53 protein-coding genes (2 of these 53 cut by a window edge) are annotated in these 57671 nt (G+C 35.7%); 34 read left to right on the top strand and 19 right to left on the bottom strand.

Features of this window, described 5'->3' with window-relative positions; translation table 11 throughout:
• The 11 genes from QWY87_RS04260 to QWY87_RS04305 form a co-directional block, all read left to right on the top strand.
• Positions 1-900 carry the 3' portion of an efflux RND transporter permease subunit gene (locus QWY87_RS04260; protein WP_290288764.1) on the top strand. 2808 nt of this gene lie to the left of the window's left edge, so 900 of the gene's 3708 nt are visible here — the last part of the coding sequence; its start codon lies beyond the left edge, outside the window; the stop codon is at positions 898-900.
• Positions 897-2132: a TolC family protein gene (locus QWY87_RS04265; protein WP_290288618.1), complete on the top strand. Its 1236-nt coding sequence runs from the start codon at positions 897-899 to the stop codon at positions 2130-2132. Before QWY87_RS04260 ends, QWY87_RS04265 begins: the two co-directional genes overlap by 4 nt.
• A gap of 168 nt (positions 2133-2300) precedes the next feature.
• Positions 2301-2828, top strand: a complete 528-nt coding sequence (locus QWY87_RS04270) for a hypothetical protein (RefSeq protein ID WP_290288620.1) — start codon at positions 2301-2303, stop codon at positions 2826-2828.
• 11 nt (positions 2829-2839) lie between these two features.
• Entirely contained in the window at positions 2840-4612 is a 1773-nt protein-coding gene (locus QWY87_RS04275; protein WP_290288622.1) for an efflux RND transporter periplasmic adaptor subunit, read from the top strand.
• Between the two features lie 33 nt (positions 4613-4645).
• The gene (locus tag QWY87_RS04280) at positions 4646-5134 is read left to right on the top strand and encodes a heavy-metal-associated domain-containing protein (RefSeq protein WP_290288624.1); all 489 of its coding nucleotides are present in this window, start codon (positions 4646-4648) and stop codon (positions 5132-5134) included.
• Between the two features lie 304 nt (positions 5135-5438).
• Positions 5439-5750, top strand: coding sequence for a DUF6660 family protein (locus QWY87_RS17850; protein ID WP_353959156.1), 312 nt, complete (start codon positions 5439-5441; stop codon positions 5748-5750).
• Between the two features lie 117 nt (positions 5751-5867).
• A complete protein-coding gene (locus QWY87_RS04285; RefSeq protein WP_290288625.1) occupies positions 5868-10199 on the top strand; it encodes a CusA/CzcA family heavy metal efflux RND transporter in 4332 nt (1443 codons plus the stop codon).
• A gap of 4 nt (positions 10200-10203) precedes the next feature.
• Positions 10204-11409 carry an efflux RND transporter periplasmic adaptor subunit gene (locus QWY87_RS04290; protein ID WP_290288627.1) on the top strand — a complete coding sequence of 402 codons (1206 nt, stop codon included), beginning with the start codon at positions 10204-10206 and terminating at the stop codon, positions 11407-11409.
• A 2-nt stretch (positions 11410-11411) separates the two neighbouring features.
• Positions 11412-11825 carry a Fur family transcriptional regulator gene (locus QWY87_RS04295; protein WP_290288630.1) on the top strand — a complete coding sequence of 138 codons (414 nt, stop codon included), beginning with the start codon at positions 11412-11414 and terminating at the stop codon, positions 11823-11825.
• A gap of 66 nt (positions 11826-11891) precedes the next feature.
• On the top strand, positions 11892-12476 hold the full coding sequence (locus QWY87_RS04300) for a methyltransferase family protein (RefSeq protein ID WP_290288633.1): 585 nt from the start codon (positions 11892-11894) through the stop codon (positions 12474-12476).
• A 37-nt stretch (positions 12477-12513) separates the two neighbouring features.
• Positions 12514-13308 carry a cation efflux transmembrane domain-containing protein gene (locus QWY87_RS04305; RefSeq protein WP_290288636.1) on the top strand — a complete coding sequence of 265 codons (795 nt, stop codon included), beginning with the start codon at positions 12514-12516 and terminating at the stop codon, positions 13306-13308.
• Between the two features lie 1071 nt (positions 13309-14379).
• On the opposite strand, the gene QWY87_RS04310 is transcribed toward QWY87_RS04305, so the two are convergent.
• A complete protein-coding gene (locus QWY87_RS04310) occupies positions 14380-15174 on the bottom strand; it encodes a response regulator transcription factor (protein ID WP_290288638.1) in 795 nt (264 codons plus the stop codon).
• A gap of 138 nt (positions 15175-15312) precedes the next feature.
• Here QWY87_RS04310 and QWY87_RS04315 point away from each other — a divergent pair, with 138 nt between their 5' ends.
• From QWY87_RS04315 to QWY87_RS04380, 14 genes are all read left to right on the top strand, one after another.
• A complete protein-coding gene (locus QWY87_RS04315; RefSeq protein ID WP_290288640.1) occupies positions 15313-15849 on the top strand; it encodes a hypothetical protein in 537 nt (178 codons plus the stop codon).
• Between the two features lie 39 nt (positions 15850-15888).
• Entirely contained in the window at positions 15889-16779 is an 891-nt protein-coding gene (locus tag QWY87_RS04320; protein ID WP_290288642.1) for a hypothetical protein, read from the top strand.
• Between the two features lie 33 nt (positions 16780-16812).
• Entirely contained in the window at positions 16813-16968 is a 156-nt protein-coding gene (locus QWY87_RS04325) for a hypothetical protein (RefSeq protein ID WP_290288644.1), read from the top strand.
• 140 nt (positions 16969-17108) lie between these two features.
• Positions 17109-17762 carry a DUF2490 domain-containing protein gene (locus QWY87_RS04330; RefSeq protein WP_290288646.1) on the top strand — a complete coding sequence of 218 codons (654 nt, stop codon included), beginning with the start codon at positions 17109-17111 and terminating at the stop codon, positions 17760-17762.
• 141 nt (positions 17763-17903) lie between these two features.
• The gene (locus QWY87_RS04335; protein ID WP_290288649.1) at positions 17904-19283 is read left to right on the top strand and encodes an ABC transporter substrate-binding protein; all 1380 of its coding nucleotides are present in this window, start codon (positions 17904-17906) and stop codon (positions 19281-19283) included.
• A gap of 138 nt (positions 19284-19421) precedes the next feature.
• Positions 19422-20018, top strand: a complete 597-nt coding sequence (locus QWY87_RS04340) for a rhodanese-like domain-containing protein (RefSeq protein ID WP_290288652.1) — start codon at positions 19422-19424, stop codon at positions 20016-20018.
• Between the two features lie 13 nt (positions 20019-20031).
• Entirely contained in the window at positions 20032-20832 is an 801-nt protein-coding gene (locus tag QWY87_RS04345) for a hypothetical protein (RefSeq protein WP_290288654.1), read from the top strand.
• A gap of 82 nt (positions 20833-20914) precedes the next feature.
• Positions 20915-21349, top strand: coding sequence for a potassium channel family protein (locus QWY87_RS04350; RefSeq protein ID WP_290288656.1), 435 nt, complete (start codon positions 20915-20917; stop codon positions 21347-21349).
• Between the two features lie 200 nt (positions 21350-21549).
• A complete protein-coding gene (locus tag QWY87_RS04355; protein WP_290288658.1) occupies positions 21550-22053 on the top strand; it encodes a rhodanese-like domain-containing protein in 504 nt (167 codons plus the stop codon).
• A gap of 60 nt (positions 22054-22113) precedes the next feature.
• On the top strand, positions 22114-22977 hold the full coding sequence (locus QWY87_RS04360) for a bile acid:sodium symporter family protein (RefSeq protein ID WP_290288661.1): 864 nt from the start codon (positions 22114-22116) through the stop codon (positions 22975-22977).
• Between the two features lie 30 nt (positions 22978-23007).
• Complete coding sequence (locus tag QWY87_RS04365; protein WP_290288664.1) at positions 23008-24069, top strand: AI-2E family transporter; 1062 nt, start codon at positions 23008-23010, stop codon at positions 24067-24069.
• 81 nt (positions 24070-24150) lie between these two features.
• The gene (locus QWY87_RS04370; protein ID WP_290288665.1) at positions 24151-25938 is read left to right on the top strand and encodes a SulP family inorganic anion transporter; all 1788 of its coding nucleotides are present in this window, start codon (positions 24151-24153) and stop codon (positions 25936-25938) included.
• Between the two features lie 368 nt (positions 25939-26306).
• Positions 26307-28697, top strand: coding sequence for an arylsulfatase (locus tag QWY87_RS04375; RefSeq protein ID WP_290288667.1), 2391 nt, complete (start codon positions 26307-26309; stop codon positions 28695-28697).
• 109 nt (positions 28698-28806) lie between these two features.
• Positions 28807-30312: a serine hydrolase gene (locus QWY87_RS04380; RefSeq protein WP_290288670.1), complete on the top strand. Its 1506-nt coding sequence runs from the start codon at positions 28807-28809 to the stop codon at positions 30310-30312.
• Between the two features lie 17 nt (positions 30313-30329).
• On the opposite strand, the gene QWY87_RS04385 is transcribed toward QWY87_RS04380, so the two are convergent.
• The gene (locus tag QWY87_RS04385) at positions 30330-31244 is read right to left on the bottom strand and encodes a DUF4350 domain-containing protein (protein WP_290288672.1); all 915 of its coding nucleotides are present in this window, start codon (positions 31242-31244) and stop codon (positions 30330-30332) included.
• 162 nt (positions 31245-31406) lie between these two features.
• Between QWY87_RS04385 and QWY87_RS04390 the strand changes: the two genes are divergently transcribed.
• The 6 genes from QWY87_RS04390 to QWY87_RS04415 all read left to right on the top strand — a co-directional run bounded on the left by QWY87_RS04390 (position 31407) and on the right by QWY87_RS04415 (position 38193).
• Positions 31407-32513, top strand: coding sequence for a putative porin (locus QWY87_RS04390; RefSeq protein WP_290288674.1), 1107 nt, complete (start codon positions 31407-31409; stop codon positions 32511-32513).
• Between the two features lie 154 nt (positions 32514-32667).
• Positions 32668-34332 (top strand): aryl-sulfate sulfotransferase, encoded by a 1665-nt coding sequence (locus QWY87_RS04395; RefSeq protein WP_290288676.1) that lies wholly within the window; start codon positions 32668-32670, stop codon positions 34330-34332.
• Positions 34333-34362: 30 nt separating this feature from the next.
• A complete protein-coding gene (locus QWY87_RS04400) occupies positions 34363-35043 on the top strand; it encodes a sulfotransferase family protein (RefSeq protein WP_290288679.1) in 681 nt (226 codons plus the stop codon).
• Positions 35044-35093: 50 nt separating this feature from the next.
• Positions 35094-36257: an MFS transporter gene (locus QWY87_RS04405; protein WP_290288682.1), complete on the top strand. Its 1164-nt coding sequence runs from the start codon at positions 35094-35096 to the stop codon at positions 36255-36257.
• Positions 36258-36396: 139 nt separating this feature from the next.
• Complete coding sequence (locus QWY87_RS04410) at positions 36397-37680, top strand: DEAD/DEAH box helicase (RefSeq protein WP_290288685.1); 1284 nt, start codon at positions 36397-36399, stop codon at positions 37678-37680.
• A gap of 96 nt (positions 37681-37776) precedes the next feature.
• Positions 37777-38193, top strand: a complete 417-nt coding sequence (locus tag QWY87_RS04415; RefSeq protein WP_290288687.1) for a CBS domain-containing protein — start codon at positions 37777-37779, stop codon at positions 38191-38193.
• Here QWY87_RS04415 and QWY87_RS04420 read toward each other — a convergent pair.
• Positions 38172-39131 (bottom strand): 2-hydroxyacid dehydrogenase, encoded by a 960-nt coding sequence (locus QWY87_RS04420; RefSeq protein WP_290288690.1) that lies wholly within the window; start codon positions 39129-39131, stop codon positions 38172-38174. The genes QWY87_RS04415 and QWY87_RS04420 overlap by 22 nt on opposite strands.
• Positions 39132-39205: 74 nt before the next feature.
• On the opposite strand from QWY87_RS04420, the gene QWY87_RS04425 reads away from it, so the two are divergent.
• Positions 39206-41776 carry a M14 family zinc carboxypeptidase gene (locus tag QWY87_RS04425; protein ID WP_290288694.1) on the top strand — a complete coding sequence of 857 codons (2571 nt, stop codon included), beginning with the start codon at positions 39206-39208 and terminating at the stop codon, positions 41774-41776.
• 68 nt (positions 41777-41844) lie between these two features.
• On the opposite strand, the gene atpG is transcribed toward QWY87_RS04425, so the two are convergent.
• The 15 genes from atpG to pheS form a co-directional block, all read right to left on the bottom strand.
• Entirely contained in the window at positions 41845-42705 is an 861-nt protein-coding gene (gene atpG / locus QWY87_RS04430; RefSeq protein WP_290288696.1) for an ATP synthase F1 subunit gamma, read from the bottom strand.
• Between the two features lie 54 nt (positions 42706-42759).
• A complete protein-coding gene (atpA, locus tag QWY87_RS04435; RefSeq protein ID WP_290288699.1) occupies positions 42760-44337 on the bottom strand; it encodes a F0F1 ATP synthase subunit alpha in 1578 nt (525 codons plus the stop codon).
• Positions 44338-44358: 21 nt separating this feature from the next.
• Positions 44359-44916: an ATP synthase F1 subunit delta gene (gene atpH, locus QWY87_RS04440; protein ID WP_290288702.1), complete on the bottom strand. Its 558-nt coding sequence runs from the start codon at positions 44914-44916 to the stop codon at positions 44359-44361.
• A gap of 3 nt (positions 44917-44919) precedes the next feature.
• Positions 44920-45420, bottom strand: a complete 501-nt coding sequence (locus tag QWY87_RS04445; protein WP_290288706.1) for a F0F1 ATP synthase subunit B — start codon at positions 45418-45420, stop codon at positions 44920-44922.
• Between the two features lie 80 nt (positions 45421-45500).
• Positions 45501-45692, bottom strand: a complete 192-nt coding sequence (gene atpE, locus QWY87_RS04450) for an ATP synthase F0 subunit C (RefSeq protein WP_142784445.1) — start codon at positions 45690-45692, stop codon at positions 45501-45503.
• Positions 45693-45727: 35 nt separating this feature from the next.
• Positions 45728-46804, bottom strand: coding sequence for a F0F1 ATP synthase subunit A (atpB, locus tag QWY87_RS04455; RefSeq protein ID WP_290288717.1), 1077 nt, complete (start codon positions 46802-46804; stop codon positions 45728-45730).
• 76 nt (positions 46805-46880) lie between these two features.
• Complete coding sequence (locus tag QWY87_RS04460; protein WP_290288721.1) at positions 46881-47258, bottom strand: DUF6168 family protein; 378 nt, start codon at positions 47256-47258, stop codon at positions 46881-46883.
• Positions 47259-47264: 6 nt separating this feature from the next.
• Positions 47265-47483, bottom strand: a complete 219-nt coding sequence (locus tag QWY87_RS04465; protein ID WP_290288724.1) for an AtpZ/AtpI family protein — start codon at positions 47481-47483, stop codon at positions 47265-47267.
• Positions 47452-47850, bottom strand: a complete 399-nt coding sequence (locus QWY87_RS04470; protein WP_290288727.1) for a bactofilin family protein — start codon at positions 47848-47850, stop codon at positions 47452-47454. The genes QWY87_RS04465 and QWY87_RS04470 overlap by 32 nt, the downstream gene beginning before the upstream one ends.
• A gap of 12 nt (positions 47851-47862) precedes the next feature.
• A complete protein-coding gene (gene porW / locus QWY87_RS04475; protein ID WP_494337524.1) occupies positions 47863-50019 on the bottom strand; it encodes a type IX secretion system periplasmic lipoprotein PorW/SprE in 2157 nt (718 codons plus the stop codon).
• A 230-nt stretch (positions 50020-50249) separates the two neighbouring features.
• Positions 50250-50945, bottom strand: a complete 696-nt coding sequence (locus QWY87_RS04480; RefSeq protein WP_290288730.1) for an ABC transporter ATP-binding protein — start codon at positions 50943-50945, stop codon at positions 50250-50252.
• 6 nt (positions 50946-50951) lie between these two features.
• Entirely contained in the window at positions 50952-52430 is a 1479-nt protein-coding gene (locus tag QWY87_RS04485) for a DUF5687 family protein (RefSeq protein WP_290288732.1), read from the bottom strand.
• 56 nt (positions 52431-52486) lie between these two features.
• Positions 52487-53662: an AIR synthase related protein gene (locus tag QWY87_RS04490; protein ID WP_290288733.1), complete on the bottom strand. Its 1176-nt coding sequence runs from the start codon at positions 53660-53662 to the stop codon at positions 52487-52489.
• Positions 53659-54114, bottom strand: coding sequence for a retropepsin-like aspartic protease (locus tag QWY87_RS04495; protein WP_290288735.1), 456 nt, complete (start codon positions 54112-54114; stop codon positions 53659-53661). Before QWY87_RS04495 ends, QWY87_RS04490 begins: the two co-directional genes overlap by 4 nt.
• 3 nt (positions 54115-54117) lie before the next feature.
• On the bottom strand, positions 54118-55137 hold the full coding sequence (gene pheS / locus QWY87_RS04500) for a phenylalanine--tRNA ligase subunit alpha (protein WP_290288736.1): 1020 nt from the start codon (positions 55135-55137) through the stop codon (positions 54118-54120).
• A gap of 216 nt (positions 55138-55353) precedes the next feature.
• Here pheS and gdhA point away from each other — a divergent pair, with 216 nt between their 5' ends.
• Positions 55354-56700 carry an NADP-specific glutamate dehydrogenase gene (gene gdhA, locus QWY87_RS04505; RefSeq protein WP_290288738.1) on the top strand — a complete coding sequence of 449 codons (1347 nt, stop codon included), beginning with the start codon at positions 55354-55356 and terminating at the stop codon, positions 56698-56700.
• 72 nt (positions 56701-56772) lie between these two features.
• On the opposite strand, the gene QWY87_RS04510 is transcribed toward gdhA, so the two are convergent.
• Complete coding sequence (locus QWY87_RS04510; RefSeq protein WP_290288740.1) at positions 56773-57189, bottom strand: c-type cytochrome; 417 nt, start codon at positions 57187-57189, stop codon at positions 56773-56775.
• Positions 57190-57336: 147 nt separating this feature from the next.
• On the opposite strand from QWY87_RS04510, the gene prfA reads away from it, so the two are divergent.
• Positions 57337-57671, top strand: the beginning of a protein-coding gene (prfA, locus tag QWY87_RS04515) for a peptide chain release factor 1 (protein WP_290288745.1). The gene runs 742 nt beyond the window's last position; the window shows 335 of its 1077 coding nt (coding positions 1-335); it begins with the start codon at positions 57337-57339; its stop codon lies off the right edge, out of view.

Below are 57671 nucleotides of genomic sequence, written 5' to 3' on the forward strand. Positions count from 1 at the left end.
CGATACCCAAGAGAATTGCGAGCAAACCCAACAGACTTACAACAGATTTATGTGCCAGTTGAAAAAGGTAGTCCGATTCCTTTAAGTGAATTGGCAACCATTCGTTACGAACAAGGCCCACAAGTCATTAAAAGTGAAGATACTTTTTTAGTAGGTTATGTATTGTTTGATAAATTGGATGGATTTGCGGAAGTAAGTGTTGTTGAAAACGCACAAGCACTTATTCAAGAAAAAATAAATTCTGGTGAATTGATAGTTCCAAAAGGAATCAATTATGCCTTCACAGGAACCTACGAAAATCAATTAAGAGCAGAAAAAACATTATCAGTTGTCGTACCATTGGCATTGGCAATTATCTTTTTAATACTGTATTTCCAATTTCGCTCAGTGGGAACATCATTAATGGTCTTCACAGGAATAGCTGTGGCTTTTGCTGGAGGCTTTATTATGATTTGGCTCTATGGTCAAGATTGGTTTTTAAACTTCAACTTCTTTGGGGAAAATATGCGAGACTTGTTCCAGATGCACCCAATTAATTTAAGTGTAGCTGTTTGGGTTGGATTTATTGCACTCTTCGGAATTGCAACAGATGATGGTGTAGTAATGGCAACCTATTTAACTCAAACTTTTGACAGGAATACACCAGAAAACAGGAAAGAAATAAGAGCATCAATAGTAGAAGCGGGTGAAAAACGAATCAGACCATGTTTAATGACTACAGCGACCACAATTTTGGCATTGTTACCAGTACTAACCTCAACAGGACGAGGAAGCGATATTATGATACCTATGGCAATACCGAGTTTTGGTGGAATGCTCATAGCCTTAATAACCTTATTTGTGGTACCAGTATTATTTAGCTGGAAAGCGGAGATTCAACTTAAAAGAACTACAAAATGAAACAGATAAAATCATACATAAAAACAGTCTTTATACTTGGTTCTATATTCTTTGTTCTCAAAGGAAATGCACAACAATTAGAATCACTTATTGCTGTAGCCCTGACAAACAATCCAGAAATTCAAAAATTTGAGTTGAAATATGAAAGAGCTTCGGAACAGGTAAACGAGGTCAATAATATTCCCAATACCGCATTTGCTGTCGGGTATTTTGTAAGTGAACCAGAAACACGAACAGGTGCGCAAAAGTTTAAAATATCGGCTAATCAAATGTTGCCATGGTTTGGTACAATTACTTCAAGAGAAAAATATGTGAATTCACTAGCTGAAGCTAAATACGAAGACATTGTTATTGCCAAACGAAAACTAATGTCTTCAGTATCGCAATCCTATTATAATTTATATACAAATGAAGCAAAACAAGAAGTGTTGAGCGAGAATATAAAACTATTGGAAACCTATGAAACATTGGCACTAACATCGGTTGAGGTTGGTAAAGCATCTGCTGTAGATGTATTGCGATTGCAAATGCGTCAGAACGAAATGCAACAATTAAAAGATGTTTTAAAGCAACAATTTTTAGCAGAACAAACAAACTTTAATAATCTATTGAATAGAGCAAATGATGTAACGGTTAATGTAGTAGACGGTTTAACTATACCATCAGAAGATTTTGAAATCAATTCTGAAAAATTAGCATTACATCCCGAATTATTGAAATATGACAAGCTCTACCTATCAGTGGAACAATCTGAATTGCTAAACCAAAAAGAAAGCAGCCCTATGATTGGTTTTGGGTTAGATTATATCAATGTAGAGAAACGTCCAGATATGGATTTTAGTGACAATGGTAAAGATATTTTGATGCCAATGGTTTCATTAACAATACCAATTTTCAACAAAAAATATAAATCGCAAACAAAACAAAACAAGTTGCAGGAACAAGAAATATTGGCGCAAAAACAAGAGCGTTTAAATACGTTAGAAACGATTTTGGATAAGGCAATAAACGATAGAATTTCTTCAAGAATAAGTTATTCTACCCAAACTAAAAACTTAAAGCAAGCAATTGACGCAGAAGAAATAATATTCAAAAGCTATGAAACGGGGACCATTGATTTTAATGATGTTCTGGATATTCAGGAACTACAATTAAAGTTCCAAATGAACCAAATAGAATCAGTGAAAACCTACTATGTACAAACAACAATCATCAATTATTTAAGTAACTAAAAACAAGTATAAATTAAAATTAAAAACAATGAAGAAATTACGATTAACAACAATTATGGTTATGGTTTTTTAAAGCCTATCTGCAACGTCTTGTAAAGACGCTAAAAAAGAAAAATAAGTGTAACAGTAGGAGCCGAATAACTCTGCTCCTGCATAAAATTAAAAAAAATGAACAAAATTAAATTAATTACAGTGGTTGCTATTTTAGCTCTCTTTTCCTTCGCTGCTTGTGACAATTCAGATTTACCATCTGATAAACGAATTGAAGGAACTTATGTAGGTACAGTTTCTAATGTTTTAGGTAAAACTTCTTTGAATACCAAAGGTGATGCTATTGCTGAAATTACAAAGATTGGAAATCAAATGATTCAGGTACATCTGTACAATTCCGAATTAGATTCGACTTTTATGTTGAATTATTATGAAGATATGGATAGAATCAATGTATGTTTCACTGGTGAAGACTTTGAAGAAATGTATGGTCATATGCTTGGTCAAGGACATATAAATGGAGGCATGATGAATGATATTGGAAATAATGAAACTGAATGGATGCATCACCTAAATGACGAACATCAGGAAGGGGATAAACATTTCGGAGGTTTCAATATGTTAAATGAAACTTTTGAATATCATTTTAACCAAAGGGAAGAAGGAGAAATACACAATTATATATTTAGTGGAATGAGACAATAAAGATTATAATTATGAAAAAATACGCAATTTACATAGGAATATTGGTCATAGGGCTACTCTTAGGGTGGGTCATTTTTGGCGATTCACCTAATAAAGAAACGGAGCATAATCATAATGAAGTCGTAGAAACTAATCAAATGTGGACGTGCTCTATGCATCCACAAATTATGCAACCAGAACCAGGCGATTGTCCCATTTGTGGTATGGATTTAATTCCTGCTGATGGTGGAAGTGATGTATTGTTGGCGGACCAATTCAAACTGACTGAAAATGCAATGGCCTTAGCCAATATTCAAACAACCATTGTGAGTAAAGGAAATGTAGAAGGCAATACCATAAAATTATCTGGTAAAATTGCTGAAAACGAAGAAGCCAATGCAGTTCAGGTCAGTTACTTTGCTGGTAGAATTGAACGGTTGGATGTGAGTTTTACAGGCGAAGAAGTTCGTAAAGGACAGCTTTTGGCAACCATTTATTCGCCAGAACTGTATGCAGCACAACAAGAATTGATTACAGCAGGGTCTTTAAAAGAATCGCAACCTGATTTATACAAAGCAGTTCGTAACAAATTGAAGCTATGGAAGCTATCTGAAATTCAAATCAATCAGATTGAAGAAACGGGAAAAGTGCAAGAAAATTTTCCTCTCTATGCAACCGTTTCAGGAACAGTTACAGAAAAGTTGGTAGAGCAAGGGGATTACATCAAACAAGGTCAACCCTTATTAAATATTGCGAACCTCAACACGGTTTGGGGAAATTTTGATGTCTATGAAAATCAGATTAATCGTTTTAAAAAAGGACAGGAAGTGTTGATAACAACCAATGCCTATCCTAACAAGGAATTTAAAGGTAAAGTTGATTTCATAGACCCAATTCTAAACACCAAAACAAGAACCGTAACCTTGCGTGTGGTTCTAAACAATATGGATGATAGGTTTAAACCAGGAATGTTTGTAATCGCAAATATTGAAGGTTCTACAAGTAACAATGACGAAGTATTAACAATTCCTGTAACTGCTGTTTTATGGACAGGTGAGCGTTCTGTAGTTTATCTTAAATCAAATCCAGACCAACCCGTTTTTGAAATGCGTGAAATTAAAATAGGCAATCAAATAGGGAATGAATACGAAGTTTTAGAAGGCTTAATTGTTGGAAATGAAATTGTAACTAACGGAACCTTTACCGTAGATGCAGCAGCACAATTACAAGGTAAAAAGTCTATGATGAATAAGGAAGGAGGGAAAGTAGTGACAGGTCATGAAGGACATTTGGGAATGGATAACAATTCAGTCAATAAAGAAAATGACCATACCAATATGAATGAACGTTTGATAGTATCAGAGAAATTTCAAGAGCAACTAAAAGCGGTTTTGCATGAGTATATCAATTTAAAAGATGATTTAGTAAACGAAGATTCAAAAGGTACTTCGGAAAGCGCAACCACTTTACTTAATAATTTGAGCAAGGTAGATATGAAATTGTTATCGGATATTAAGGCTCATAGCCATTGGATGTCATTAGAAAAAGAAATAAAATCATCTGCAACATCCATTTCTAAAACGTCAGGTATAAAAATACAAAGAGAATATTTCAAGCATTTGTCATCACACTTAATCAATGCAGTTCAATTGTTTGGTGTCAATGAAAAAGTCTATGTAGAATTTTGCCCCATGGCAGATAACAACAAGGGTGCATATTGGTTGAGTGAAGAAGAAAAAGTCATCAATCCATATTTTGGCGAGGCAATGCTAACCTGTGGTGAAGTAAAACAAGTAATAGAATAAATAAAAACAAGTATAAATATTAAATTTTAAACAATGAATTTTTCAAAGATAAATCAAGAACACAAAAACAAAAATGTAATGGACGTGAGTAAAAAAGTAATTTTAAGTGTAGCTGTAATTGCAGCAATTAGTTTAACAAGTTGCAAAAACGAAACTAAAAAAGAAACAGAAAGTACAACTACTGAAATGTCTAAAGAAATGGCTATGACAGAATTATCTTTTGGCGTTAGAGGTAACTGCGGAATGTGCAAAAAGACAATTGAAAAAGCTGCTAAAAGTGTTGAAGGAGTGTCGGAAGCCAATTGGGATGTCGATAAAAAGAAAATTGATGTGTCTTTTGATGATACTAAAACCGATGCAATGGCAATTCATACTGCTATTGCCGAATCAGGATATGATACTGAAAAAGTTTCTGGTGATGAAGAAGCCTACAAAAATTTAGCAAGTTGTTGCCAATATGACCATGAGATGAAAATGAATCGATCTGAAGAAAAAGATAACCATTCAAACCATGATCACTGATGTAACTTATTAAACGATCAATAGAAAAATAATTGTCAAATATTGTTTATTTGAAAAAACTAACCCGGGTGAATTTAATTCGGGTTTTTAAATGATTAATTTTTGACAAAAGGGTCATCATAATATCATTTATAACCCTACCCTATCAAACCCTTAATCTAATTCACCTAAAACCTTCTGTATTAGACATAAATAACAATAGGATTTATGATACAATTTAAAAATAACTTCAATATGGATACTAAATAGTTTTAGAATGACTTTTCGCACAACCATTGCATTAATAAATTTTTATATTTGTTGAGTGAAAATTCTAACATTCATATTAGCAATTATTATACTGATTCTATCAGTAAAACCATGTTCTGACGGTCTAAATCTCGAGGACCAAAATCCAACGGAAATTAGTAGCAATCACAACCATCAGGAAGACAGTGACGATTCTTGTCCAGTAACTTGCATTTGTAACTGTTGCGGGATGTCAATTACCTACGAGCCTTTGGGCTCTTTTAATCTCACAACTAACTCAAAAATTTCTACAGAAATATTTTCTTCATATCAATCTCTGTATAGATTTGATTATCATTCCAATATTTGGCAACCGCCACAAGTTTAATTCAGATTTTATAGGATAATTACATCCTTTTATGAACCTAAATTGGTTCTTATTACTTCGTTTACACCTATTAGATTGGTGTTTATCGAATAGTTTAACTGAATTAACACATTATTTATGATTAATAATATCATTGATTTTTCAATCAATAACAAATTCATTATTGGTTTGCTTACGCTCACCATTTTAGGAACAGGTATTTGGAGTATGACCAAAGTGCCAATTGATGCTGTACCTGATATTACAAACAATCAAGTACAAGTCATTACACAAGCACCTAATTTAGGAACAGAAGATATTGAACAAATAATAACTTATCCCATAGAGGTTGCGATGAGTAACCTACCAAATGTTCAAGAAATACGCTCAATTTCTCGTTTTGGGTTATCAGTAGTTACTATTGTTTTTGACGATGATATGGGAACCTACCTTCCTCGTCAATTAGTAGGAGAAAAACTCAACGACATCAAAGAGCAAATTCCCAATGGGTTCGGAGAACCTTCAATGGGTCCTATTTCATCTGGTTTAGGAGAGATATACCAATACACACTTAAAGTTAAGCCTGAATTTAAAGACAAGTATTCGGTCACAGATTTGCGTACAATGCAAGATTGGATAGTTCAACGTCAAATGGCTATGGTGGAAGGTGTTGTTGAAGTTAATGCTATTGGTGGAAAAATTAAACAATACGAAGTAGCAGTTGACCCAAACGAATTAAAGGCGATAGGATTAACAATTACAGACATATTTAATGCACTTGAAGTCAATAATCAAAATACAGGTGGTGCATATATAGAAAAGAATCATCAAGCCAATTTTATTCGTGGTGAAGGATTGGTGCGTAGTTTAGCGGATATAAAAAAAATACTAGTAAAAAATACTAACAATATTCCAATTACTATAGGAGACATAGCTACGGTACAATTTGGTTCTGCTATTCGTTATGGTGCTTTAACTCAAGATGGAGAAGGAGAAGTTGTAGGTGGTTTAGTAATGATGCTTAAAGGGGCAAATTCTAATGAGGTTATAGACAATGTTAAGGAAAGAATGGCTCAAATTGAAAAGTCGTTGCCTGAAGGTGTTATTGTTGAACCTTTATTAGACCGAAGCAAGTTAATTGGAGAAACAACATCAACGGTAGCTACTAATCTCATTGAAGGAGCATTAATTGTCATTTTTGTTCTTATTTTCTTATTGGGTAATTGGAGAGGTGGTCTTATAGTAGCATCCACTATTCCCTTATCCTTATTGTTTGCATTTATTCTTATGAATGCCTTTGACGTTTGGGCTAATCTAATGAGTTTGGGAGCAATAGATTTTGGAATTATTGTCGATGGAGCAGTAATTATTGTTGAAAGTACTGTTTTCCTTATATCATCTCAGGTATTAAAAAAGAAGATTCTAACTGCAAAAGAACGGGATGGAGTTGTAGCAGAAGCTTCAAAAAAAATGATGAATGCTGCATTTTTCGGTCAGCTTATTATCCTCATTGTTTTTCTTCCTATTTTGGCATTACAAGGCATTGAAGGGAAGATGTTCAAACCCATGGCATTAACCTTTATTTTCGCTATGATTGGTGCAATGGTACTCTGCCTTACCTATGTGCCCATGATGTCAGCATTAATTTTAAGAGCGCCAAAGTCATCAAAAAAATCTTATGGAGATAGATTCGTACATTGGGTAGAAAATAAATACCAACCGCTGTTGGTTAAAGCCTTGCAAAAAGGAAAACTAATAGTTGGTATAGCAGTTATTATATTCGGAATTACAGCCTTTATGTTTACAAGAATGGGTGGCGAGTTTATTCCTCAGCTCGATGAAGGCGATATTGCATTTCACGCAATTTTAAAACCAGGTAGTTCACTTTCTGAAACCATTGAAACAACCACTAAAATTGAAAGAATAGTAAAAGCAAAATTTCCAGAGGTAGAAAAAATTGTTAGTCGTATAGGTGTAGCCGAAATACCAACAGACCCAATGCCCATGGACCTTGCAGATATTTTTGTAATTCTTAAACCTAAAAGCGAATGGACTTCAGTAGCATCTAAAGATGAATTAATTGATAAAATGAAAGAAGCGGTAGAAATCATTCCTGGTGTTAATTATGAATTTACCCAACCTATCGAAATGCGCTTTAATGAATTACTCGAAGGTGTTAGAGAAGATATAGCAATAAAGCTCTATGGTGAAGATATAAATGTGCTATCTCAAAAAGCAGAGGAAATAACAAAAATTATTGCAGGTACAGAAGGAATTGGCGATATGAAAGCTGAAGCTACTACAGGATTACCGCAAATGACCATTACTTATGACAGAAGTAAATTAGCACAATATGGAGTTAATATAAACACATTAAACCAAATAGTTCAATCAGCTTTTGCAGGTGGAAAAGCAGGTACAATTTTTGAAGGCGAAAAAAGATTTGATTTAGTGGTAAGGTTGAATTCTAACAATCGAAGCGATATATCAGATGTTCAAAATTTGTTCATCAATTTACCTTCAGGAGCTCAAATTCCACTTCGTGAATTAGCTGAGATAACCTACAAAGCCGGTCCAATGCAAATAAGTAGAGACAATACCAATAGAAGAACCTATGTCGGGGTCAATGTAAGAGGAAGAGATGTGAAATCACTAGTAACCGAAATAAAATCAAAATTAGATGCTAAACTTGAATTACCATCTGGTTATTTTATTCGTTATGGTGGTGCATTTGAAAATTTAGAACGTGCCAGTGGTCGATTAAAAACTGTTGTACCTATTGCTTTGCTTCTCATCTTCGTACTAATATACTTCGCTCTAAAATCATTACCACAAACCCTAATGATTTACATAGCTATTCCCATGGCGACCATTGGTGGTGTCGTGGCATTGTGGTTACGTGATATGCCATTTAGCATATCAGCTGGCGTAGGTTTTATTGTTCTGTTTGGGGTTGCTGTTTTAAATGGACTAGTAATGATCAGTGGTTTAAACGAATTAAAAGATGAAGGTGTAACCAATCTAAAAGACAGAATCACAGAAGGTACAAAAAGAAGAATTAGACCAATTATGTTAACAGCATTTACAGACATATTTGGTTTCTTGCCAATGGCAGTTTCAGCATCAGCTGGTGCGGAGGTTCAACGTCCATTGGCAACTGTAGTTATTGGTGGACTGTTAACTTCTACACTGCTTACCTTGTTTGTTTTACCAATTTTATACCATTGGGTAGAAAGCAAATCATTTAAGTTTAAACCAAATAAGAGAATCATTACTGCCACTGCCGTTTTCGTTTTGCTACTTGGTTTTTCCTCACAGAGCAATGCACAAGAGATAAATGATTCACTTCCCAAAATAACATTGGAAGAAGCTGTAAAGCTATCAAAAACCAATTACCCTCTTTTAAAACAAAAACAATTAGAAATTAAAAAACAGGAACAAATAAAATCCACTTCATTCGATGCTGGAACAACCCAATTATTTTATGCTGGAGAAGAAATCAATGATGAAATAGGGATTTATACCATAGGTATTGGACAATCAAACATAGATATATTTGGTATTGGTGCAAAAAAACGATTACAAGAGCAACGTATACAATTAGCACAAAAAGCATATCAATTATCAGAACTTGAACTGGAATTGGAAGTCAAAAAAGCCTGGGCTTACTGCTACCAGATGAAAAGAAAATACCAACTGTATAAAGAGCTGGATTCCATTTATTCAAACTTTGAACAAGCTGTGGCTTTAAATTTTGAGGTCGAAGCTATTTCCAAATTAGAATATTCGGCAGCCAAAAATCAGGCCTTACAAGTTCAAAGTAAAAAGGCTCAAGCGTATAGCGATTATGTGATTGCTTTGCAACAATTTAATTTGTGGTTGGTCTCAGATGAGCTTTTTTCAGTTTCTGATGATTATAAAGATGAATTGGAAATTAATAATGATACACTTAAAATTGAAGAACACCCGTTGTATAGCATATCACAGAATTTGATAGATGAAGCAGAAGCGAATTACAAAGCTGCACGAGTAAAAAATACACCCAAATTCAACCTTCAAGGTGGATTGCAAGAAGTAAACGGAAATTCTGGATTTTACACATATCAAGCAGGTATTTCAATTCCATTTCTATCTGGCACGAATAAAGCTCAAATAAGAACGGCTAGAATTGATAGGGAGATTGTAGAAACAAGTCTACTTTTCAAAAATCAAGAAGTTCAATCGAGATTTATTCAGGCTAAAGAAAAGTATAAGAAATGGAAGGTAACATGGGAGTTCTATAAAAATGAAGTGCTCTTAGTAGCCAAAGAACAAAAAATGGGAGCTTTATTAGCTTATAAAGAAGGTGAAATAGATTATACCACTTTTACACAACTTATAAAAGAAGCCATTCAATCTGAATTGGAATCCCAAACCGCATTAATCAACTATTTAGAAAGCACATTTCAATTACAATATTTTAATCAATAAGACAATGAAAAATATAACATATAAGTTTCTAGCATTATTAATAGCGTCAACTTTAGTAACTGCTTGTGGTGATAAAGAAAAGCCCAACGAGAATAATGGTTATTCCCGTAATGAAGAAGCTAAAACTGAATTAAAAGAAGAAAACCATGAGGGTGCAGAAGTTATGCTTTCTCAGCAACAGTTTGAGACACTTAAAATGAAAATTGATACACTGGCTTTTCGTAATATAAGTAGTTATGTAGAAGCTAACGGTACATTAGAAGTACCACCGCAAAACGAAGCGGCAATTACTTCTGTAGTTGGAGCTAATGTAGTATCTATTAAGGTAATTGAAGGCGATAAAATCAATAAAGGTCAAGTAGTAGCTTATCTTTCACACCCCAATATTATAAAACTTCAAACCGATTATTTAAATGCTTACAGCAACAGTAATTTTTTGAAAATGAATTATGAGCGCCAACAAAAGCTGTATGATGCAGGCGTTGGTTCAGGTGCTAATTTTCAGAGAGCAAAGGCAGAGTACGAGGCATCAAAAGCATTAGTAAATGGTCTGGATGCTCAATTAAAAATATTGAATGTCAATACAACATCTATTCTGAATGGTTCTATTGCTCAAAACATTGCCTTGCGAAGTCCGATAGAAGGTTTTGTGCAAAAAGTTGAAGTAAAAATAGGCCAATATGTAGAGCCACAGACAGAGTTATTCGAAATTGTAAATACGCATCACGTTCATGCAGATTTAATGGTATTTGAAAAAGATGTATATTACGTTAAGAAGGGTCAAAAGGTAAGCTTTACAGTACAATCTATACCTGACACAGAACTTACAGCAGAAATTTATTCCGTAGGTAAAACATTTGAGGATAACCCAAAAGCTGTTCATATTCACGCTGAGATAGAAAATAAAAAAGGTAACTTAATTCCTGGGATGTATATTCAAGGTAAAATACAAATTGAAAGTACTAAAGTAAGAGCATTGCCAGAAAGTGCTATCATAAAAGAAGGGGGTAAGTATTATATTTTTACAGTAGATAAAGAGGATGACAAGTGGAGCTTTAAACCTATTGAAGTGATTACTGGGGAAAAAGATGATAATTGGATTTCAATTCAAATTACTGAAGAAATAGAGGCAAACAAAAAATTCGCTTATAACAATGCCTATTATCTTATGGCAGAAATGAAAAAAGGTGAAGCAGAACATGAACATTAATTATGGAAACAATCGAACAGGTATTAGAGTCAAAGAATATACGGGTTACTGCAATGCGCTTATTGATTTATAAGTTTCTTGTGGAAAATCAGGTGGCTGCAACATTAACCGATATTGAGAACACTTTTGAAAAGGCAGATAGAACAACTTTGTATAGGACTATTAAAACATTTGTGGAGAAGGATATTGTACACCAAATAGACGATGGGACTGGTATAGTAAAATATGCTTTGTGTGAACAGGATTGTAGCTGCGAAATTGAAACTGATTTGCACTTACATTTTCATTGCAATAATTGTAATGAAACCATTTGTCTAACAGAACACAAAATTCCGAAAATAAAAGTGCCAGACGGCTTTGTTTCAGAAAACGTAAACTTAGTAGTTAAAGGAATTTGCGATAAATGTAGTGGATAACAATGCACTTCCAATGCATCTATTTTTTACGTTTTTTTGCTTGTAAGAAAATGTAACTAAAAAGCGATGAAATTATTTATATACCTGTTAATATATTTTTTATTAGTATTTATAATAAGGTCAATTTGGTTAAAGCTAAAGACTGGAGTAAACCCTATAGCTTTTAATAAAACAGATGATGCTCACGGCTATAACGGTAAGGTATTTACGGTAATATCTTTTTTGGAGCTATTCATTGTTGGTATTTATGCTTTTAAAATTGAATGGTACAAGTATTTACTTCCTTTTTGGTATCTAGAAAATGACACTTTATCTAAAGTAGGTTGGGGATTTTTAATTCTATCTCTAATTGTAGTTTGGATCGCTCAATCACAAATGGCTAATTCGTGGAGAATTGGAATTGATGAAAAGAATAAGACAAAACTTGTAACTAAAGGATTATTTTCTATTTCCAGAAACCCAGTATTTCTTGGAATTATGATTGCTAATATTGGATTGTTTTTGGTCATTCCAAATGCTTTTACACTTTTGATAACCTCATTGTCGATAATAAGCATAAATACACAAATCAGATTAGAAGAAAAATATTTAGGGCGAGAGTTTGGTAATGATTATTTAGAGTATGTGAAAAAAGTAAGGCGTTGGATATAGGCGCTTTTTTATTTGAAAAAAAATTCTGTTAATCATTATGCAAAAAACAATCTTTAATATAACTAAAATGGACTGTCCATCAGAGGAAAATCTTATCCGAATGAAACTAGACGGAATTCCAAATATTGCGAATTTGGATTTTGATATTCCCAATCGAATATTGACCGTTTTTCATAGGGGAGAAATTGAACAAATTGAAAAGTCTATAATCGAACTGAATCTAGGAGGTAAAAAAATATCAACTGAACAGACGGAACTAACAAGTTTTGATGAAAACTTAAATCAAAAAAAATTACTTTGGACAGTTCTAGCTATTAATTTCGCATTCTTCCTTATTGAAATGACAACAGGGTTAATCTCAAAATCAATGGGGCTCGTTGCTGACAGTTTGGATATGTTAGCAGACAGTTTTGTTTATGGAATTAGCTTATTTGCAGTTGGAGGAACTTTGACAAGAAAAAAAAGGATAGCAAAGCTTGCTGGATATTTTCAAATAACACTTGCAATTATTGGATTTATAGAAGTGCTAAGGAGGTTTTTTGGAACAGAAAGATTGCCTGACTTTTCAACTATGATAATCGTATCCATTTTTGCACTAATCGCAAATGGTATTTGTTTGTATTTGCTCCAAAAATCAAATAGCAAAGAAGAAGCTCATATGAAAGCGAGTATGATATTTACTTCTAATGATGTTATTATTAACTTGGGAGTCATCGCAGCAGGTCTTTTGGTAAATTGGCTGAACTCAAATAAGCCCGATCTTATAATCGGAACAATAGTCTTTGCATTGGTCATTCAAGGAGCTATAAGAATATTAAAATTGTCTAAATAATTTAGTTAGAAACTTTACTTAAACCCATAAACTCATTAATTTTCCACACATCTGTACCTTAATAAGATATTTAATTGAATATCAGACGTTATTACTTTCTGTTATAAGTGACAAACTACCTACAACATCTGGTATAACCAATAGGTCTAATCATCCTCTGAAAAGAAAATGAAATTAAACAACAAACCAATTAATTAAAACAAACCAACGTGGGTGAGCTAATGCTTATGCCAGATGTTGTAGCATATTATGCCCCGTCCTGAATAAAGGCTACATTTTTAAGGAAGGCTAGTAAACGAGAGATTCATGGATCTAAAAAATTAAAATTCATATATTTGTATAGACGAATTAAAAAACTATAATTTGAGTATTTTTAGAGTTCACAATTCGTCAACATGAAACATAGAATTTAGCACATACCTTACAAATAGGCAAACAACCGAATTAGGTTTGAATCCTGTCGGGGTCACAAATGAAAGAAAACCTCTCGCATAGCGAGGGGTTTTTTATTTGGAGAGACCGTTGAAAATTCATTTTCAAAAGGACTCGACAAATAAAAAACACAATCAGGCCTAAGCCTGATCAGGGTTTTCTTTCTCAGAACGGAGTTTTTTCAGGATCAACGCAGTTAATCCTGGTTTTTCGTGTAAGAATTTTTCAAATAAAAAACACAATCAGGCCTCAGCCTTATGTGAGTTTTCTTTCTGAACATGAAGCTTAGTCTGGATGCTGAAAGCAATTCTTTCGCGGCCCAACTTCTAAGTAATTTCGATCAATATTCGCATTCTAAAGGTGTCCAAATCGGACGCATTATTTAAAACTTTTTATGGACACCAGAAATTATGCATCATATTGTGCTTAAATGATTTACGCATCTTTTTATTGTCATTTATTTCGGGTATTATTAGTATAGAATCTTGAAGATTAGTCAATCAAAAGATGTGACAGATTATATGTGACAAGTTTATCCTGTTGTAATCAGTTAAGATTTTATCATAATACTGACTATCATCAGGGAGTTTATCACAAATTTTGCGGGAGAATGCGATTGTAAACACTTTCTATAAGATCTCAAAGTAGCCCCTGGGACATTAATTCAAAAATAACATCTGAAATATGGTTTTTTTTGTATTTCTCCAAAATGTTTCTTCGATGCGTGTTTACTGTATGCAGACTCAGAAACAGATTTTCTGCTACCTCAGAACTTGTCAGTCCGGTTGCTACTAGTTTTAATATCTCAAATTCACGCGCTGTTAATTGATGCCCATAACTTAGCAATTCTTCATCAGGAAACCTGAACAGTGAAATGTCATTTCCTACATAGTAATGAAAACTGTCTTTTTTTATCGGGTAAGTATCAATATTGGTATTCACCTGCATATAGTATACAGTTTTATGTGGTGTGGGGCTATAAAACATATAACATTGAAAAAGGTGATCAGCATAACTTTGATCGGGTTTTTGCATTCGAATATTTGTCGATAATAAGGCAGAACCTTTATGTGCAAGAAGTAGGTCTTTATCAAGATCCAATAATTTGGAACGTCCCATTCCAAATCGTTCAAGATCATCAGGATGCACCCTGTTCAACATTTCCAAAGGTGTATTGGTGGCCGGATCTACTCCCAGCATTTCCATACTTTGTTTACTTGTATAGATAATCTCAATTTTAGTAAGATCCATCATGATGAGCATCTGATCATTCTCAGTCATCTTTTCCCCTAATTTTTGTATCAGCGGATCTTCTTCATTTATGTTTAGAAAGCCGGAAGGCAGATAGGATTCAATAAAGTCGTGATAAATACTATAATTATAAGATGTTGCCAAATTACCGAAGACAAGGGGCTTATGGTTTTTTTTCGACATATGTTATATGAATCTATATAATTGAAAAGACATGTAAATATAGAAAAAATACCAACAAATGAGTATTGTGTTTTTTTGTTTATGCAGGTAACTTTGAATCGATAGATCAGATAACCCTTTTAAATTGATCTTAAGATTATGGCAGAATTAACAGCAAATTTATTTCGAAATTATTTTGGTGGAAGCTGGTTGGCTAAAATTTCAAGAAACGGTGAATATTTGCGTGACATAGAGTTTAATTGGCCCGAAGCATTTGGAAAGTATTCATCATTTGGGACTGAAGAAGGCTTAAAAGTTCCACCTGGAGGAGGTTTTCACGATGATACGATGAAGGTGACTGTGTCGGGATGGCGTCAGGATGTCAAGAGATGGTACATTTCCTGGTTCAATGAGTTTGGTGGTTACGGAGAAGTGCAATGGACTTCTCAACAGATAGTGAATGGCATAAATATTCTTTATGGGTTTGGCCATGAGTGCAAGCAAGAAAGCGATGACCTAACCAATCATATTATTTTATGTGAAATGACAGATCAGAATAATTTCAAATATACAATTCGCAGTTTCAAGAAAGGATTAATCCAAATTATGGCGAAGCGCACACGGACTGCAGAAGAACTTAAGATCCTTATGAAGGATGAAGTTAAGGAGGTCATTCCATTTACTGATTTATTATAAAGCCCACTCTAAATTATATAAATGCTATTTAAAATTAGTATGAAAGATTCCATATATAAACAAGTATTAACCTTTGTATTCATATTTTGCCTCAATTTACAAGCTTTTGGGCTGAGTCATTCTATGGGGGTAATACCAATTGATACGCTAAAGAGTAAAGCCGACAAAAAATTGGATAGACAAAATGAGAGGGATATTTTTAAAAGCAACAATAAAAGGTTTAAGATTAGTTTTGACTATGTACATGCAACACTGGATACTGAAATATCATTTGAATTACCCGAAGGAAATTTACACTCCGTCATAAGTCTTGAAAATGATCTGGGTCTGCCCTCTAACAGTTACTTTTTTACGGGCTCATTTTTATATAGAATTACACCTAGTAGTGGTCTATATGCACAGTATTATGGAATCAACAGGAAGGAGAATACCCAAACAAAAAGGGATTTAATTTTTAAAGGTGAAATCATCCCTGCCGGAACCGATATAGAAGCGCATTTCAACACTCAGGTCATAAGTACAGGTTATTTGTATTCTGTGTTAAAAAATCCAGATGCACATTTAGGGTTTTATTTCAATATTTACTTAATGTTTCTGGAAACAGCTGTACAATCAGCATATGGGTATCAGGATTTAAACGTTGAGCTTGTAGCTCCGCTACCAAATTTTGGAATACTAGCTTCTTTCAAACTGAATAAATGGCTTTATTTCAACGGAAATATAGGCTTCTTCGCATTAAAGTTAGAAGACTTTGGTGGCTCTCTACACAATCTTGATATTGCCTTTATGGCCAAGCCCGTTGATTGGTTAGGTATTGATCTTAGTTATCAGGTTTTTGATGTTATGGTCGAATTTCCATCAGATGATATCAACACCAAAATTGATTATAATTTTAGAGGACCTTCCATCGGGTTATCGTTCTTTTTTTAAAAATTACTGATTAGAATTAAAATATATAGGCAAATGGATATTTCTTTTAAAAAGGTTGAGAATGGTAAAATCATTCTTATTAATGAAGATTTAAAGCCCGGGAATTGGCAAGAAAAATCAGATTGGATACCTGCTTGTCTGGTTTATATTTATTGGATTAGCAGCTGGGCTACTTGTCTTTTTTTATAGAAAGGGATGGTTTGATTATTGGCATTGAGTAAAATTTATCGAAATAATGAAGTTTATCGTCAAAATTAATTATGGTTTTTAACTCCAGACTACTAAAGCTCATTTTTATTTTCTTTCTGATTTTTTCCGTACGGAAATCAATGGCCCAGGAATCAGGTCAAATTTGGTTTGAGTACAAACCCGCTTATTCTTTTTCCAAGGGATATAAGCTTGGCATGAGGGCTTCTTTGAGAACAAATTTAGAGGATCCACGTTGGCGCACTTTTGAAGTACGATTTATGCCTGAGAAAAAATTGAATTTGCATTTCGACATTCTAGCTTCCTTGCAATTTTTGGAAACATTGCAATACAAGGGTTTGACAACTTCTGAAATTAGATTTAGTGCTGGAGGTCGGTACCATTTTCTTCCGGGTAAAAGAATAAAATCAGGAGTAATGGCACGGATAGAGTTTAGGAATATTTATAAAAAGGAGGCTATGGAATGGACCTATGCCACAAGACCAAGGTTACAATTTTTTGCGTCCATGCCCTTAAACGAAAAAAGTATGTCGCCAGATCATGTTTGGTATATAACTTCTTTTGTAGAATTCTTTTATCAAAATGAAGATGATGTGCAAGAAAGATATGCCAACAGATACTGGATTCGTCTGGGATTAGGCTATAAAATAAATAAAAAAATACAATTAGAATTGCTTTATAACCGTCAGGATTCTAAGAATACTATCACTGATGGTTATGAGGATTTGTCAAAAGAAAATATTCTAGTCTTTTCGTTTAAGCATAAACTCCATTAATCCCCAAATATGGAAATTAAATATACTTATTTATGAGTATTTCATAGGCAAACTAGACTTCGTAATTTTGGGTAAGTCAATTAGTTCAAATCGAAAAAATGATTAATTGGAATAATGAATATTTTAAAAAAAAATACAACCATGGCAAAAAAAACAACTCTAAAACCAGATAATAGTAAGAACCTGGAATCAGGACTTGGGGATCTAGCAAAATTAGTTCTTGGGAAACTGGATGAACATGGCTTGACCATGGAACAGGCCGTATCCGCTATGCAAGCTGCAGGTACCGAAGTAGCAGCAGAGAAAGCTGCAAAACCTCCCAAAAAAGCACCTGCCAAAAAAGCCAAACCAAAGAGTACAGCGGTGATAAACGTCGTTGATGGCCAAAAATTGAGCACTGTGGCACTGGACTGGAAACAAGTGTGGTACACCAATTGTCCTATGGTATCGGCCAACAATGTTGACCAGGAGTTGGGATGGTGTCGCCAGGAATTTAAAAATATGGGAATAGAGTATGATTATATGCGTCATACACGCGATAACGACTTCTACCCACATTACAGACACAACCTTAAAAACCTCATTCGGTTTGGTGGCCTCTATCCGCCAATAGCTGTACATGCTGATCTTAGCAAAACGGTGTTGTTAGGAGCAACATGGGTTTATGAGGGTGGTTGTATGGCTGTGCGTATTGATGATAAAATATCTCAAATGAAGGATTTGAAAGGCAAAAAAATTGGCCTTTCAAAAAGTATGAATACCCTTAAAAACGACTGGTGGCGAATACAAGAGCACATGGGTATCTTGAGTATGCTGGAATTAAACAACATGACAAAGGACGATGTGGAGATTGTAGAATTCCCTTATCCGGATGACTGGTACAACGACCCAAAAATGTTGGCGCCAATGAATAATCCAACTGATTTATGGGCAGCAAGGGATCACAAGCACGACCTAGCATTTCGCCCATTAGAAACGGCATTATTGGAAGGGAAAGTTGATGCTATTTATACGCAGAGTAAGGTTTTCCAACATCTCCAGGAAGATACCGGTAAGATCAAAATGATTGAAGACTTGTCAAGGTATCCGGACTGGACCAAACAAGTTGCAAACACACCAGCTATTATTACCTGTACCAAAGAAATGGCTGATAAACACCCTGAACTCGTTGTCGCTTATATGAAAGCTATGGTCAAAGTAGGACATTGGGCCAATCAGCACAAGCCTGCTGCATCCGCGATACTAGACCATCAGACTTTCTACCGCGACGCGCAAGATACTTACAGAGGCATTAAAGATGTTGACATGGTACCTAGTTTGAACGCAACGAATATGAAGGCCATTAAAATTGGCAAGGACTTCATGCTGGAACACGGCTATATCAAGAATGACTTTGATGTGGATAAATGGGCAAGACCTGAATTCCTCCAGCAAGGCGTTCATGCGTGGATGGAAGAAGAGTATGCTAAAAAAAGCTGGGGCAGACTTAAAGAAGGTGCAGTTTTAAACAAGAAGGCATAAGGTTAGGCTAAATAAATAACGTTTTATTTAAAACCATAAATAACAGTTTTGACGCCAAACTGTGCAGTTTGCAGTTTGGCGTTCTTTTACCAAAACTCATTTCGTCTGAACTATTTATAAAGATAAAAAACGAAACACATGAAAAAGATTGAAAACACCATTAAAAAAGTGTTCATGCCTTTGGCCTTACTTTTGGTTTTTGGACAGTTGGTTTTTGGCCAAGAAACAAAATCTGAACTTCCTGAACGTAAACAAACTACACTTGGACTTTATGTCACCTCAGCCGAGGCTTATGAAATGTGGAAAGCAAATCCAGAAAAGGTGACGATACTTGATATACGTACACCAGAAGAATATTTATTCATCGGTCATGCAGCTATGGCATGGAATATTCCGGCATTTGACCAATCCTATGAATGGGATTCTGAAAAGCAAGGATTTCCCATGACACCTAATCCTGGTTTTGTTGGAATAATTAAGGATAAATTTCAAGCTGATGACATACTTTTAATTACTTGCCGCTCTGGTGACCGGAGCGCAATGGCTGTCAATGAGTTGGCAAAGATTGGATACAAGCAAGCTTATACGATTACCGATGGTTTTGAGGGGGGTATTGTAGCTGATGAAACTAGCGTCTTTGTAGGTCAGAGAATGGTAAATGGATGGAAAAATTCAGGCTTACCATATACCTATCAAATAGACCCCAATTTAATGCCTTTGATAAAAGAAAAGTAAATTAATAAGAATTATGAAAATCAAGAATTTAAGTAAATCATTTTTTTTGGGAATTTTATTATCGGTTTTGATTTCTGGAAACTTGATCGCCCAGGAAAGCTCATCTGACGCTTCTAAAAATACCAAATGGGCTTTTTTGGTTGAACCCTATTTAATGTTTCCACAGATGAATGGAAGTGTAGGACTGGGAATTGTACCTGATGTATCTGTTGATGCGAGTGCAAACGATATTTTCAGCAATTTGAAAATGGGTTTTATGCTAAACCTCGAAGCTACCAATGGCAAATGGACCATTGGATCTGATGTGTTGTATATGAGTCTTGCCCAAAATGTAGCGTCCAAACATGATATAATAAATGGCGAGGTAACTGCTAAACAACTGGGTTGGGAAGTGTCAGGAATGTATAAAGTAACCCCATGGCTTGATCTGGGATTAGGAGGATTGGTTAATTCAGTCAAGGCAGGATTCGATATTAATAGGGAGGAAATAATTGGTGAAGATCCTCAAATTATAAATCAACAAAGGTCAGGAACAGAAACCTGGCTTGATCCAATGATTATCGCCAGGATAAAAAGCCAGGCAGGGAAAAAATTTATTTATCAGTTTCGAGGAGAAATTGGAGGATTTGGAATTGGATCCGACCTAGCATGGCAAATACAGGCTTATGCAGGTTACCGATTTTCTAAGCTATTTGAAATGACCGGTGGATATAGAATTATTAGTCTGGATTATGAAAATGGTGAAGGATTAGACAGATTTATGTATGATGTGGATACTTCTGGACCGGTAATTAGATTTGGTTTTAATTTTTAAAACATAAAATTTAAAAAACAATGAGATAATTTTAAAAACTTGATTTAAAGACTTTTACAGCAAATTTCCTTTTTAGAATATTATGTGGTCAAATCTTTTTATTGGTTGTATTCTCATTGTTTTTAGCGTTATCGTTCATGCCTGTGCAACCCGTTTTGTGATGTTTTTGGTAAGAAAAAAAAGAGCTAATCCTGAGGTTTATAATTCTAAGGAGTTCTGGACTTCGATAGTTGTACTAATAATGTTTATGGCATCTTTTATTGAGGCTCTTGCATGGGCATTTATTTACTTTTACCTAGAGACTATAAACAGTTTAGAAGAATCTTTATATTTCTCAATAGTTACTTTCACAACTTTAGGATACGGTGATGTAGTTTTATCAAATTCATTTAGGCTTTTGGCCTCTTTGGAAGCTGCAAACGGAATTATAATTTTTGGATGGTCAACAGCTATCATTATAACAGTGGTACAAAATTATTTTTTGAACCCCGATATTGATAAGGATATAAAACAATAGAAATGAATTGGGTGGATGAAAAAAGATACTTTACTGCTATTTAGGAATTTGTTCCAATATGAATAGTTTTTCTGTTTCGCGACATACATCTAATATTATCATAAAATATACCTAATAGTCAATATTTACAATGGATTAACTCTTCGTAAACTTAGTATTTCAAATTAAAATAAAACGATTGCTACAACTAGATAAACGTTATGAAACTACCAAAAGAAAAACAGACTAGCCTGGGCTTATATGTTACTTCAACAGAAGCCTATGAAATTTGGAAAGACTCACCTAAGAAAGTAAAGGTTCTGGATGTGAGAACCCTCGATGAATATATCAATATAGGCCATGCGAAAATGGCTTGGAATATACCTGGGTTTTTACAGACCTATAATTGGGATGCTGAGAAAAATTGTTTTTCATTCAAAATGAATGATGATTTTATAAAACATGTGCAAGAAGTATGTAAACCAGAGGACATTATTTTGGTTACCTGCAGGTCAGGGGGGCGCAGTGCCTTTGTGGTTAATTTACTGGATAAACTGGGTTATAAATTCGCATACAATATTACGGATGGTTTTGAAGGAGACACGGTAACCGATCCGGAAAGTTTGTATCAGGGTCAAAGGTTAAAAAATGGCTGGAAGAATTCTGGGCTACCATGGACCTTTAAGGTGGACCCAAAACTGATGAGAGTTCCAACCCATAGATAAGAGAAGATTCAAATAAACTAAATAAGTGGGAATATATTTAATCAGGAAGGGTAATATATCATGGGAATAGAAGAAATTTATAAAATAGTGGTGATGATTTTCACCGTTTCGAATCTTGCTGCCATGGGGCTCGAGATTAACAAAAATGAAGCTATCAAGGCGATTAAAAACCCAAGATTTGTTATACTAATTATCGTATGGGGTTGGATCGTTGGCCCTGCTATTGCATGGGGAATAACTAGGATTATTCCTTTATCAGATGCTCATGCGGCTGGATTGTTATTGATTAGTTTGGCGCCTACAGCACCGTTTTTCCCATTAATGGTAACAAAAGCGCGTGGAGATATGTCATCTGCAGGAGCTTTTATACTGGTTGCTACTATTGGAACCGTTGTGTTTTTACCTTTAATGGTTCCTTTCTTGATAAAAGGTTTAGTGGTAAGTGTTTGGGGACTAGCTAAACCACTTCTTTTGATGGTGCTTTTACCCTTAGTTGTTGGTTTTTCGATTAAAGTATATAAAGAACCAATTGCGTTAAAAATTGGCCCTGTAATCAAGAAAACAGGCACCTTATTTTTGCTGATTACTGCAGTGATGACATTTTGGTTGTATTGGGAAGAAATGCTTAGTGCCATAGGTAGTTTTGCTGTTGGTGCACAGGTCCTGTTCTTCGCCTTGATCACGTTTCTGTCTTATAAAATTCCATTTGGCCTTAAAAAGACACAAAGAAGTGGAATGGCTTTGGGTATGTGTACGCGTAATATAGCTGCCGTATTTGTGGCCTATTTCAGTATTACAAACCCTGATCCCGGGGTTTTTGTAATGATCATTTTAGTGGTGCCGTTGGCACTTATTGTGGCGCTTATTGCCGCGAAAATATTTGCCAGGGATGTTGAAACGGATAAGACATTAAAACATGTCTAAAACATAAAAAAGACGCTAAACAGCATACAGATGAAAAATCAAATTTTCAATAATTCAATATATGACACCACAATAAGGTTACTTATTATGCTATTGATCATTGTTTGGTGCCTTTTGATCTTATATCCATTTACAAGTGTTTTATTGTGGAGCCTTATATTTGCCATGGCTTTGTATCCGCTTCATACCAAAATAGCTAAAAAGCTTGGCGGAAAACCGAAACTTGCTTCAGCACTAATCGTTATTTTGGCACTGGCCATTATCTTTATTCCGTCCTGGTTTTTGATCGACAAGTTGGTTTCGGAAGTCCAATCAGCTAAAATCGAATTAACGACAAATGGTTTTACCCTTCCTGCTCCCAAGGAGAATGTAAGGGAATGGCCTGTGGTGGGTGAACAAGTGTATGAGTTCTGGAAAGGTGCTTCTGAAAATCTTGGACAAACCGCGGATAAGTATCATGACCAATTAGCAGATAAAGGGAAAAAATTAGCAAAAGGGGTTTTGGGTGCGCTAAGTGCCCTAATTCAAATATTAATATCCTTTATTATTGCAGCTGTCCTATTGGTTTTTGGGGAAGCCGGTGAGGGCATTCGAAAATTTTTTAGAAAATTGGCTGGGTCAAGAGGAGATGAATTTGCTGATATAACCATGATGACAGTAAGCAGCGTATTAAAAGGGGTACTTGGGGTTGCTTTAGTAGTATCGTTTTTGCATGGCATATTTTTTATGCTGGCAGGTGTGCCCTATGCGGGGATATTGACATTGGGAATATTTGTATTAGGTGTTCTTCAAATTCCGGCAATTATCCTGACACTTCCTATCATCCTCTATTTATTTGCAGTAAAATCTACTTCCATGGCGATCATGTGGACAGTTTTTTTAATTGTTGCAGGTCTTTCAGATAATATTCTCAAGCCACTATTATTGGGAAAAGGAGCTGCTGTTCCTATGTTAGTTATTTTTCTTGGTGTAATTGGAGGGTTTATATTTTCTGGATTTATCGGCCTGTTCACAGGAGCCATTGTAATGTCATTGGGTTACAAATTGTTTATGGGGTGGCTGAATACTAATGAAGAAGCAACAGAATTGTGAGTTATTTATTGAGGAAAATTAGGCTAAGAGAGCATCAATTCTATTGGAATATCGGCGGATCAATAAATTAAGGATCAAAGTATGAAAAATTCGAATTTTAAGGAAAGCGCATCAAAAATATTCAAATCATATATTCCCATATTGGAATGGGGACCAAAATATAATAAGAAGACCCTGGGGAATGATCTTATTGTTGCTGTGATTGTGACGATGATGTTGATACCACAATCGTTAGCCTATGCCTTGCTGGCGGGTCTACCTCCTGAAGTTGGTTTATATGCCTCCATGGCACCATTGGTGCTGTATGCCATTTTTGGTACTTCAAAAGCACTTGCAGTAGGGCCAGTGGCCGTGGCTAGTTTGATGACTGCCGCAGCAGCCGGACAGTTGGCTTCACAAGGAACTTCAGAATACTACGGAGCTGCCATTGCTTTGGCTATAGTGTCTGGTTTATTACTCATGATCATGGGTTTTTTAAAGCTGGGATTTCTGGCGAATTTCTTAAGTCATCCGGTTATCGCAGGTTTTATTACAGCTTCTGGAATTCAGATAGCAGCAGGTCAATTAGGGCCTGTTTTAGGGATAGATGCTCATGGAGAAAGTTTTTTAGACATAGCTATTTCACTATGGCTTAGCATCAGTTCGATTCATTGGATTACTGCTGCAATTGGTATTGGTTCCTTATTGTTTTTGTTTTGGGTGAGAAGCGGGTTAAAGCCTTGGTTGTTGGGTTTAAAGATGAGTGTTAAGGTAGCTGATATTATGGTTAAGGTTGGCCCGGTGGTTACTGTTATTGGTACGATTTTTATCGTTTGGGCCATGGGCCTCGATGAGAAAGGGGTCAGGATTGTTGGGGAAGTACCTGAAGGTTTACCTAAAATTCAAATGCCGCCACTTGATTTTGCACTCTGGCTTAAAATTCTTGTTCCGGCTCTTTTAATTTCTATCGTGGGATATGTTGAATCAATTTCAGTTGCTTTGACGCTCGCCGCAAAAAAGCGTCAGCGCGTTGACCCTGATCAGGAATTGATCGCAATCGGAGCAGCAAATATCGGATCAGCCGTTTCGGGTGGATTTCCGGTAACAGGTGGTTTTTCACGCTCTGTTGTAAATTTTAATGCAGGAGCTGAAACACCTGCAGCTGGTGTGTTTACAGCTGTCGGTATTGCGCTTACAACCTTGTTTCTAACACCATTATTATTCTTTTTACCAAATGCCACATTAGCTGCTACCATTATAGTTGCGGTTCTTTCGCTGGTTGATTTCCATGCGTTGAAATTGACATGGGCATATTCAAAAACTGATTTTGCGGCTATGTTGGTAACGATAATTATAACATTAGTGGAAGGAATTGAGCCGGGTCTGATAGCTGGAGTTGGACTTTCTATCTTTCTTCATTTGTATAAAACCTCACGGCCTCATGTGGCTGTGGTCGGACAACTTCCGGGAACGGAAACTTTTAGAAATATAGAACGCCATGGAGTAGTAACCGATCCCAAGATACTTTCTTTACGTGTTGACGAGAGTCTATATTTTCCTAATGCTAGGTTTATGGAGGATTTGATTAACAGTAAGGTAGCAGCCAATCCGGAGATACGTCACGTCATCCTCGAATGTCCGGCAGTGAATGTCATCGATTTTTCTGCCTTGGAAAGCTTAGAAGCGATCAATCACAGGCTTAAAGATGGGGGGATTTCCTTGCATTTATCAGAAGTCAAAGGGCCTATCATGGACAGCCTTAGCAAATCACATTTTCTCGAGGAACTTACAGGTAAGGTACATCTTCGTCAATTTGATGCAGTAGCCAGTATCAATCCTAAACTCGCAGATCATACCCGTAATGCAGAAAAGGTATCCAAAAGATACTAGTTTACATCGACTGAAGGTCTATCGAGGTAAGGGCAATTTATATATGTGAGGCAATAATAATTGATTATGCTCTTGATCAGTTATTGTCAAATAAAAAACGCGGTGCATATAAAAGTTTGGCAGGATAATGAGGATAAAAGACATTTACTGTTTGACAGCAAACAGTCTTTAGAAGACAGGATTATGTTTGAACAATTCAAATCATAAGTGTATATGAAAACAGTTCAAAGACTACCTTCAATACCATAACTCGGGGAAAAACCAGATATCTGTGGGGTGAATAGAAATTTGTTACGTAAATTTATAGTAGAAAATAAAAATCATATTGGATTTTTAATAAGCTATACTAAACTTAACCCTCTTATACCATGAAAAATCAACTCTTAAAGATTGGATTTTTGTTTTTATTGACCATCACATTAGGTTGTCAAAAATCTGAAAATCAGAAATCAGCGACAGCTCAAGCGACTAGCGAAATAGATCGTACAATTTTACCCATTCATCACCCGGCAACAGAACCAATAACTGAGATGGATGCAAGAAATGTAGAAAAACCTGATATCTTCCATGTAGAAGCGCCTGAAGGTGCGCCAAATATTGTCATCGTTATGATTGATGATATAGGTTTTGGTGCGACGAGTACATTTGGAGGCTCAATACAAACACCTACATTTGATCGTTTGGCTTCTAATGGACTAAAGTTCAATCAATTTCATACTACGGCCTTATGTTCACCGACCCGAGCTTCACTACTTTCAGGAAGAAATCACCATAATATGAATGTAGGTTCTGTTATGGAAGTTGCGACTGGATTTCAGGGGAATCAAGGGATTCGACCTGACAATGCAAAATATGTAGCTGAAACGCTGCGTCAAAATGGGTACAGTACGGCAGCTTTTGGTAAATGGCATGAAACTGCAACATGGGAAGTTTCTGTTTCTGGCCCCTTCTTCCGCTGGCCTACCAACTCTGGATTCGATAAGTTTTACGGCTTTATTGGTGGTGAAACCAACCAATGGGACCCTGTAATTTTTGACGGCGTGACCAAGGTTCATAAAAAAGATGATCCAGACTATCACTTTACTACAGATATGACTAATGAGGCCATTGAATGGATCAAGTTCCAGAAAGCAATGACCCCAGACAAACCGTTTATGGTTTATTATGCTCCAGGTGCTGTACACGCTCCGCATCACGCTCCAAAGGAATGGATAGAAAAATACAATGGAAAATTTGATGCAGGCTGGCAAAAATTAAGAGAAGAAACCTTTGCCCGTCAAAAAGAAATGGGAATCATTCCACAAAACACAAAACTAGCACCAATGCCCAGTGATATTAAGGATTGGGAAAGCTTAAGTGCGAATGAAAAGAAATTATTTGCTTTGCAGATAGAAACGTTTGCAGGATTTATGGAGCATACTGATAATGAAGTGGGAAGAATGGTTGATGCTATAGAAGAAGTCGGCGTATTAGATAACACTTTGTTTATTTATATTATGGGTGATAATGGTTCTAGCGCAGAGGGAGGATTAGAAGGAACATTTAACGAACTGGTTCACTTAAATGGAATTTTCGATGAAGAAACGATAGAAAGTATGCTTGAACATGCAGATGATTGGGGTGGTCCAAATTCTTTTCCTCACATGTCTGCAGCTTGGGCTGTAGCTACTGATGCCCCGTTTAAATGGACAAAACAAATGGCCGCTGATTTTGGTGGTACTCGAAATGCTATGGTAATGCATTGGCCCGCCGGAATTAGTGCTAAAGGAGAAATTCGTAGCCAATTTCATCATGTAAATGATGTAGCTCCAACGATTTTAGAAGCAACTCAATTACCCGCACCTAAAATGATTAATGGTGTTGAGCAAATTCCAATGGATGGAGTAAGTATGTTATATGCCGCAAAAGATGCCGCAGCAGAAGACCGTCATAAAGTTCAATATTTTGAAATGTTTGGTAACCGAGCCATATATCATGATGGTTGGCTGGCGCGTGTTGTACATATGGTACCTTGGGTAGGAAAGCCTAGAAATGCATTCCAGGATGAAGTATGGGAACTCTATAATGTTGAAGAAGATTTTAGTCTAACCAATAACCTTGCAGCCGATAATCCTGCAAAAGTAAAAGAAATGCAAGATTTATTTGAAAAAGAAGCGATTGCAAATAATGTATATCCATTAGACGATAGATTGTATGAACGTTTTAATGCTGCTATTGCCGGTAGGCCAGACTTAATGGGTGATAGAAAATCCTTAACACTTGCAAATGGCATGGATGGGATATTAGAAAACACTTTTTTAAATGTAAAAAACACTTCTAAAACAATTGTAGCTAACGTGAATTTGGCAGGAAATGATAGAGGAATCATTCTTTGCCAAGGTGGTAAATTTGGAGGCTGGGCTCTTTATATGAATAATGGGAAGCCAGGTTATACTTATAACTATTTTGGCTTACAGCGGTATACTATTGAAGCATCAAAAGTAATTCGCAATCCTAATGCTGAAATAAAGCTAGAATTCACATACGATGGCGGAGGTACAGGTAAAGGAGGTATGGCTAAACTGTTTGTAGATGGAGAACTAGTCGGAGAAGGAAGGGTTGAAAAAACACAACCCGCAGTTTTTTCTGCGGATGAAACAGCAGATGTTGGAAAAGATGATGCGACCCAAGTTGCTGACTTAGTTTTTCAAGATGTTGACGATTCCGAATTTACAGGTTTTGTAAAAAATGTTACGATAACTATTCCTGAGTCTGATTAATTCAGATTCATCCGGAATCATCAAATGATTGATAAAAAGACAAGCTATGTTCTAGCTTGTCTTTTTTTGTTTAATTTTAATCAAGATCTAACTAAAAAGAAATCGAGAAATGAATCTATTTAAAATACCCCTGCGCATTAGCCTTATTTTGACGCTGATATTAACCCTATTTATCTCATGCAATCAGAAAAAAGATGTACCAACTGAAGGAGTAAATTCTTATGACGAATTATTTTCAAGTATGTATCAAAGAGGCCAGTTTAACGGAAATGTGATGGTCATAAAAAAGGGTGAAATTGTTTATCAAGGTTCTTTTGGTCTCAAAAACATTGACCCGATAGATAGTCTTGAACTAGGGGATAGGTTTAGATTAGCTTCTGTTAGTAAACAATTTACAGCTGCCGCAATAGTACAGTTAAAGGAGAAAGGTAAGTTGTCTTATGATCAGAATATTAAAGATTTTATACCAGGCTTGCCTTATGAAGGAATAACGATCAGGCATTTGCTGAATCATGTTTCAGGTTTACCTGATTACGAGGCCTTATTGGATGAGAATTGGAAGCCTGAACTCAAATATAATGACCTTGAAAGATTTGTCTCAGGGAATGAGGACATTATAAATATGATGATAGAAATGAAGCCTGGAATAGACTTCGAACCAGAAGAGAAATGGGAATATAGCAATACGGGGTATTTGTTTTTAGCAACGATTGTAAGCAAGGCTTCAGGAATGCCATTTGAAACTTATGTCAAAGAAAATATTTTTGCTCCGGCTGGCATGGGCAGTGTGGTGTATGATTTTGTACCCGGACCAGATCCAAACATGCCTGAGCGGGTATTTGGATATCGAACTGAATTGGATGGGGAGAGAGTTTTTGAGGATATGCATTATGTGAATCCTGTTCAAGGGGACGGCGGGATTTATGCTTCTTTAGAAGATTTAAGAAAATGGGATCGTGCTTTATATACAGATAAAATTATAAGTGAGGCTTCAAGAAAAGAAGTTTTTAGTCCTTTTGTTTTGAAAAATGGAGATACTACAGATTATGGGTTTGGCTGGTTTCTTGATAAATCTCCGAGCGGGAAAAAAGTAGTTTTACATTCAGGAGGATGGGTAGGGTTTAGAACTTTTATTTATAGAGAAATTGAAGAGGATAATTGTTTTATTCTTCTATCTAATAATTCAGATAGTTACTTAGGTGAAGCAGTGCAAGGACTAAAAAATATCCTGCATGACAAACCTTTTGATATTCCTAAAATAACAATTGTTGACACCCTTAGAAATGTAATTGTAAATAATAGTTTAAATGAAGGTCTGGTGCTGTATAGAGATCTAAAAGAAACATCTTCAGAAGATTATAATTTTAATGAAGGCCAATTGAACAATTTAGGCTATCAATTAATGTCTTTAGAGAAGCATGAAGAGGCTATTGGCATTTTAGAGCATAATAATAGTTTATTTCCTGAATCAGCTAATACATTTGATAGTATGGGAGATGCTTATCTCGCTTCTGGAGATACTTTAAAGGCGCTTATAAATTTTAAGAATGCCGTAAAGCTTGATTCGAGCCTAACTTATTCTAGAGATAAAATAAAAAAACTGGAATCCAAATGATCAATTAAATGATAATTTTATTTGATCGGAATCGTTGTATCCAGCCAATGGATGATATTTAAAAGTAATTGGTAATTCTGTTTTGCCAGTTCATGACTCATCCCAAATCGAACTCTATTCTTACCTGCCAGTTGGGAAGTAAACATGGCGGCTTCTCCAAATACAACGATTCGGCCATTGCCGAATGTTCTATAGGCACCTTGGTGGTATCCTTTTGCATTATATTTTTCAATATTCCCATCAAAAACCCAGGCCGTATCAGGCAGCATGTTGACATGACTTTCATCTAAAATAAGTATAGGCTTTGCTTCTTCAGGAGACGTGAATGCCTGACCCGTAAATGAGGCTATTTCGGTGACCGCCTCAGAAGCGTATTTACCTGAAGTAATTTCATTTTTTACAAGCGTTTTATTTTTTAATGAAAAAACACTAGGGCCGCGCTCTAATGTATCCATGGCAAATCCATTTGTCATTTCAAATCCAAAGGCTCTGGCGAGATCTTCAGCAGCTCCTGCCATGGGCATATGATCGGCAATCAAGAAAAGGCTTCCTCCATTTTCGACCCACTGTTTTATAATTGAAATTTCTTTTTTTGTAAAAGCAGAGGGGTTTGGCAAGTACCAGTTTTCTAAATTGATCGCATTTAGCGCATTAGAAATCACCATAATATTGCCAGATTCGAGTCTGCTGGTTGTAAACGGACCTGTGAACGATTTGACACGATATCCATCTCTTTCCAATAGATTTGAAAAAGCCTTATAACGACCCTCTTTTGTATGAAAGTTATGATGGCCTTCGTCAATATAGATTATTGGCCCTTGGCCAGAATCATATGCTTTGTTTTTTAGTTCAGGTTTGTAATAATCGTCGCCAATTTGCTGGGCATAAACCGACGAGATCATCAAATAAATAATAATATGGAATGCTTTCATTTTACTAAAATACCTAAATATCAGCAAACTGCTTATTATTCTTTATAGCTACTGATATATATCATTCGGCTCGCACTTTAAATGATTTAAGTTTGTTTTGAATAATTATTTTAGTTTTTAATGAATCGTTCTGTAAATAGATTTTTAATTTTCTTATTATTTGTGTCATTCACAAGTGCTTCTTTGTTAGCGCAGGAAGCAAAGAAGAAAAAATTGCTTTTTGCAGCTGATTTAAGGCTTAGAGCTGAACCAGATTGGAATTCTCGTAAATCTGATGGAACTTATCGAGATGATAGATTTAGATTTCGTTTTCGGGTAAGAGCAGGAATAACCTATAAACCAAACGATTGGGCTTCGTTTGGATTTCGAGCCAGGACTGGATATCCGGAAAAGCAGCAAGATCCACATTTGACAATTGGCGATGGCTATCATGAGTTTGACTCTGTGCCAATAGGTTTTGATAAATTATATTTCAAGGTTCATAAGAACTGGTTAGATGCTTGGCTGGGCAGGAATACCTTTCCTTTTTTAAAGAAAAATGAATTGTTTTGGAGCGATAATGTGTCATTAGACGGCGTTTATATAAGCGCATCATTCGAAACATCAGCAAATTGGATTGATGCTGTTACTTATGCGGGGGGATTGTTTACCATGTTGAATAGTTTCGATACTTTTTCGGATGAGAGTTTTATTGGAATTCTACAAATAAGCACATCTCATATTGATAACAGGTTAAAAGTATTTCCAACTTTTTATCATTTTAATCAAATGCCGAATATCCCTGACGGCAATGAAAACTATAGATTTGAATATTCCATTTTTCAAATAGGTGCTGAGGCACTGATATCTGAACATCCTAAAATTACTTTAGGAGCTGATCTGTATCAGAACATTCAAAATTATGATGATAATGACAACATCCCGGAAGCTCTCAAAAATCAAAAAAAAGGATTCGTAGGGTCTGTGGTCTGGGGAGACCTTGATAAAAAGGGAAGCTTTTGCTTAGGTGCTTATTATACTTATATGGAGCGTTATGCTGCCGTTGATTTTATTGCACAAAATGACTGGGCCAGATGGGATTATAGCGGACAAGGATCAAGAGACGGTAGATTAACTAATTTGAAGGGTCTTGAATTAATGACTGGCTATAGAATCAGTAAGATGTTACAATTGAAAATGAGGTATTTTGTAGTTGAACAACTTGTGCCTTATGGTGACTACTTAGAAAACGGAAATAGAATAAGGCTCGATATTGATTTTAGATTTTAAATGATGATATTTTCATTCGATAAGTAAAACAATACCTTCGGACAATTTAAAGGGTATTTCATCATAAATCAGTTGTTTCCTGAAAGTTTAATAGGTTATTTTATTTTCTATTAACTATCGAGTTCTCTCAAGAACCGGCCTTATCAAATTTCATATGAAAATTCGTATATTTTTTTTCTTAGTAGTGTTATGTTTTTTTTATTCCTGCAAAAAGGAGCAAGCGATTGAAAAAAATGATCCGCCCACTGAAATTGTTCATCAAGGGGATGACATCAAAAGAAGTATCACAGGCTTATCAGCAAAAAGAGGCTTGATCTCTAAAACTGATAAAGCAACAGAAGGATTTGTTTTATTTCAACCCTCCTCAAGCACTAAAACTTATTTGATTAATTCTGATGGTGAGGTTGTTCATCAATGGGTTGGTGAGTTGAATTCAATGCAATCTTATTTACTCGAAAATGGTAACCTCATGAGACTTGAGCGAGATGTAGACTTTCCGACTTTTGCTGCCGGAGGTCAGTCTGGTCGAATAAGAGAATACGACTGGGAAGGAAACGTGGTATGGGATTTTGAACATGCAACAATCGATCAATTGATTCATCATGATATTGAAATTATGCCAAATGGTAATGTTCTTGCCATATCTTATGAAGTGATATCAAGAGATGAAGCTATTGAAGCAGGAATGCATCCTGACCGTACACCTAAAGCTGGGCTGTGGCCAGATAAGATTATTGAAATAGAACCAAATGGCTCTAAAGGAGGAAAAATTGTCTGGGAATGGCGCATGTGGGATCACATAATTCAAGACATTGACTCTACAAAAAATAATTACGGTGTTGTGGCAGACAATCCAAGAAAGTTTAATTTGAACATACATGATAAGCCCCTTAAACCAGTGCCTCAAGAACAGCTCGATCATATGAAAAAAATGGGTTTTACGACTTCAAATGCCACGGTTGATAACCGTGGTTCAGATATCAGTCATTGCAATGCCGTGGCGTATAACGCCGATTTAGATCAAATAGTAGTCAGTTCTCCGGAATATAATGAGATTTTCATCATAGATCATAGTACCACTACAGAAGAAGCTAAAGGCAATACAGGTGGTAAATGGGGCCATGGGGGCGAACTATTGTATCGTTGGGGTAATGCTAAAAATTATGATAGAGGATCTGAAGAAGACCAACAATTATTCGGACAGCACGATGTAAAATGGATTCCAAAAGGTTATCCAGGTGAAAATCATTTAATGGTCTTTAATAATGATATTAAGAATCCTAATAATAAAATACCTTCTGTATGGGGCGTCTTATCTGATCCGGCAAATCCTGACCCTTTGATTTCAATAAGTGATTTTGGAAACCACAGTGCAGTCTTCGAATTTAACCCTGAAACTGATTCAAATGGCGCTTATGTGATATTTGATAGCAAGGCATTTGGTCCGGTTAATACAACTTGGTCTTATACGGCACCCGATAAACATTCTTTTTATTCGGCTTTTATATCAGGAGCACAACGATTAAAAAATGGCAATACACTGATTACTTCAGGCGCAAAAGGACGATTTTTTGAAGTTACTTCAGATGGTGAAATTGTATGGGAATATTGGAATCCATACATGGATAATTACAGATTGCCTGATGGTTCACATGCACAACCAGCTGGCCCTTTTCTTTATGGACAATTTAGAAGCACACATTTTACACCAGATTTTCTTGCCTTTTCAGGAAAGGAACTGAGTGCTATAGCTCCTCAACCTGAACCGTTTATTTTTATTCCCCCGCCACCCCCGCCACCGGAAAAACCGGCTGAATAATAATATTAACTAAAAACAAAAACACCGCTTATGCCTATTAAAATTATTGGTGCCGGATTCCCTAGAACCGGGACCACAACATTAAAACGCTCTCTTGAAATATTAGGTTATTCAAAAACCTATCACATGAAAGAATTATTGGTAAATCCTGATAAGTTGCCCCTTTGGCTCAAACTTGAAGAAACGGGTGAGACTGATTGGGACAAACTATATGAAGGTTATATGGCTACAGTTGATTTTCCAAGTTATCCATGGTATTTTGAACACATGAATCATTATCCTGACGCTAAAGTTATTTTAACGGTCAGAGATTTTGAAGCCTGGCATAAAAGTGCGCATAGTACGATCTATCAGGCAGGGCCTCAAAACTTTAGTGAAAAAATACAAATGCTTTTTAGAATTCTAACCAATCCCAGATTGGCAAAGGTTGTAAATTGTATCAAGTTCGTTAAGCGTCAGTTTTGGGCCAAACAATTTGAAGGTAGGTTTCTCGATAAGGAGTTTGCTGAAAAAATTTGGTTTGAACACATCGAAGAAGTGAAAGCGAAAGTGCCGGCAGATCGTTTACTGGTATACGATGTAAGAGACGGTTGGGAACCTCTTTGTACATTTTTGGGAAAACCTGTTCCCTCGGAGCCTTTACCACATTTGAATAAAAAAGAAAACTTTAAAACAATGCTAGCCGAATTAATGAAAGGAAATATGGTGTAAATTCTTTGGATTAACAACCCTATTTTTATTTAACTCTTAATGAATTAAGAATGCAACAAATTAATCCGGAAAGCAAAAAGGTGAAGGCCGTTTTACTTCTTATTAGTAGTTTGACCATTATGTCAATGATTACTATTTCACCTTCTTTACCAGATATGACCGAGGCTTTTTCTGACACCCCGAATGGAGCTAAATTGGTGAAGCTGATATTGTCTTTTCCGGGCTTATTTATTGCCATAAGTGCACTCATAGCAGGTGGTTTTATTGATAAATTTGGCAGGCTTAAATTATTAGGATTTTCTCTGGTATTATATGCGGTAGGAGGGGTGTCAGGATATTGGTTAGATGATTTATATTTAATTTTAGCTGGACGGGCATTACTAGGTATTGCTGTTGGAATCTCTATGACCATAGTCACCACTTTGGTGGCAGATTATTATCAAGGGAAGGCAAGACAAAAGTTTGCCGGACTCCAGATTGCAGTGATGTCATTGGGAGGAATAATCTTTATAAGCTTAGGAGGCGTATTGGCAGATATTCATTGGAGGGTTCCTTTTTTGATTTATTTTTTCTCTTTATTTATTTTACCCTTTGCTTATGCGATTCTAAAGGAGCCAAAACAACAAGTCAAAATTGAAAAGCAGGAAACTGCGGCTAAATCTCCCAGACTCATATGGCTGGTATTTTTTAATGTCATGTTTATGTGGATTCTGTTTTTTATCATTCCGATTCAGATTCCATTTTATTTGAAAGACATTGGAGTTGAATCAAATTCGATGATAGGGCTTGCTATTGCCTCAAGTACATTTTTTTCCGCAATAGCGGCAATTTCTTATTCTAAGATTAAAGACAAGTTTTCTTTTGCTCAATTGTTTGCTCTGGGTTATTTTTTAATGGCCATCGCTTATATTTTAATAGCTATGGGGAATACATATACTATGGTCATGCTGGGTATGTTGTTTGCAGGTCTTGGAATGGGAATCATGATTCCAAATGCGAATATCTGGGTCATGCAATTAGCACCTGCAGAAATTAGAGGGAAAGAGATAGGTAGGTTGACCACATTTTGGTTTATGGGTCAGTTCTTGTCTCCTTTGTTGTTATTGCCTCTTTTAGACTTCTTAACGCAATCTCAATTATACTATCTCATCGCCGGAATTCTATTGGCATTAAGTTCATTTTATTTGGTTTTTCATTTCTTTAGGAACAAATAATGCCATTTTTTTCTCAATTAGTAAAGAATTTTTATCCCCAAATCAGCATGCGTTTATGAATGGGTGCCAAATCACAAATTATTGTAAAGAAGTTTATATCCAAATATTAGGACTATCTTTGCATTTCTTAATACAATAGATGACTTTTAAAGAATTAGGGCTGATCCCAGCTATTCTCCGAACTTTGGAGGAACAAGGATATAAAAAGCCAACCCCCATACAACAACAATCAATCCCCATTTTATTAAAAGGAAGAGACCTTTTGGGATGCGCGCAAACCGGAACCGGTAAAACTGCGGCATTCGCTATTCCTATCATTCAGCATTTGAGTGCGCCTCATAATGAGCCCGCGGGAAGAAGAAAAATAAAAGCATTGATTATCACACCAACAAGAGAGTTGGCTACACAAATAGCGGACAGCTTTACTGTGTACGGGAAATACACAAATTTAAAGAATACGGTAATTTTTGGTGGTGTCAAACAAAGAGCACAGGTTGATGCCTTGAGAAAAGGAGTAGATATATTGGTGGCAACACCTGGTCGGCTTTTAGATCTTATAAATCAGAGAAAGATTAGCTTAAGAGATATTGAATATTTTGTCTTGGACGAAGCTGATCAGATGCTTGATATGGGATTTATTCACGATATTAAAAAGGTAATTGCAATGTTACCTAAGCAGAGACAGTCTTTATTTTTCTCAGCTACGATGCATCCGAAGATTGTGACTTTGTCAAAACAGATACTAGGAAACCCTGAAAGAGTAACGGTTCAGCCTGAACAGACTACCGCTGAGAAAGTAGAACAATCCTTATATTTTGTTACAAAAGGGAACAAAATCAAATTATTGATCTATTTACTTCAGATGAATCATATGGATTCAGTTCTTGTTTTTTCAAGAACCAAGCACGGGGCTAATAAAATTGTAAAATTATTAGATCGTGAAGGATTTCGAAGTGCTGCGATACATGGAAACAAATCGCAGACCGCCAGAGAACTTGCATTGAATAATTTCAAAAAAGGCGATCTAAAAATTTTAGTGGCAACCGATATTGCAGCTCGTGGTATTGACATAGATGAATTATCATATGTAGTAAACTATGACCTTCCTAATGTACCTGAATCATATGTGCATAGAATTGGGAGAACCGGAAGAGCAGGATCAAGCGGTATGGCTATTTCTTTCTGTGATGCCGCAGAAAGAGCTTATTTGAGAGATATTGAAAAATTGATCGCTAAGAAGATTACTGTGGTTCATGAGCATCCTTATATAAATGATGGTCTTGAAAGCGAATCTTTGCAACCTGAGCGGAAGCACGGTCATAAAAGAAGGCCAAAACCTGCAGCGAAGCCAAAAGGTAGTGGAGGTAGAAAAAATTACTGGAATAAGAAAAAGACTGGTGGTAGTTCTCGATCTTCAAATTAATGAATACTTCTGACAATTCCTTTTATTCATGATTTAAATCATTTTATTTCTGGTTATTTTTCATGTACTTTAACATAGATTTAAAGGCAATGAAGGATGAGAAAAAATGAACCCATCTCAAGTATCATGACCCGTGAGGTTGTTACTTTGAGTTTAAAGGATTCTCTTTATTCTGCGGAAAAGAGAATGAAAAAGAATCATATCAGGCATATGCCTGTTGTGAAAGATGACAAACTTATTGGCCTTATCAGTTTATCCGATTTACAACGCGTTAGTTTTATTGACGCTTATGGGAAAGAAGGAACTGAAGACACTCCTATTTATAACATGCTCGACATCAATGATCTGATGATCAAAAAACCTTTAACAGCAAGTCCTCAAACTACCATTCTGGAAGTTTCTAAATTGCTGGCCAGTAAAGAATTTCATTCTTTACCGGTTGTAGAAGAAGATAAACTGGTGGGTATCATAACCACTACGGATCTCCTGCACTATTTTATTGAATTGTGCTGATCCAACATGGCGGCAACTTTGTGGACTATGGTTTCTGCCAGTTTATATTTTGATTCTACGGTCCATCCGGCCACGTGAGGACTTAAAAGTACCTTATCTGAAGTAATCAAATATTGAAAATCTTCAGGTAAGGTATTTTCTTTGGAAAAGAAATTCTCAAAAGAGTTTTTTTCATATTCCAATACATCCAAACAAGCCCCAAGAACCTTTCCGGTTTCCAGAGCCTGGACAAGATCTTTGGTTATAATGGCCGATCCTCTTGCCGTATTGATCACATAAATTGATTTTTGAAACTGATTTAAGAATGATTCATCAATCATATGTTTTGTTAGCTCGGTTTGCGGGGTATGAAGGCTTAGTACTTCGGTTCTTTCTAATAGCTCAGTTAAACTAACCTGCCTCGCATTTTGATCACCCACATCAGGCTTGATATCGTAACAGATCACATCACAATCAAATCCTTTTAATTTTTTAGCAAAAGCTTTACCCATATTTCCATAGCCAATGAGCCCGATAGTCTTTCCTTCTAGCTCAATTCCTCTGTTGTCTTCTCTGAGCCAAATACCATTTCTAATCTCAGTATCAGCTTTCTTAAACTTGTTAAAAAGTGAAAGGATCATGCCTAAAGCATGTTCACCTACTGCATTTCTATTCCCTTCAGGGGCTGCTATCAGCTTTATACCTTTGCTGAGGGCATACTCATTATCAATGTTTTCAAGCCCAGCTCCAACGCGTCCTATAAATTTTAGTTTAGTAGCTTTTTCTAAAAAAGACTGATCAAGGCTGAAACGACTTCGTATAATGAGACCATCATAGTCTTGAATTTTTGCTTCTATTGCTGATTTTGAAGAACTATAGTCTTCGTCGCATTCAAGATTTAACTTTCTTAATCCTTCCAAAAGGACAGGATGATTGGTGTCTAAAAACAGTACTTTCATCTATAGCTAAGTTTTTTACAAAAATATGGGAACTGAATTATTAAAAGATCCTTAATTTTAAAAAAAAATACTTTATGAAGTTTTTCTACAACAGATTCATTATTGGGCTTTTGATCTTGTCTAATTCATTTTTGTTTGCACAAGATTACTATTTAGAATCTTTTAAGCCTTTCGATGAATCAATTCCAAGCCCTGAAGAGTTTTTGGGCTATCCTATTGGCGAATACCATACCAGACATGATTTGGTAGTGGCCTATATGTATACATTAGCTGAGCTTTCTAATAAAGCTTCCATCAGTGTTTATGGTCAAACACATGAGAATAGAAAATTATTGATGTTGCAAATAGCCAGCCCTGCAAATCTTGAGAATTTAGAAACTATTAAACAGCAACACCTTAAAGTGGTTGATCCCAATACCGATGTATCCGATTTTAGTGGGCTTCCAATATTCATAAACCTTGCTTATGGTGTTCATGGAAATGAACCTTCAAGTACTGAGGCGGCCATGCTTACTGCCTATACCTTGGTAGCTTCTCAAAGTGAAACGGTTAAATCTTATCTTGATGAGGTTATTGTGTTTTTAGATCCAACGATTAATCCTGATGGCAGAGACCGGCATACAAACTGGGCCAATAGTTATAGAGGACAACCACTCATAGCTGATAAATATGATATAGAACATAACGAAGCCTGGCCAAGAGGACGAACTAATCACTATTGGTTTGATCTAAACAGAGACCTGTTGCTTGGCGTAAATCCCGAATCTCAGGGCCGTTTAAAATGGTATCACCAATGGTATCCGAATGTTGTGACTGATTTTCATGAAATGGGAACCAATAGCACTTATTTTTTTGAACCTAAGAATAAATCAGCCTCTATTAAGCCAATAACACCATCTGAGAACAGAGATGTTCTTAATAAGGTATTTGCTGATCAGTTTTCAGCAGACCTTGATAAGATTGGCTCTTTTTACTTTACGGATGAAATTTATGATTCAACTTATCCCGGATATGGTTCCACCTATATGGATTTACAAGGTTCACTTGCTTTGTTATTTGAGCAAGCGAGTTCTAGAGGTCATTTGCAGGAAACAACTACAGGAGAGATTTCATTTCCATTTACGATAAGGAATCAATTCGTTTCAAGTATTGCTACGATAAAAGCTTCTATTACGAATAAAGAGCTTTTATACAAATACCAGAATAAATTTTTTAAAGAAGCACAACAAAAAGGAGCTTCTTCAAAAGTGAAAGCCTATGTGTTTGGCGATCCCTATGATCAGAATCGAAATAAGGCGTTTTTAGACGTCTTACTGCAACACCATATCGAAGTTTATCCGGTCACTGAAAAGATGACAATAAAGGGCACGGCATTCGAAGAAGGGAATGCATTTGTGGTTCCAACGAATCAAAAACAGTATTACATGGTTCAATCTTTGTTTGAAACCTATAGCGTCTATCGAGACAGTGTGTTTTATGATACGTCAGCCTGGTCAATGGTTAATTTTTACAATATGAAATACCAATCCCTGGCAAAAGTTCCGGGGCTGGGCGAGCAGGTTACAAAACAGACTAATGTGGTTTCTGTTTCAGGTCTTGATAAAAGTGACTATGCCTATATTATTCCCTATGATGACTATTATGCCCCAGCCTTGTTATACCAATTAAAGCGTCATGGGTTAGTGGTTAAAGTAGCAACAAAACCTTTTACTTCTGAAATAGGAGGTGAGCGAGTTAATTTCCACAGAGGCGCTTTGCTAGTTCCGGTTCAGGATCAATATGATTTAGATGCTAATACTGTTTATGAATGGGTCAAAGAGGCAAGTGTAAAATTTGCCGTGAAAGCTTACCCGGTCAAATCTGGAATGACGATTAATGGGAATGGCCTGGGCAGCAGAAGTTTTCAGACTTTGATCAAGCCAAGCGCGATGATGCTTGTTGGAGGAACAGTGAATTCATATGAAGCTGGAGAAGTATGGCATTTATTTGAAGACAGAATGGAGATGCCATTAGTCAAGGTTCCTGAAAGCAGGTTCTATCTTACAGATATTTATAGATACAATGTGATTATCATGGTATCGGGTAATTATCGATTGTTGAATAAAAAGCAAAAGGAAAGATTAAAGCAATGGGTTAGTGATGGAAATACTTTGATAACAACGGGTAAAGCCAGTGATTGGGCCATAAAACAGAAAATTGCTGAAGAGTCTTTAATTGTGCGTAAACCGGATTCAGTTTCGAACGGAAAAAGGAGTAGTTATGAATCTGCTCGAGGCTCAATTCAAAAACATAATATAGGAGGTGGTATTTTTGAGATTGATCTTGACCTGAGTCATCCTATAGGCTATGGATATCAAGACAGCAACATACCTGTTTATAAAAACAACCGGGTATGGATCGCACCCAGTAAGAATAGGTTTTCGACTGTCGGAAAATATGTTAATGACCCACATGTAGACGGTTATATAAGCAAAGAGAATTTAGAGATTATGAAAGGAGCGGCTTCAATAGTTGTCAGTAAGCGAGGCAAAGGCAGGGTAGTGCTATTTGCAGACAACCCAAATTTCAGGGGAGCCTGGTACGGGACGAATAAGCTATTTATGAATGCTGTGTTATTTGGTCATTTGATCAAGGTGCCTCAATAAAAACCTTGTATAAAAGAAAAGCTCCATAGTCAAACTATGGAGCTTTTTTTATATTAAATAGAACATCTTTAGTTATTCAAAGCCTCAGCTCCACCAACGATCTCAAGGATTTCATTAGTAATAGAAGCCTGACGTGCTTTGTTGTAAACAAGTAGTAAGTCATCTCTAAGTTCTGTAGCATTATCAGTTGCTTTGTGCATTGCCGTCATTCTGGCTCCGTGTTCAGCAGCATAAGAATCTCTGATGCCTTTATACAATTGCATCTTTAAAGCCTTAGGAATTAATCCTTTTACAATTTCTTCCTTATTAGGTTCGAAAATATAATCTGCGCTAGCTTCATCAGTTTCCTCGGCAGCGGCAATAGGTAAAAATTGTTCCTGCGTTACAATTTGAGTTGCAGCATTTTTAAACCCGTTATACACCAATTCAATATGATCAAATGATCCCTTAGTGAATTCCTCCATTAAAGCTTCAGCAAATACAACAGTATTTTCAAAAGTTAAATCATCATAAAGATCAGATTCGAATTTGAAAATTTTATGCTCCTTAGAAAGGATATCATTTCCTTTTTTACCTATTGTAAAAATAGAAACATCTTTTCCTGCATAATTGTTCTTAGCAATACGTGCAACTTCTTTAATCACGTTAGAATTAAATCCACCACACAGACCTCTGTTTGAAGTTATGGCAACAATCAATACTTTATTGATATCTCTTTGTTGTGTGAATTCACCTCCGTCATCGCTGTCTAAGGTTGCACTCAGGTTTTGCAATAACTCGGTTAATTTATTAGAATAAGGACGCATTTGCACAATCGCATCCTGGGCTTTTTTCAACTTAGCAGCAGACACCATTTTCATGGCACTGGTGATCTTCATGGTTGACCCAATGGATGAGATTCTGTTACGTATTTCTTTTAAATTTGCCATTCTTTATATGATTATAAATTCAGAGTAAACTCTGAAATCAAAACTTTAAACTATTTATTCAAATTTTGCTGATATCTCTTTAGCAACTAATTCTAAAGTATCAGTAACTTCATCAGTTAATTTACCTGCTTTTAATGTTTCAAGAATATCACTGTGTTTAGCACGTAATAAATGAAGATAATCTTTTTCAAATTCTTTCACTTTCTCAACAGGAACAGCTCTCAAAAGATCTTTTGAACCAGCATAGATAATAGCGATTTGATCTTCAACAGCGAATGGATCGTTCTGAGCCTGCTTTAAAATCTCTACGTTTCTCTTACCTTTTTCAATTACATTCATGGTAGCTGCATCAAGATCAGATCCAAACTTAGCAAATGCTTCAAGTTCACGGTATTGAGCTTGATCAAGCTTCAAAGTACCAGCTACTTTTTTCATTGATTTAATCTGAGCATTTCCCCCAACACGCGATACAGAAATACCTACGTCAATTGCAGGTCTTACACCTGAATTAAATAAATCAGAAGTTAAGAATATTTGTCCGTCTGTAATTGAAATTACGTTTGTAGGAATATAAGCAGATACGTCACCAGCCTGAGTTTCAATAATTGGAAGCGCAGTTAAAGATCCACCACCTTTTATTTTACCTTGTAACGAAGGAGGAATATCATTCATTTGAGAAGCAATCGCATCATCGTTGATTACTTTTGCAGCTCTCTCAAGTAATCTTGAGTGAAGATAAAATACATCACCAGGATAAGCCTCACGTCCCGGAGGTCTTCTCAATAATAAAGAAACCTCACGGTAAGCTACCGCTTGTTTAGAAAGATCATCATAAACAATCAATGCTGGTCTTCCAGTATCTCTAAAGTATTCGCCGATGGCAGCACCCGCAAACGCACCATAAACCTGCATTGGAGCAACATCTGATGCATTGGCTGCTACGATCGTAGTATATGCCATAGCACCTTTTTCTTCTAACATTTTAGCAATTCCTGCAATAGTAGAACCTTTTTGACCTATGGCTACATAGATACAATATACTGGCTTGCCTGCATCGTAAAATTCTTTTTGATTGATAATCGTATCAAGCGCCACAGTTGACTTACCTGTTTGACGGTCACCAATAATCAATTCACGTTGTCCACGACCAACCGGGATCATCGCATCAACTGATTTTAAACCAGTTTGTAGTGGTTCAGTTACAGGTTCTCTGAATATTACTCCAGGAGCTTTTCTTTCTAATGGCATTTCAAAAGTTTCGCCTTCTATTGGTCCTTTACCATCAATTGGCTCACCCAAAGTGTTTACTACCCTACCAAGAATACCTTCACCTACATTGATAGATGCAATTCTATTAGTACGTTTTACGGTAGCTCCTTCTCTAATCGCAGTAGATTCTCCTAATAATACTACCCCAACATTATCTTCTTCCAGGTTAAGAACGATACCTTCAAGACCTCCTTCAAAAACCACTAATTCACCATACTGTACATTGGATAATCCATAGACTCTGGCGATACCATCTCCTATTTGTAATACAGTTCCTATTTCAGTCAAAGAAGCTTTCCCTTCAAATCCCGTTAGTTGTTCTTTTAAAATTGCTGATACTTCAGCTGGTTTTATTGTTGCCATTTTTACTAGTTATTATCTTAATTAGATTTTTGGTATATATTGATTGTCTTCAAATTGAGAAAGTAGGTCATCTAACCTATATGAAACACTTGAATCATAAAGTTTATCACCAACTCTTAATACAAACCCTCCAATAATGGAAGGATCTACCACATTATTCAGGGTAATTTGCTTACCCATTGCTTCCTCAACTCTTGCAAGAATTGCTTTTTCTAAATCCTTGGTCAAAGGAACAGCCGATGTAACCTGAGCTACTTCGATCCCTTTAAGAAAATCATAAATTACGATGTATTCTTTTGCCACTAAAATTAAAAGGGCAGGACGTTTATTTTCGATCAATAAGTTCAAAAGACCCAATGTGATGCCGTTGACTTTTTTACCGAATATTTCAGTTAAAACTGATTTTTTTGCTTTTGATTTGATGATAGGGCTTTTCAACATTACCTCCAAGTCATGATTCTCTTCGATAGTTGATTGGATCAATATCATATCATCATTTACCTCTTTTGCAAAACCTTTTTCTTTTGCGAGGTTTAATGTTGCCTTAGCGTATCTTAATGCTGCTCTTGTTCCTACCATGTTTTATTTTAACCTAGCTTCTTGTAACATTTTTTCAATCAACTTCACTTGCTTGTCTTTATCAGACAATTCATCTTTCATGATCTTTTCAGCAATTCCAATTGACAACTGCGCCACCTGATTCTTCAATTCAGTAATCGCAGCAAGTTTTTCATTCTGTATCGTCTGTTTGGCTTGCTCAATGATCTTATTAGATTGTGCTTTGGCTTCATCCTTTGCTTCAGTGATCATTTGCTCTTTGATCATTCTCGCATCTTTTAACAATGAATCTCTTTCAGCTCTTGCTTCTTTTAAGACCTTTTCATTACTAGATTGAAGATCAAGCATTTCTTGACGTGCTTTATCAGCCTCGTCTAATGCATTCTGAATTCCTTCTTCTCTGCTATTTAAAGCATCCAAAATCGGCTTCCAAGCAAATTTCTTCAATAAGAAAAGCAAAAGCAAAAATAGTATCGTTTGCCAGAAAAAAAGTCCAAATGAAAAATCGTTGATTAATTTCTCCATGTGTATATTTTGTAAATATTAATATTGTTTTTGAAAACAATAGCTATAACCAACCGTCATAGCTATTGTTACTGTAAGAATTAAACTGCAAATAAAGCAGCAAATCCAATACCTTCAATAAGCGCAGCTGCAATTAGCATCGCTGTTTGAATTTTACCAGTAGCTTCAGGTTGACGAGCAATAGCGTCCATTGCTGAACCACCAATTCTACCAATACCGATACCGGCACCTATAACAACCAAACCTGCACCTACAATAGCTGGAATTTCCATAATATATATATAATTAAAAATTAAACATTCGTTATTTAATGTGCTTCATCATGCTCTTCAACAGCAAATCCAAAATATAAGGCAGATAGCATGGTGAAAATATAAGCTTGTAATAAAGCAACTAATAATTCAATCATTGAAATGGCAAAAGAAAGTACAAACGACAAACTACTACCTATCCAATTTCTGAACACAAAAATCAATCCTACCAGGCTCATCAATACAATGTGGCCCGCCATGATATTCGCATATAAACGAATCATCAATGCAAAAGGTTTGATAAAAACTCCTAATAATTCAATAGGAGCTAATATTATTTTCATTGGAACGGGTACACCCGGCATCCAAAAGATATGTTTCCAGTAATTTTTGTTTCCTGAGAATTGAGTGATCAAGAAAGTCAATAATGCAAGAGCAAAAGTAACTGCTATATTTCCTGTAACATTTATCCCAAGAGGAGTTAATCCGAAAAGATTTAAAAACCAAACAAAGAAAAATACTGTAAGTAAAAAACTCATGTATTTTTTATAATGCTTTTCACCAATATTTGGAATAGCAATCTCATCTCTGATGTAAACAACTATTGGTTCAAAGAACCTTCCAGCTCCTGTAGCAATTGGTCCTTTTCCAAATGATCTTGCCAAACCTGTAAAAAGTAACAGCATAAGAACACCTGTAACCATAATCATAAAAACACTTTTCGTGATTGAAAAGTCTAATGGTTTAACGTTGGTTGGATGGTGATGGTCATCAAAAGCTAATGTGCCCTCAGCATCTGTTTTGTAAATCTTGTTGTGGTATAATTTGTAATAGCTTCCGTTACTTTCAGCTACTGTTTCCCCGTGGTGGAATTTTGAAGATGAAAATACGTGAAGCCCGCCATCAATGAGAATCACTGGCAATGAAAAGCCATAGTGCTTATTTTTTTCAGTATCACTGAAAAAGATAAAATCATAAGAGTCTTGAATGTGATGGTTAATACTTTCCTTTATTTCAGTTTTTAAATCTCTTTCATCCGCACTTCCTTCATGCTCTGCATGCTGGGCATTCAGGTTCAAACTAAAAACTAAAACTGTGATTGTAAGGAATTTTACTAAAAACTTACTTTGCATCTTAAACAAATTATATTGGCTTATAAAAATCGGTGCAAATGTAATATATTTATTTGGATAGATTATAAATAAAATCTTATTTTTTCAGAAATTCAATCACGCCTAATGTTTCAAAAATAAGACTGATCAGGTAGGGAACAAAAAAGGCTGCAAATTCAAGCGAGTCAAGCCCTCCGTCAAGTTTGTAATAAGGATAAAAGAAGATGAAAAAAAAGAGAAATTTGACAAAACTTCCGCCCATATAAAGGAAGCCTAATTGTTCAGACATTTTTGTTTTTAAAAGAAATAATGTCAGATATATTGTGATAGCTAGAATATAGTTCAGAAAATATGCTGCAACGATTCTATTATCTAATAGGGGTAATTCAAGTTGATGTAAAACAAAGAGGTGAATGGAAAAAGCTAAAGCCAGAACCACTAGAAGTCTCACAGAAAATTTTGAAAATGAATTCATGCTCAATTAGTCCTCTAAATTTTTTAATTGCGCTAAAAGGCTATAGAAAGACAGGACTATTCCTAATAGGGTTAGTACGATTGTAAAACTCTTATTGTCAGTGTAAGTCGCATCGAGCCACTTGCCTAAACGTGCAGCAAGATAAATGGTTATTCCCATTTGCAAGCCAATACCCGTAAGAACTATATATTTATTAAGCCGTTTTTTTGGTTTTTTCTGCACCATTTTGAATTACTTTGACCGCACTTTTCATGGCACAAGTAGCATTAAATACTGCTCCTGGTTCTACTGATAATTTACCCATGACAACATCTCCACTGATGTCAGCCGTACTTTTAAGTGAAAGGATCTGGTCTACAATTAATTTTCCTGAGAAAGTCCCTTCAATATCAGCATTTGTACAATCAATAGTGCCTGAGACATAACCTTCTTTGCCGATTACTACACGACCACTTGTCTGAATTGTTCCTTCAATTTTACCGTCTACTCTAAAATCTCCATCAGATTTAATATCTCCTACAAGTGAAGAATTCTTTGCGATAATGTTACGTTCTCCAACTGGGTTTGGATTTTCTTTTTTTTCGTTGAACATAATGTTATAGTTTTAATTTTGTTGTGATGCTTCTTTTAATGCTGAAAATTTTGTGATTGCCTCTTCTGCATAATCACTTTCTTCAGTGTTAGGATAGTTTAAAATAATTTCATTTAGTTTATCCATAAATTCGGCTTCTCCTTTGGTTTTATAAAGAAGATGTGCTTTTAATAATTCAAATTTAGCCTCTATTTCAAGGCCTTTGAACTTATCAAGTCCGTCATTAACAGTTCTAAGGGAGTATTCAAAATCTTCTTCTTCATAGCACACGAAGGCAATTTTGTAAAAATATTCAGGACTATTGTCGTCATTGCTGCTTTCTAAAACGTTTTTAGGGTTTTTGATGATTTCTGCATAACGTGATCCTGGATAATTAGTAACGATATCATCTCTGTATTTATTGCTCATCTCGGTGTTAAAAAACTCATATGTTTTATAAAGATGGTATTTTACGGGTAAAATCAGATTTTCCTGAGGGTCAATTTCTAGAAATTTTTCAAAATCAACGGCGGCAATCTCATATTCTTTAAATTGTTCCTTATAGATGAGTCCAAGATTATAATAAGCATCATTTCTTGTTTGTGTAATGCTATCGAGAACTTTTTCACTTTTTGGGATTTGCTCTTTGTAATAGGCAACATTGAAAAGTAAACTCGTGTCAAGTTCAACTTTAGTTTCAGTTACTTCAATGTCAGAACTCAAGCCGACATTTTGAGAAATAAGCCAGAAATCTCCTAATGATCGATTGCCGTATTTGTTTTTAAATTCCTGTTTACCGAGCCCTACCAATTGTGCGTTGTAAAAATAGAACTTACCACCGTCATCGTAGTTGTTATTTGAGGTAGCGAATTCGCCCATACCCATATTGGCTCCAAACTGTTCTTTAGCGATTTGCTCAGCTTCATATTTGGCCTTGAGTTGTTCAATATAGCCTTTGAAATATATAGTACTTTCTTCCTCAGACATATTGGCTAATGTAAGGATACTGTCACTTTTTCTGGCTATATGTTCATAATAAATCACGTCATTAAGGCTTTCTCTTTTGCGAATTATTTTACGAATTCGCTTTGTATTCTGGTCAATGGGAATTTGCATAACACTATCGTAATATGCGCCTGCCATTTCAAAACTGGTTTTGTCGAAATAAAAATCTCCCAATCTTTCGTAGGAAAGGCTTTTTTGATAGGGTTTTTTAGTATTGTGAATCACAGAAAGTTCAAATAGTCCACGTGCCTGTTCGTAACTTTCATTGGCCAATGAAATGATACCAGCCTGATAGTAAAGTTCATCTAGATACGGCCTGTTATCTCTGTTCTTAATAAGATCTTGTAAAGTATAAACAATGATACTTGTGCTATCTGCATCTGAATAATTCTTGGCCCTTTCAATGGCGGCATGAACTTTATATTTTTGAGGAATATTTTTCATGTAGGTTAAAGATTCAAACACCATATTTGATGAATCAATTTTTTCCTGTTCTCTATAAATTTGACCAAGAATAAAGAGGTTTCTAGCTCCCTGATTTAGATCTGTTAAGTAGTATGTCGCTTTTTTCAAATGATCAACAACCAAATGAGTGCTGTCAATCTGAGTATAGGCCATGGCCATTGCAGTGTGTGCCTTTTCATATTCTTCATCCGTCAAACTGACATTTCTAAGAACTGATTTTAAAGTTTCAATTGCTAGTTTTTCATTTTGCAATCTGACATGAGCCTTGGCTTTCCAGATTTTAGTGTCTCGATATAAATTCGCATTGGGATAATTTTCAATGCCAAAAGTGAAAGCTTCAAGAGCTGGGATGAATCGTTGCAGATAATATCTCGATTTTCCTAGTAGCAAGTAGGCTTCATCAATTTGACTGTTTTTTTCATAACCATCAATTACCATCGAGTGCTTTTGAATAGATTTGACAGCTTTTTCTTCAGCTTTATCAAACCCTTGTGCTTCAGTGTCTTTGTTGACACTTTGGCCAGGTAATGGAATTATTTCTTCTTCAATTTTTAATGGCTCGATTGGAAGTCTTTCCCAAAAGTTGTCTTCATAAGAATCATCCAGCTGCATCTTGGCTTCATCAAATGCTATGTTTCCATTATACAGTACGTTGTATTTCGCAGACATAGAATGGCTCGTTCTACTCAAAAAAGTGTCTTTCTGAGTAGAACAGCTCATGACGAGTAAAATCGATCCGATGCAAAATATGATACGTTTGATCCCTTTTTTCAAAATTTTAGCCTTGGCTTGTCTTAATACTTTGGTAAACGACGGGGGTGGGGTAAAAGTACAAATTAATCATAAATTTTTGTGTTAAGAGTCCTGATTAATAAAAGACTTTGATTGAAATGTCGAAAAAATCTTAAAAGACCACCAGTTAATGAACATGTCTTTGTTAAATGAATCTATTATGTTGAGAAGAATTGCTCTAATTCCTTTAGGGTTTCATCCGAAGTCTTCAAATCTTTAATAATTTCACCTTTATTTAATACAACAATTCGCTCACAGACCTCCGTGATATGGCCAAGATCATGACTAGAAATCAAAAGCGTGGAGTGTGATTCAGCATTGATCTTTTTTAAAGTTTTTTTCAGCCGAATTTGTGTTGTAGGGTCCAGATTGGCAAAAGGTTCATCAAGAATTACAACTTCAGGCTGCCCGATTAAAGCAGCTACAATACCTGTTTTTTTTTGATTCCCTTTGGAAAGATCTCTCAGGTATTTTTTTTGACCGAGAATTTCATCGTTAAAAAGTTCTTCGAACTGATTTAAAAATGTAGTAAGGTCAACATTATTTACGCCTCGAAGTTTTGCAATAAAGTCAAAATATTCTTCAGGTGTTAAATATCCAATTAAGAAACTCTCGTCAATAAAGGCAGCAGTAAAAGGCTTCCAATCTTCACTAATATTTACTTTAATATCATTGTTTATTACCTGACCAGTGCTAGGCTTAATAAGGTCAAGAACCAAATTGAAAAAAGTAGTTTTTCCGGCTCCATTATTGCCTACCAGGCCAAAAGATTGCCCTTTGGGGATGTCAAGTGATTCGATATTAAGAACCGTACTATCACCATATTTTTTAGAAAGATCTGTTGCGTTTATCATAATTCATTAATTATCCTGATCAAAGGCATTGACCATGCTGTGTTTGACTTCGATATATTTTTTTGTGATGAACTTCATTAATACTTCATGAAATAGAAACCCTAGGATACCGAGACCTATAAGCGTTGCAATGCCAGTTTGAAAATTGACTAGTTTGTAACCGAGATAAAAGAATCCTAAAGGTAAAAGTAGCAGCGGAATACCTAAAAGCCATTGAACCGCACCTGTACCTTGATAGTTAAAAGCAGCTCTTTCGCTTAAATTGATTTTTTTTCTATTAAAAGACCCCGCATAAAGTAAGACATGTGTATTGATGCCAATGTTGTAAATCATGGCCGCAAAATGAATTAATAAAACTTTCCATCCAAAGTATACATAAGGAATACTCAGTACAAACATTAAAAATGCGCTACTGGCCATTAATAGATACTTTGACTGAAGGTAGTCTTTATAAGGTATATTTTGACTCATGAGTAATTTGTAGTAACCACTATCCCAGGCCGGAATAAATTGGCCAAAATTGATCAGAAAAATTCCTGTTACAAAAATTCCGACAAATACATACATGGCTGGCATGTCTTGATACTGTGGGTTAGGATAAAAGATCAGGCCATAAAACAAACCAAGGAGCACAATAAAGACTGAAGATCTGGGGCGTTTATTTCTCCAAAGCATTCTAAGATCTAATTGTAAGAAAGGAGCGCTATTGCCAAATCGATTGGTCCATGAAAGATCAGAGGATGAAACCACAGTCACTTTTGATTTCAGTGACTGATCAAGGTATAATTGTTTTTTAAGCATCCTAAAATTAATACTGTATAAAAGAGCTAAGATGCCCATAGGAATAAGTAAAAACAAGCTATTGGAAATGAGCCAATGCACAGCTAATGACAAGTAGTTGTCAAGTGCAATCAATTCAAAATGCGTAAGAAGATAAAGCAATCCGACCAAAGTTAAAATTGGCAGCATGGCCAGATCTGTAGATGCTGATTTACTTTCAATTATAAAATTGAGGAAGTTAATTATTAGTGTGCATATAAATAATAAGACCATCCAGTTCACGATAATAGCAGCGTCATATCCTTCTAGAAGAAGCGTGGTGCCAAGAGGAATTACTGTAAATAAAGGCAAAAAATTAAAAAATGACAAGACAGATTTACCCAGTACATAATGAACGATTTTATTTTTTTTAACCGGCAGCGTCAGTAGGGGTTTTATACTCATCACTGGTAACTTCTGAAAAAAGAAGCGCATGAGCAAATCCGCCAGAAACCAAAAAAACAGAAATTGGTTGACGGTATTAAAAGGATCCTTGTCTGGCATTTTCTCCTTTAATAAAGGGAAAAGTATGATACCCAGACCTAAAAAAACCAGAATGAAATAAAGTGCTACAAAAACCAGAATAATATTTAAGGCAACGCTTTTTTGCCAATAGGACGATCGAATGAACTGTTTCCATTCTAATCTAATAAAATCGGATACCATGGGGGTTAGTTTTGCTTATTGGTATCGCTAATTTAAAATTTGTTACGCAAATAGGCCTAAGAATATTCAAAATTCCCGTTAGGACCTGTAATAGTCAGCTTTTTTGAGTCAGCTTTTTCAACCCTTCCAACAATCTGAGCGTCTACTCCGAATGATTTGGAAATATTGATTAGGTCTTCGGCAATTTCAGCGGGAACATACAATTCCATTCTATGTCCGCAATTAAACACCTGATACATTTCTCTCCAATTTGTTTTTGACTGCTCTTGTATCAATTGAAACAAGGGTGGCACTTCGAACAAATTATCTTTTATGATATGCAGATTTTCGACAAAGTGGAGTATTTTGGTTTGTGCCCCGCCACTGCAATGCACCATTCCATGAATATTTTCTCTGTGTTTTTCTAACATTTTCATGATAATAGGAGCGTAGGTCCTAGTAGGTGATAAGACTAACTTTCCAGCATCTACAGGTACACCTTCAACCTTTTCAGTAAGTTTTACATTTCCTGAGTATACCAAATCTGATGGGACCGCTGCATCATAGCTTTCTGGATATTTTGACGCAAGATATTTGGCGAATACGTCATGTCGGGCACTTGTCAGGCCGTTACTTCCCATACCTCCATTATACTCCTTTTCATAGGTAGCTTGTCCGAAAGAAGCCAATCCAACGATAACATCTCCATCTGAAATATTAGCATTATCAATAACTTCGCTTCTTTTTAGCCTGGCAGTGACTGTTGAGTCAACAATGATGGTTCTGACCAGGTCACCCACATCTGCCGTCTCACCACCTGTGGAGTGTATTTTAACGCCAAATCCTTCAAGTTCTTTTAGTAATTCTTCTGTGCCGTTGATAATGGCTGAGATTACTTCTCCCGGAATAAGGTTTTTATTTCGCCCTATAGTAGAAGAAAGTATAATATTGTCAGTTGCTCCAACGCATAATAAATCATCGATATTCATAATCAAGGCATCCTGGGCAATTCCTTTCCAAACAGAAATATCACCAGTTTCTTTCCAATACATATAGGCCAATGAAGATTTTGTTCCGGCACCATCAGCATGCATTACCAAACAGTAGTCATCATCATTAGTAAGGTGGTCAGGTACAATCTTGCAAAAGGCTTTAGGGAAAAGTCCTTTATCGACATTTTTGATCGCTTTATGCACATCTTCTTTTTGAGCTGAAACCCCTCTTAGACTGTATCTGTTATCCTCAGTGCTCATGATTTTTTCTTTTTGTTCAATAAATATAAGTACTTTTTATTGTAGTCAATAATGGCCTTGCCTTTGATTAAAATGTCTGCACCAATTATTCCTTTTACAGGATTGGCTTCCTGCTTTTCAAGTGCCTTATTGATATGGCTGAGGTCAATCAAAATAAGTGATAACTTTTTGATTTTGAACTTTCCAAGATTGATCTCGTTTTTACTGGAAATTAAAGTGTCTATTTCACTAGGTCCGGCACCGCTCGCTTTATGTTCAGACTCTTCTGACATCAAATTAAAAAATTCAATATCCTCAGTTCCTACACATGACTTTGAAGCACCCGTGTCTAGAATGAAACTTCCCTTTACACCGTTAATCTTCGCTTTTATTTCAAAATGATTTGTGATGGTCTTTTTTAATTTAACACGTACATATCCTTGTTGAATCAAAAAATCTTTTAGGTCCTGCATAATTTAGATTACAGATTTAAATTGATCGAGAAATCTAACATCATTTTCATAGAACATTCTGATATCAGGAATTTGATAGAGTAGCATTGCAATCCTTTCTATTCCCATTCCGAAAGCATAGCCCGTATATTTTTCAGGATCGATATTTGCATTTTTTAATACATTAGGGTCTACCATGCCACATCCCATGATTTCAAGCCAACCCGTTCCTTTTGTAATTCTATAATCAGTTTCCGTTTCAAGACCCCAGTAAATATCTACTTCAGCACTTGGCTCAGTAAATGGGAAGTATGATGGTCTTAGCCTGATCTTTGATTTTCCAAACATTTCTTTAGTGAAATATAAAAGCGTTTGTTTCAGATCGGCAAATGAAACATCAGTGTCAATATATAAACCTTCAATTTGATGAAAGATACAATGGGCTCTTGCCGATATATCTTCATTTCTAAACACCCTGCCCGGAGAAATAGTTCTGATAGGAGGCTTGTTGTTTTCCATATACCTCACCTGAACTGATGAAGTATGCGTTCTTAAAAGAATGTCAGGATCTTGTTCAATGAAGAAAGTATCCTGCATATCTCTGGCCGGATGATATTCCGGAAGGTTGAGTGCTGTAAAGTTGTGCCAGTCATCCTCAATTTCAGGACCTTCTGATACATTGAATCCAATTCTTGAAAACACATCAATAATCTGATTTTTCACAATAGAAATTGGATGTCTTGCTCCTAATTCTAAAGGTTCACCAGGACGCGTAAGGTCACCATAAGTATTATTTTCTGCACCAGAATTGTCAAGGCTGTTCTTTAGCTCGTTGATTTTTTCAGTTGCGGCATTTCTCAACTGATTCAAAGATTGACCAATTTCCTTTTTCAAAGTAGGTTCTACATCTTTAAATTCTGAAAACAGCTGCTTAAGAAGGCCTTTGCTCCCTAAATACTTAATTCTGAATGCCTCGATTTTTTCAGCGCTATCCGTTCTAAAATCTTGGATATCATTTAAATGGTCATGTATTTTGTTCTTCATTACTCCAAATAAATTTAGATGGCAAATTTACATTTTTTTGTTGGATTCAGCTTCGAATGGAGGCAAATTTTAGGAGTCAATCAGGTCTTTTAAAACAGTTAATAAAGCAATGAAAATAAGTGGAAATAAAAGACCTATTCAGTAGTACATTATTAGGAATTTAATTATTTTTGCTATGAAAAAATCAAGTTATAATAATTTAAACCCTGTATAATTATGAACTCAAAAATTTTAGATGCCTTTATGGAAGAAGTTGGGGCACGAAATGGACATGAACTAGAATTCATGCAAGCCGTTCAGGAAGTTGCCGAAACGGTTATCCCATATATTGTAACCAAAGATATTTATCACGGTAAGAATATTTTAATGCGCATGGTTGAGCCTGAAAGGGCGATTACTTTTCGTGTGGCCTGGGTTGATGATCAAGGGGAGATCTGCGTCAATCGAGGATATCGTATTCAAATGAATTCAGCAATTGGTCCTTATAAAGGTGGGTTGCGTTTTCATCCAACGGTTAATATGAGTATTTTGAAATTTCTTGCTTTTGAGCAGGTGTTCAAAAACAGTTTAACAACATTACCAATGGGTGGTGGTAAAGGAGGTTCTGATTTTGACCCAAAAGGGAAGTCAGATAACGAAATTATGAGATTCTGTCAGAGTTTTATGACTGAACTTTATCGTCATATTGGTCCGAACACAGATGTGCCTGCGGGTGATATTGGGGTAGGAGGAAGAGAAATTGGTTATTTGTACGGAATGTATAAGCGTCTTAAGAATGAATTTACCGGAGTTCTTACAGGTAAAGGAATGTCTTGGGGTGGGTCTTTGATCAGACCGGAAGCTACAGGTTATGGAACTGTATATTTTGCAGAGAATATGCTAAAAACACGAAATGATTCAATGAAAGGGAAAACCGTTCTTGTGTCAGGTTCTGGAAATGTTGCGCAGTATGCAACTGAAAAGGCTACTCAATTAGGTGCTAAAGTAGTGACCTTATCAGATTCATCAGGATATATTCATGATGCTGATGGTATAGATGAGGAGAAATTAGCTTTTGTAATGGAGCTTAAGAATGTCAGAAGAGGACGTATCAATGAATACGTTAAGAAATATCCATCTGCTAAATTTGTAGCTGGTAATACTCCATGGAATGAGAAATGTGATATAGCGATGCCTTGTGCCACTCAGAATGAGTTAAACGGAGATGATGCTAAAGCATTATTGAAAAACGGATGTTTCGCAGTGAGTGAAGGCGCTAACATGCCGTCTAACTTAGATGCTGTACATACTTTTATCGAAGCAAAAATTTTATATGCTCCTGGTAAAGCTTCTAATGCTGGAGGGGTAGCTACATCTGGTCTTGAAATGAGTCAAAACTCATTGAGATTAAACTGGACCAGAGAAGAGGTTGATGGAAAGTTAAAAGATATAATGACCAATATTCATGATTCATGTATCAAATATGGTAAAGGTGAAGACGGGTATATAGATTACGTAAAAGGCGCTAACATTGCGGGCTTTGTCAAAGTGGCTGATGCCATGCTTGCTCAGGGTGTAGTGTAACGCTAATAGTTCACATCAAAAAAAACCTTTCATCTATGATGAAAGGTTTTTTGTTTTAAGAATGAATGCCTTTTATTTGGCATTTTTCATATAAGCTGCTAAAGCTTCAAGTTCTTCATCTTTAAGATCTTTTACAAAACCATCAAGGTTAGCTTTCATAATGGCCACCTGACCTGGGTCTGTTTCAACAATTGCTTCTTTATTGCCTTTTAAAAATTCTACCAGACTGGCATCATACTGGTCATATATTTTTACGATATCCTTTATTGAAGGGCCAACAATCTTTGCGTCAAGTTGGTGACAAGATACACAAGTCTTATCTGTAAAAAGTTTTTCTCCTAAAGCAATCATATCATTTCCTGCGGCTGGAGCTTCTTTAGCTTCTTCTTGAGGTGTTTCAATTTCTTTTTTAACGTCTTCTTTTTTTGTTTCCCCGCAACTAATTATAGTCAAGGAAAAGAGTGCAAATACGAAAAGTATTTTTTTCATGGTAAAAAATTTACTGGTTAAATTAATACTACAAATTTATTATAAAATTGGCAAATCTCTGCAAGTAAATCAAGATAATTAAGCTTAATAATTCTTATGCCCTACTAAGAATAAAATGTGTTAAATTTACGACATAATTAAAAGAGGATGATTGATAAACTAAGGATAGTAAAACAAAGATTCGATGAAGTTTCTGATTTGATTATCCAGCCGGATGTGATTACTGATCAAAAGCGATATGTCAGGCTGAATAAGGAATATAAAGACCTGAAGAAGATTGTTGATAAAGGTGAAGAATATACAGGCGCACTATCAAATATAGAAGAAGCCAATGAGATCATATCTGATGGTTCTGATGCAGAAATGGTTGAGATGGCGAAAATGCAGCTTGAAGAAGGCAAAGAGAAAATAAGTCAGTTGGAGGAAGAGATTAAATTCTTGCTAATTCCGAAAGATCCTGAAGATGCTAAGAATGTCATCGT

It is taken from the genome of Lutimonas halocynthiae (assembly GCF_030409835.1).
Taxonomy (GTDB): domain Bacteria; phylum Bacteroidota; class Bacteroidia; order Flavobacteriales; family Flavobacteriaceae; genus Lutimonas; species Lutimonas halocynthiae.

Coding starts and splice junctions, on each gene's coding strand:
- QWY87_RS04345 (WP_290288654.1), top strand. CDS start 20,032: ATGAAAATCAAGAATTTAAGTAAATCATTTTTTTTGGGAATTTTATTA.
- QWY87_RS04295 (WP_290288630.1), top strand. CDS start 11,412: ATGGAAACAATCGAACAGGTATTAGAGTCAAAGAATATACGGGTTACT.
- QWY87_RS04365 (WP_290288664.1), top strand. CDS start 23,008: ATGAAAAATCAAATTTTCAATAATTCAATATATGACACCACAATAAGG.
- QWY87_RS04425 (WP_290288694.1), top strand. CDS start 39,206: ATGAAGTTTTTCTACAACAGATTCATTATTGGGCTTTTGATCTTGTCT.
- QWY87_RS04335 (WP_290288649.1), top strand. CDS start 17,904: ATGGCAAAAAAAACAACTCTAAAACCAGATAATAGTAAGAACCTGGAA.
- QWY87_RS04415 (WP_290288687.1), top strand. CDS start 37,777: ATGAGAAAAAATGAACCCATCTCAAGTATCATGACCCGTGAGGTTGTT.
- QWY87_RS04405 (WP_290288682.1), top strand. CDS start 35,094: ATGCAACAAATTAATCCGGAAAGCAAAAAGGTGAAGGCCGTTTTACTT.
- QWY87_RS04290 (WP_290288627.1), top strand. CDS start 10,204: ATGAAAAATATAACATATAAGTTTCTAGCATTATTAATAGCGTCAACT.
- QWY87_RS04330 (WP_290288646.1), top strand. CDS start 17,109: ATGGCCCAGGAATCAGGTCAAATTTGGTTTGAGTACAAACCCGCTTAT.
- QWY87_RS04410 (WP_290288685.1), top strand. CDS start 36,397: ATGACTTTTAAAGAATTAGGGCTGATCCCAGCTATTCTCCGAACTTTG.
- QWY87_RS04400 (WP_290288679.1), top strand. CDS start 34,363: ATGCCTATTAAAATTATTGGTGCCGGATTCCCTAGAACCGGGACCACA.
- QWY87_RS04395 (WP_290288676.1), top strand. CDS start 32,668: ATGAAAATTCGTATATTTTTTTTCTTAGTAGTGTTATGTTTTTTTTAT.
- QWY87_RS04310 (WP_290288638.1), bottom strand. CDS start 15,174: ATGTCGAAAAAAAACCATAAGCCCCTTGTCTTCGGTAATTTGGCAACA.
- QWY87_RS04280 (WP_290288624.1), top strand. CDS start 4,646: ATGAATTTTTCAAAGATAAATCAAGAACACAAAAACAAAAATGTAATG.
- QWY87_RS04305 (WP_290288636.1), top strand. CDS start 12,514: ATGCAAAAAACAATCTTTAATATAACTAAAATGGACTGTCCATCAGAG.
- QWY87_RS04485 (WP_290288732.1), bottom strand. CDS start 52,430: ATGGTATCCGATTTTATTAGATTAGAATGGAAACAGTTCATTCGATCG.
- QWY87_RS04380 (WP_290288670.1), top strand. CDS start 28,807: ATGAATCTATTTAAAATACCCCTGCGCATTAGCCTTATTTTGACGCTG.
- porW (WP_494337524.1), bottom strand. CDS start 50,019: ATGAGCTGTTCTACTCAGAAAGACACTTTTTTGAGTAGAACGAGCCAT.
- QWY87_RS04490 (WP_290288733.1), bottom strand. CDS start 53,662: ATGAGCACTGAGGATAACAGATACAGTCTAAGAGGGGTTTCAGCTCAA.
- QWY87_RS04340 (WP_290288652.1), top strand. CDS start 19,422: ATGAAAAAGATTGAAAACACCATTAAAAAAGTGTTCATGCCTTTGGCC.
- QWY87_RS04275 (WP_290288622.1), top strand. CDS start 2,840: ATGAAAAAATACGCAATTTACATAGGAATATTGGTCATAGGGCTACTC.
- QWY87_RS04375 (WP_290288667.1), top strand. CDS start 26,307: ATGAAAAATCAACTCTTAAAGATTGGATTTTTGTTTTTATTGACCATC.
- QWY87_RS04460 (WP_290288721.1), bottom strand. CDS start 47,258: ATGAATTCATTTTCAAAATTTTCTGTGAGACTTCTAGTGGTTCTGGCT.
- QWY87_RS04325 (WP_290288644.1), top strand. CDS start 16,813: ATGGATATTTCTTTTAAAAAGGTTGAGAATGGTAAAATCATTCTTATT.
- QWY87_RS04385 (WP_290288672.1), bottom strand. CDS start 31,244: ATGAAAGCATTCCATATTATTATTTATTTGATGATCTCGTCGGTTTAT.
- QWY87_RS04465 (WP_290288724.1), bottom strand. CDS start 47,483: ATGGTGCAGAAAAAACCAAAAAAACGGCTTAATAAATATATAGTTCTT.
- QWY87_RS04315 (WP_290288640.1), top strand. CDS start 15,313: ATGGCAGAATTAACAGCAAATTTATTTCGAAATTATTTTGGTGGAAGC.
- atpE (WP_142784445.1), bottom strand. CDS start 45,692: ATGGAAATTCCAGCTATTGTAGGTGCAGGTTTGGTTGTTATAGGTGCC.
- QWY87_RS04370 (WP_290288665.1), top strand. CDS start 24,151: ATGAAAAATTCGAATTTTAAGGAAAGCGCATCAAAAATATTCAAATCA.
- QWY87_RS04445 (WP_290288706.1), bottom strand. CDS start 45,420: ATGGAGAAATTAATCAACGATTTTTCATTTGGACTTTTTTTCTGGCAA.
- QWY87_RS04360 (WP_290288661.1), top strand. CDS start 22,114: ATGGGAATAGAAGAAATTTATAAAATAGTGGTGATGATTTTCACCGTT.
- QWY87_RS04480 (WP_290288730.1), bottom strand. CDS start 50,945: ATGATAAACGCAACAGATCTTTCTAAAAAATATGGTGATAGTACGGTT.
- atpH (WP_290288702.1), bottom strand. CDS start 44,916: ATGGTAGGAACAAGAGCAGCATTAAGATACGCTAAGGCAACATTAAAC.
- QWY87_RS04495 (WP_290288735.1), bottom strand. CDS start 54,114: ATGCAGGACCTAAAAGATTTTTTGATTCAACAAGGATATGTACGTGTT.
- QWY87_RS04270 (WP_290288620.1), top strand. CDS start 2,301: ATGAACAAAATTAAATTAATTACAGTGGTTGCTATTTTAGCTCTCTTT.
- QWY87_RS04355 (WP_290288658.1), top strand. CDS start 21,550: ATGAAACTACCAAAAGAAAAACAGACTAGCCTGGGCTTATATGTTACT.
- gdhA (WP_290288738.1), top strand. CDS start 55,354: ATGAACTCAAAAATTTTAGATGCCTTTATGGAAGAAGTTGGGGCACGA.
- QWY87_RS04265 (WP_290288618.1), top strand. CDS start 897: ATGAAACAGATAAAATCATACATAAAAACAGTCTTTATACTTGGTTCT.
- atpG (WP_290288696.1), bottom strand. CDS start 42,705: ATGGCAAATTTAAAAGAAATACGTAACAGAATCTCATCCATTGGGTCA.
- QWY87_RS04470 (WP_290288727.1), bottom strand. CDS start 47,850: ATGTTCAACGAAAAAAAAGAAAATCCAAACCCAGTTGGAGAACGTAAC.
- QWY87_RS04285 (WP_290288625.1), top strand. CDS start 5,868: ATGATTAATAATATCATTGATTTTTCAATCAATAACAAATTCATTATT.
- QWY87_RS04510 (WP_290288740.1), bottom strand. CDS start 57,189: ATGAAAAAAATACTTTTCGTATTTGCACTCTTTTCCTTGACTATAATT.
- atpA (WP_290288699.1), bottom strand. CDS start 44,337: ATGGCAACAATAAAACCAGCTGAAGTATCAGCAATTTTAAAAGAACAA.
- pheS (WP_290288736.1), bottom strand. CDS start 55,137: ATGAAGAACAAAATACATGACCATTTAAATGATATCCAAGATTTTAGA.
- QWY87_RS04420 (WP_290288690.1), bottom strand. CDS start 39,131: ATGAAAGTACTGTTTTTAGACACCAATCATCCTGTCCTTTTGGAAGGA.
- QWY87_RS04300 (WP_290288633.1), top strand. CDS start 11,892: ATGAAATTATTTATATACCTGTTAATATATTTTTTATTAGTATTTATA.
- QWY87_RS04350 (WP_290288656.1), top strand. CDS start 20,915: ATGTGGTCAAATCTTTTTATTGGTTGTATTCTCATTGTTTTTAGCGTT.
- atpB (WP_290288717.1), bottom strand. CDS start 46,804: ATGCAAAGTAAGTTTTTAGTAAAATTCCTTACAATCACAGTTTTAGTT.
- QWY87_RS04320 (WP_290288642.1), top strand. CDS start 15,889: ATGAAAGATTCCATATATAAACAAGTATTAACCTTTGTATTCATATTT.